This is a genomic window from Hahella sp. NBU794 (assembly GCF_050749805.1).
GTDB lineage: Bacteria > Pseudomonadota > Gammaproteobacteria > Pseudomonadales > Oleiphilaceae > Hahella.
Genome location: NZ_CP192738.1, coordinates 1 through 57,671 on the forward strand (window position 1 = coordinate 1; position 57,671 = coordinate 57,671).

At 54.0% G+C, this 57,671-nt stretch carries 52 protein-coding genes and 1 tRNA gene (1 of these 53 running past the window's edge); 25 read left to right on the plus strand and 28 right to left on the minus strand.

All coding sequences use genetic code 11. The features are described from left to right. Positions 1-6: 6 nt before the first annotated feature. The 6 genes from dnaA (at position 7) to gyrB (ending at position 8,293) form a co-directional block, all read left to right on the plus strand. The gene (gene dnaA / locus ACQYWX_RS00005) at positions 7-1,410 is read left to right on the plus strand and encodes a chromosomal replication initiator protein DnaA (RefSeq protein WP_431687448.1); all 1,404 of its coding nucleotides are present in this window, start codon (positions 7-9) and stop codon (positions 1,408-1,410) included. Between the two features lie 102 nt (positions 1,411-1,512). After that, positions 1,513-2,616, plus strand: coding sequence for a DNA polymerase III subunit beta (dnaN, locus tag ACQYWX_RS00010; RefSeq protein ID WP_431687449.1), 1,104 nt, complete (start codon positions 1,513-1,515; stop codon positions 2,614-2,616). Positions 2,617-2,756: 140 nt separating this feature from the next. Beyond that, positions 2,757-4,034, plus strand: a complete 1,278-nt coding sequence (locus tag ACQYWX_RS00015; protein WP_431687450.1) for an ABC1 kinase family protein — start codon at positions 2,757-2,759, stop codon at positions 4,032-4,034. A gap of 72 nt (positions 4,035-4,106) precedes the next feature. Beyond that, entirely contained in the window at positions 4,107-4,709 is a 603-nt protein-coding gene (locus ACQYWX_RS00020; protein ID WP_347815405.1) for a MarC family protein, read from the plus strand. 15 nt (positions 4,710-4,724) lie between these two features. Next, the gene (gene recF, locus ACQYWX_RS00025; protein ID WP_216739825.1) at positions 4,725-5,852 is read left to right on the plus strand and encodes a DNA replication/repair protein RecF; all 1,128 of its coding nucleotides are present in this window, start codon (positions 4,725-4,727) and stop codon (positions 5,850-5,852) included. Between the two features lie 23 nt (positions 5,853-5,875). Further along, the gene (gyrB, locus tag ACQYWX_RS00030) at positions 5,876-8,293 is read left to right on the plus strand and encodes a DNA topoisomerase (ATP-hydrolyzing) subunit B (RefSeq protein ID WP_216739826.1); all 2,418 of its coding nucleotides are present in this window, start codon (positions 5,876-5,878) and stop codon (positions 8,291-8,293) included. Between the two features lie 64 nt (positions 8,294-8,357). Here the strand turns inward: gyrB and ACQYWX_RS00035 are convergent, their stop codons facing one another. The 8 genes from ACQYWX_RS00035 to ACQYWX_RS00070 form a co-directional block, all read right to left on the minus strand. Beyond that, entirely contained in the window at positions 8,358-8,885 is a 528-nt protein-coding gene (locus ACQYWX_RS00035; RefSeq protein ID WP_431687451.1) for an adenylate kinase, read from the minus strand. Between the two features lie 105 nt (positions 8,886-8,990). After that, positions 8,991-10,391 (minus strand): dGTP triphosphohydrolase, encoded by a 1,401-nt coding sequence (dgt, locus tag ACQYWX_RS00040; protein WP_431687452.1) that lies wholly within the window; start codon positions 10,389-10,391, stop codon positions 8,991-8,993. A 43-nt stretch (positions 10,392-10,434) separates the two neighbouring features. Further along, the gene (locus tag ACQYWX_RS00045; RefSeq protein ID WP_431687453.1) at positions 10,435-10,599 is read right to left on the minus strand and encodes a hypothetical protein; all 165 of its coding nucleotides are present in this window, start codon (positions 10,597-10,599) and stop codon (positions 10,435-10,437) included. A 147-nt stretch (positions 10,600-10,746) separates the two neighbouring features. After that, positions 10,747-11,754 (minus strand): ABC transporter ATP-binding protein, encoded by a 1,008-nt coding sequence (locus ACQYWX_RS00050; protein WP_431687454.1) that lies wholly within the window; start codon positions 11,752-11,754, stop codon positions 10,747-10,749. Then, a complete protein-coding gene (locus ACQYWX_RS00055) occupies positions 11,751-13,661 on the minus strand; it encodes a dipeptide/oligopeptide/nickel ABC transporter permease/ATP-binding protein (protein WP_431687455.1) in 1,911 nt (636 codons plus the stop codon). The genes ACQYWX_RS00050 and ACQYWX_RS00055 overlap by 4 nt, the downstream gene beginning before the upstream one ends. Then, on the minus strand, positions 13,658-14,605 hold the full coding sequence (locus ACQYWX_RS00060) for an ABC transporter permease (protein WP_431687456.1): 948 nt from the start codon (positions 14,603-14,605) through the stop codon (positions 13,658-13,660). Before ACQYWX_RS00060 ends, ACQYWX_RS00055 begins: the two co-directional genes overlap by 4 nt. Positions 14,606-15,161: 556 nt before the next feature. Continuing rightward, positions 15,162-16,730, minus strand: a complete 1,569-nt coding sequence (locus ACQYWX_RS00065) for an ABC transporter substrate-binding protein (protein WP_431687457.1) — start codon at positions 16,728-16,730, stop codon at positions 15,162-15,164. 288 nt (positions 16,731-17,018) lie between these two features. Then, positions 17,019-17,456: a DoxX family protein gene (locus ACQYWX_RS00070; RefSeq protein WP_431687458.1), complete on the minus strand. Its 438-nt coding sequence runs from the start codon at positions 17,454-17,456 to the stop codon at positions 17,019-17,021. A gap of 109 nt (positions 17,457-17,565) precedes the next feature. Here ACQYWX_RS00070 and ACQYWX_RS00075 point away from each other — a divergent pair, with 109 nt between their 5' ends. Further along, positions 17,566-18,486: a LysR family transcriptional regulator gene (locus ACQYWX_RS00075; protein ID WP_431687459.1), complete on the plus strand. Its 921-nt coding sequence runs from the start codon at positions 17,566-17,568 to the stop codon at positions 18,484-18,486. 81 nt (positions 18,487-18,567) lie between these two features. Here the strand turns inward: ACQYWX_RS00075 and ACQYWX_RS00080 are convergent, their stop codons facing one another. Continuing rightward, positions 18,568-19,854 carry a hypothetical protein gene (locus tag ACQYWX_RS00080; protein ID WP_431687460.1) on the minus strand — a complete coding sequence of 429 codons (1,287 nt, stop codon included), beginning with the start codon at positions 19,852-19,854 and terminating at the stop codon, positions 18,568-18,570. On the opposite strand from ACQYWX_RS00080, the gene ACQYWX_RS00085 reads away from it, so the two are divergent. Together ACQYWX_RS00085 and ACQYWX_RS00090 are read left to right on the plus strand one after the other, a co-directional pair. Beyond that, the gene (locus ACQYWX_RS00085; protein WP_279500650.1) at positions 19,853-19,999 is read left to right on the plus strand and encodes a hypothetical protein; all 147 of its coding nucleotides are present in this window, start codon (positions 19,853-19,855) and stop codon (positions 19,997-19,999) included. The genes ACQYWX_RS00080 and ACQYWX_RS00085 overlap by 2 nt on opposite strands. A 130-nt stretch (positions 20,000-20,129) precedes the next feature. Continuing rightward, positions 20,130-20,504: a metalloregulator ArsR/SmtB family transcription factor gene (locus tag ACQYWX_RS00090; RefSeq protein ID WP_431687461.1), complete on the plus strand. Its 375-nt coding sequence runs from the start codon at positions 20,130-20,132 to the stop codon at positions 20,502-20,504. A 43-nt stretch (positions 20,505-20,547) separates the two neighbouring features. Here the strand turns inward: ACQYWX_RS00090 and ACQYWX_RS00095 are convergent, their stop codons facing one another. The 8 genes from ACQYWX_RS00095 to glyQ all read right to left on the minus strand — a co-directional run bounded on the left by ACQYWX_RS00095 (position 20,548) and on the right by glyQ (position 30,132). Next, entirely contained in the window at positions 20,548-21,897 is a 1,350-nt protein-coding gene (locus tag ACQYWX_RS00095) for a class II fumarate hydratase (protein WP_431689541.1), read from the minus strand. Positions 21,898-21,943: 46 nt separating this feature from the next. Continuing rightward, complete coding sequence (locus tag ACQYWX_RS00100; protein ID WP_431687462.1) at positions 21,944-22,318, minus strand: hypothetical protein; 375 nt, start codon at positions 22,316-22,318, stop codon at positions 21,944-21,946. An 81-nt stretch (positions 22,319-22,399) separates the two neighbouring features. Continuing rightward, on the minus strand, positions 22,400-23,956 hold the full coding sequence (locus ACQYWX_RS00105; protein ID WP_431687463.1) for a Na/Pi cotransporter family protein: 1,557 nt from the start codon (positions 23,954-23,956) through the stop codon (positions 22,400-22,402). A 91-nt stretch (positions 23,957-24,047) separates the two neighbouring features. Next, positions 24,048-26,180 carry an SO2930 family diheme c-type cytochrome gene (locus tag ACQYWX_RS00110; RefSeq protein WP_431687464.1) on the minus strand — a complete coding sequence of 711 codons (2,133 nt, stop codon included), beginning with the start codon at positions 26,178-26,180 and terminating at the stop codon, positions 24,048-24,050. 201 nt (positions 26,181-26,381) lie between these two features. Further along, positions 26,382-26,458: transfer RNA gene (locus ACQYWX_RS00115), tRNA-Pro, on the minus strand. A 51-nt stretch (positions 26,459-26,509) separates the two neighbouring features. Further along, positions 26,510-27,085 (minus strand): D-glycero-beta-D-manno-heptose 1,7-bisphosphate 7-phosphatase, encoded by a 576-nt coding sequence (gmhB, locus tag ACQYWX_RS00120; protein ID WP_431687465.1) that lies wholly within the window; start codon positions 27,083-27,085, stop codon positions 26,510-26,512. A 19-nt stretch (positions 27,086-27,104) separates the two neighbouring features. Further along, positions 27,105-29,180: a glycine--tRNA ligase subunit beta gene (glyS, locus tag ACQYWX_RS00125; protein ID WP_431687466.1), complete on the minus strand. Its 2,076-nt coding sequence runs from the start codon at positions 29,178-29,180 to the stop codon at positions 27,105-27,107. A 4-nt stretch (positions 29,181-29,184) separates the two neighbouring features. After that, positions 29,185-30,132, minus strand: a complete 948-nt coding sequence (gene glyQ, locus ACQYWX_RS00130; protein WP_431687467.1) for a glycine--tRNA ligase subunit alpha — start codon at positions 30,130-30,132, stop codon at positions 29,185-29,187. Between the two features lie 230 nt (positions 30,133-30,362). Between glyQ and ACQYWX_RS00135 the strand changes: the two genes are divergently transcribed. Next, positions 30,363-31,259, plus strand: coding sequence for a lysophospholipid acyltransferase family protein (locus tag ACQYWX_RS00135; RefSeq protein ID WP_431687468.1), 897 nt, complete (start codon positions 30,363-30,365; stop codon positions 31,257-31,259). 23 nt (positions 31,260-31,282) lie between these two features. On the opposite strand, the gene ACQYWX_RS00140 is transcribed toward ACQYWX_RS00135, so the two are convergent. Further along, the gene (locus ACQYWX_RS00140; RefSeq protein ID WP_431687469.1) at positions 31,283-32,947 is read right to left on the minus strand and encodes a hypothetical protein; all 1,665 of its coding nucleotides are present in this window, start codon (positions 32,945-32,947) and stop codon (positions 31,283-31,285) included. Positions 32,948-33,215: 268 nt separating this feature from the next. Between ACQYWX_RS00140 and ACQYWX_RS00145 the strand changes: the two genes are divergently transcribed. Then, positions 33,216-34,172 (plus strand): alpha/beta fold hydrolase, encoded by a 957-nt coding sequence (locus tag ACQYWX_RS00145; RefSeq protein ID WP_431687470.1) that lies wholly within the window; start codon positions 33,216-33,218, stop codon positions 34,170-34,172. Here the strand turns inward: ACQYWX_RS00145 and ACQYWX_RS00150 are convergent. The 5 genes from ACQYWX_RS00150 to def all read right to left on the minus strand — a co-directional run bounded on the left by ACQYWX_RS00150 (position 34,147) and on the right by def (position 39,880). Then, entirely contained in the window at positions 34,147-35,595 is a 1,449-nt protein-coding gene (locus tag ACQYWX_RS00150) for a TrkH family potassium uptake protein (protein WP_127967792.1), read from the minus strand. The two genes, ACQYWX_RS00145 and ACQYWX_RS00150, sit on opposite strands and share 26 nt — an antisense overlap. Positions 35,596-35,628: 33 nt before the next feature. Further along, positions 35,629-37,002 (minus strand): Trk system potassium transporter TrkA, encoded by a 1,374-nt coding sequence (gene trkA, locus ACQYWX_RS00155; RefSeq protein ID WP_127967793.1) that lies wholly within the window; start codon positions 37,000-37,002, stop codon positions 35,629-35,631. Position 37,003: 1 nt separating this feature from the next. Further along, positions 37,004-38,347 carry a 16S rRNA (cytosine(967)-C(5))-methyltransferase RsmB gene (gene rsmB / locus ACQYWX_RS00160; protein WP_431687471.1) on the minus strand — a complete coding sequence of 448 codons (1,344 nt, stop codon included), beginning with the start codon at positions 38,345-38,347 and terminating at the stop codon, positions 37,004-37,006. A 1-nt stretch (position 38,348) separates the two neighbouring features. Beyond that, complete coding sequence (fmt, locus tag ACQYWX_RS00165; RefSeq protein ID WP_431687472.1) at positions 38,349-39,305, minus strand: methionyl-tRNA formyltransferase; 957 nt, start codon at positions 39,303-39,305, stop codon at positions 38,349-38,351. 68 nt (positions 39,306-39,373) lie between these two features. Then, positions 39,374-39,880: a peptide deformylase gene (def, locus tag ACQYWX_RS00170; protein ID WP_216735256.1), complete on the minus strand. Its 507-nt coding sequence runs from the start codon at positions 39,878-39,880 to the stop codon at positions 39,374-39,376. A 163-nt stretch (positions 39,881-40,043) separates the two neighbouring features. Between def and ACQYWX_RS00175 the strand changes: the two genes are divergently transcribed. From ACQYWX_RS00175 to ACQYWX_RS00210, 8 genes are all read left to right on the plus strand, one after another. Next, positions 40,044-41,072, plus strand: a complete 1,029-nt coding sequence (locus tag ACQYWX_RS00175) for a LysM peptidoglycan-binding domain-containing protein (RefSeq protein WP_431687473.1) — start codon at positions 40,044-40,046, stop codon at positions 41,070-41,072. A gap of 58 nt (positions 41,073-41,130) precedes the next feature. Then, positions 41,131-42,300 (plus strand): DNA-processing protein DprA, encoded by a 1,170-nt coding sequence (gene dprA, locus ACQYWX_RS00180; RefSeq protein WP_431687474.1) that lies wholly within the window; start codon positions 41,131-41,133, stop codon positions 42,298-42,300. Between the two features lie 89 nt (positions 42,301-42,389). Then, a complete protein-coding gene (locus ACQYWX_RS00185) occupies positions 42,390-42,944 on the plus strand; it encodes an L-threonylcarbamoyladenylate synthase (RefSeq protein ID WP_431687475.1) in 555 nt (184 codons plus the stop codon). Between the two features lie 10 nt (positions 42,945-42,954). Beyond that, positions 42,955-43,860, plus strand: a complete 906-nt coding sequence (hemF, locus tag ACQYWX_RS00190; protein ID WP_431687476.1) for an oxygen-dependent coproporphyrinogen oxidase — start codon at positions 42,955-42,957, stop codon at positions 43,858-43,860. Between the two features lie 48 nt (positions 43,861-43,908). Beyond that, entirely contained in the window at positions 43,909-44,721 is an 813-nt protein-coding gene (aroE, locus tag ACQYWX_RS00195; RefSeq protein ID WP_431687477.1) for a shikimate dehydrogenase, read from the plus strand. Between the two features lie 109 nt (positions 44,722-44,830). After that, positions 44,831-45,619, plus strand: coding sequence for a motility protein A (locus ACQYWX_RS00200; protein ID WP_127967801.1), 789 nt, complete (start codon positions 44,831-44,833; stop codon positions 45,617-45,619). After that, positions 45,616-46,443, plus strand: coding sequence for a flagellar motor protein MotB (locus ACQYWX_RS00205; RefSeq protein WP_216735262.1), 828 nt, complete (start codon positions 45,616-45,618; stop codon positions 46,441-46,443). Before ACQYWX_RS00200 ends, ACQYWX_RS00205 begins: the two co-directional genes overlap by 4 nt. 84 nt (positions 46,444-46,527) lie before the next feature. After that, positions 46,528-46,836, plus strand: a complete 309-nt coding sequence (locus ACQYWX_RS00210; protein ID WP_431687478.1) for a PA4642 family protein — start codon at positions 46,528-46,530, stop codon at positions 46,834-46,836. Between the two features lie 72 nt (positions 46,837-46,908). On the opposite strand, the gene ACQYWX_RS00215 is transcribed toward ACQYWX_RS00210, so the two are convergent. Beyond that, complete coding sequence (locus ACQYWX_RS00215; RefSeq protein WP_279500608.1) at positions 46,909-47,358, minus strand: Hsp20/alpha crystallin family protein; 450 nt, start codon at positions 47,356-47,358, stop codon at positions 46,909-46,911. A gap of 229 nt (positions 47,359-47,587) precedes the next feature. Continuing rightward, positions 47,588-48,130: a gamma carbonic anhydrase family protein gene (locus ACQYWX_RS00220; RefSeq protein WP_431687479.1), complete on the minus strand. Its 543-nt coding sequence runs from the start codon at positions 48,128-48,130 to the stop codon at positions 47,588-47,590. 208 nt (positions 48,131-48,338) lie between these two features. Between ACQYWX_RS00220 and prlC the strand changes: the two genes are divergently transcribed. After that, complete coding sequence (gene prlC, locus ACQYWX_RS00225; protein ID WP_431687480.1) at positions 48,339-50,372, plus strand: oligopeptidase A; 2,034 nt, start codon at positions 48,339-48,341, stop codon at positions 50,370-50,372. 29 nt (positions 50,373-50,401) lie between these two features. Next, positions 50,402-50,680 carry a YheV family putative zinc ribbon protein gene (locus ACQYWX_RS00230; protein ID WP_431687481.1) on the plus strand — a complete coding sequence of 93 codons (279 nt, stop codon included), beginning with the start codon at positions 50,402-50,404 and terminating at the stop codon, positions 50,678-50,680. A 37-nt stretch (positions 50,681-50,717) separates the two neighbouring features. On the opposite strand, the gene ACQYWX_RS00235 is transcribed toward ACQYWX_RS00230, so the two are convergent. Both ACQYWX_RS00235 and ACQYWX_RS00240 read right to left on the minus strand, forming a co-directional pair. After that, positions 50,718-51,365, minus strand: coding sequence for a hypothetical protein (locus tag ACQYWX_RS00235; protein WP_216735267.1), 648 nt, complete (start codon positions 51,363-51,365; stop codon positions 50,718-50,720). Between the two features lie 93 nt (positions 51,366-51,458). Next, a complete protein-coding gene (locus ACQYWX_RS00240) occupies positions 51,459-52,793 on the minus strand; it encodes an MATE family efflux transporter (RefSeq protein WP_431687482.1) in 1,335 nt (444 codons plus the stop codon). Positions 52,794-53,040: 247 nt separating this feature from the next. Here ACQYWX_RS00240 and coxB point away from each other — a divergent pair, with 247 nt between their 5' ends. From coxB to ACQYWX_RS00255, 3 genes are read left to right on the plus strand one after another with little or no spacing between them, the layout of a single operon-like run. Continuing rightward, complete coding sequence (gene coxB, locus ACQYWX_RS00245; RefSeq protein WP_216735269.1) at positions 53,041-54,162, plus strand: cytochrome c oxidase subunit II; 1,122 nt, start codon at positions 53,041-53,043, stop codon at positions 54,160-54,162. A 39-nt stretch (positions 54,163-54,201) separates the two neighbouring features. Continuing rightward, positions 54,202-55,782 (plus strand): cytochrome c oxidase subunit I, encoded by a 1,581-nt coding sequence (ctaD, locus tag ACQYWX_RS00250; protein ID WP_216735270.1) that lies wholly within the window; start codon positions 54,202-54,204, stop codon positions 55,780-55,782. 53 nt (positions 55,783-55,835) lie between these two features. Further along, positions 55,836-56,720 (plus strand): cytochrome c oxidase subunit 3, encoded by an 885-nt coding sequence (locus ACQYWX_RS00255; protein ID WP_216735271.1) that lies wholly within the window; start codon positions 55,836-55,838, stop codon positions 56,718-56,720. 75 nt (positions 56,721-56,795) lie between these two features. Here ACQYWX_RS00255 and ACQYWX_RS00260 read toward each other — a convergent pair whose 3' ends face one another. After that, positions 56,796-56,999, minus strand: coding sequence for a twin transmembrane helix small protein (locus ACQYWX_RS00260; protein WP_164887160.1), 204 nt, complete (start codon positions 56,997-56,999; stop codon positions 56,796-56,798). A 132-nt stretch (positions 57,000-57,131) separates the two neighbouring features. On the opposite strand from ACQYWX_RS00260, the gene ACQYWX_RS00265 reads away from it, so the two are divergent. Continuing rightward, positions 57,132-57,671 carry the 5' portion of an SURF1 family protein gene (locus ACQYWX_RS00265; protein WP_431687483.1) on the plus strand. The gene runs 195 nt beyond the window's last position, so 540 of the gene's 735 nt are visible here — the first part of the coding sequence; its start codon is at positions 57,132-57,134; the stop codon falls past the right edge of the window.

Genomic DNA, 57,671 nt, shown 5'->3' on the forward strand with positions numbered 1-57,671 from the left:
TTGGAAGTGACGTCTGAGCTGTGGCATCAATGTCTGGGCTATTTAGAGGACGAGTTGCCAGCACAACAGTTCAACACTTGGTTACGCCCTTTGCAGGCGAAAGGTTCTGAGGAAGAACTGCTTTTGTTTGCGCCAAACCGGTTTGTACTGGACTGGGTTAACGAGAAGTACATTGGCAGGATCAATGAAATTCTCAGTGAACTGACGTCTCAAAAGGCTCCGCGTATTTCTTTGAAGATTGGCAGCATTGCCGGCAATAACAAAGGAACGCCGGCAAGTAAAGATACGGGAACTGGCGCCGCAAGGGTTACGGCTCCCTCCAAACCTGTTATCGCCGATGTCGCTCCGTCCGGAGAAAGAAACGTCACGGTGGAAGGGGCTATCAAACACGAGAGTTACCTGAATCCTACGTTTACCTTCGAAACCTTTGTTGAAGGTAAATCGAACCAATTAGCGCGGGCGGCCGCCATGCAAGTGGCGGATAATCCGGGTAGCGCCTATAACCCCCTGTTTTTATATGGTGGGGTAGGTTTAGGGAAAACGCACTTGATGCAGGCGGTAGGTAACGCCATTTTCAAGAAAAACCCCAATGCGAAGATTCTTTATCTGCACTCCGAAAGATTTGTTGCAGATATGGTGAAAGCGTTGCAGCTAAATGCTTTCAACGAGTTCAAGCGCCTCTATCGATCCGTCGATGCGCTGCTGATTGATGATATTCAGTTCTTCGCACGCAAAGAGAGATCTCAGGAAGAGTTTTTCCATACCTTTAATGCCTTGTTGGAAGGCGGTCAGCAGATGATTCTGACTTGTGACCGTTATCCAAAAGAGATTGATCACATGGAAGAGCGCCTGAAATCCCGCTTCGGTTGGGGACTGACGGTGATGGTTGAGCCGCCTGAACTGGAAACCCGTGTAGCAATTCTGATGAAGAAGGCGGAACAGGCCAATGTCCATTTAAGCAGTGAGTCCGCTTTTTTTATTGCGCAAAAAATTCGCTCTAACGTTCGAGAACTGGAAGGCGCGTTAAAGCTGGTGATTGCAAATGCCCACTTCACTGGACAGGAAATCACGCCGGCGTTTATTCGCGAATGTTTGAAGGATCTGCTGGCGCTGCACGAGAAGCAGGTCAGTATCGATAATATCCAGAGAACGGTGGCGGAATATTACAAAATCCGTGTTGCGGATATTTTGTCAAAGCGTCGCACCCGCTCAATTACCCGTCCAAGGCAGATGGCCATGGCGTTGGCTAAAGAGCTGACTAACCATAGTCTGCCGGAAATCGGCGAGGCGTTTGGGGGACGAGATCACACCACGGTATTGCACGCCTGTAAGGTCATGATAGAACTTCAGCAAAACGATCCCACTCTGCGTGACGATTATCAGAATTTTATGCGCATGTTAACCAGCTAGTTAGGCGAAAATATGCGCCGTCAGCTTGATGGCGACCCAAAGATTTAGTTTAAAATAGCAACATTTTCAGTGATTTAAGAGTTTATAGAAACGGGATATTACATGAAGCTCACTATAACCAGAGAGGCGCTTGTCACGTCATTGCAAATGATTTCTGGGGTGGTTGAAAAACGCCAGACCATGCCTGTGCTCGCCAACGTATTGCTTGACGCCAGAGACGGAAAGCTGGTTATCACCGGCACAAATATGGAAGTGGAGCTGGTTGCAGAAATTAGCGACGTAAACATTGAGCATGAATCCAGAATCACCGTTCCCGCCAAGAAATTTACAGATATCTGTCGCGCCCTTCCTGAAGGAGCCGCTATCGGTATTGAACTGAAAGACGGACGTTTGAACGTTCGTTATGGCAGCAGTCATTTCATATTGTCTACATTGCCTGCGGAACACTTCCCCAATGTGGAAGAAGAACCTGAAAGCGTTAAAGTTATGTTGCCGCAAAGAGAACTTAAGCGCTTGATTGATGCAACAGCCTTTGCAATGGCCCAGCAGGATGTTCGTTATTATTTGAATGGCATGTTGATGGAGTTGGATGAGCAGGGTCTGCGCGCTGTCGCAACAGACGGCCATCGCCTCGCCCTCGCCAATGTGTCCCTTCAAACCGGCGTTATTGAAAAGCGCCAGCCTATCGTACCGCGTAAGGGGATTTTGGAGTTAGGTCGTCTTCTTAACGATACAGATGAGTCCTGTACCCTGGTGTTCGGCGATAATCATGTGCGGGCCAGCGTAGGGCATTTTACTTTTACATCTAAGTTAATTGACGGAAAATTCCCTGATTATCAAAGAGTTATCCCAAGATCGGGCGATAAGGTGATGATCGCGGACAGGGTCCTGTTGAAAGGCGTTTTGTCGCGCGCAAGTATCTTGTCACATGAAAGCATCCGTGGCGTACGCCTGCAGTTTGAAGATGGACTGTTAAAAGTATTTGCGAATAATCCAGATCAGGAAGAGGCGGAGGATAGCCTGGAAGTCGAATACCCGCATGAAGCACTGCAAATTGGCTTCAACGTCGGTTACCTGATTGACGTGCTTAATGCACTGGATGATGAACAGGTCAAAGTGACGCTTTCCAATGCGAATAGCAGCGCTTTGGTGGAAGGCGTCGATACCAGAGACGCTGTGTATGTCGTTATGCCTATGAGGCTATAGTCAGTTAAACTGATAGCGCCGTGAATCTGTTCGAGTTCGAAAGGTTACGGCGCGTCGCCCACTTGGGTATGACGCTTGGCAAGGATGTATCGCCCCTGAATGCAGACAGAGTTTGAATCTCAGCGAGAGTGGAAAAGCTTATGGGAAAAATTGTTAACGCAGTAAAGGGAGCCGCCAGGATTGGTCAAACGGCGGCAGTCATATCCAAGGTTGGCCTTGGCTGGTTGAAGGGAAATCGTGCGCCTGCGCCGAAGCTTTTGCGACAGACTTTTGAAGAACTGGGCGCCACTTATATCAAGCTGGGGCAATTTATCGCCAGTTCGCCAACGTTTTTCCCTGCAGATTATGTTGAAGAGTTTCAGCTGTGTTTGGATAAGACCAAACCTCTGCCCTACTCGCAAATCGAGAGAATCCTGAAGGAAGAATTCAAGCGGCCATTGCAGTCGATATATTCGCATATCGACACCAAGCCGTTGGCTTCCGCATCCATCGCACAGGTTCACGCGGCGCGTTTGGTGACAGGCGAGGATGTGGTTATCAAGGTTCAGAAGCCAGGCGTTCGCAATGTTCTGCTGACTGATCTGAATTTTTTGTATGTGGCAGCGCGTGTAGTCGAGTATTTAGCGCCAAAGCTGTCCTGGACGTCGCTATCTGGCATTGTAGAAGAGATACAGCGAACCATGATGGAAGAGTGTGATTTCTATCAGGAGGCGGCCAATCTCAAAGAGTTTAGAGAGTTCTTGGTGAATAGCGGCAATGACCAAGCGGTTGTGCCCACTGTATATGAGCAGGCTAGCACCATGCGGGTGTTAACCATGGAGCGTTTCTATGGCGTGCCTCTGACAGATCTGGAAACGATTCGCAAATATTGCCCGGATCCAGAGAAGACGCTGATCACCGCAATGAATACCTGGTTCGCCAGTTTGACGCAGTGCGACTTCTTTCACGCGGATGTTCACGCAGGAAACCTGATGGTGTTGGAAGATGGCCGCATCGGTTTTATCGACTTTGGCATCGTGGGGCGTATTGGCGCTGGAACCTGGCAGGCGGTGTCTGATTTCATCACGGCGATAATGATGGGTAATTTCCACGGTATGGCTGACGCTATGTCGCGAATCGGCATCACCAAGACTCAATTAAGCGTGGATGACCTCGCAGCGGATATCGCAGACGTCTACAAAAAAATGGATGCGATGACGCCTGATATGCCGCCGATATATTACGACCAGCAAACTGGCGATGATGAAGTTAACAATATTCTGATGGATCTGGTGAAAATCGGTGAGCAGCACGGTTTGCACTTTCCTAGGGAGTTTGCGTTGCTGCTAAAACAGTTTTTGTATTTCGACCGTTATGTACATGTGCTGGCCCCAGAGCTGGATATGTTTATGGATGAAAGGCTCAGCCTGATTCAATAACGGCGGTTCACTTGCGTAGTTAAAGAACCTAGCACATTGTTGTGTTAGGTTTTTTTGTTTAAGGGGAAGTTGATGGATATCGTATCCGCGTTGACCTTGTTAATCGTGGTCATGGACCCATTGGGAAATATTCCTTTGTTCTTGAGTATTCTTGAGCGGGTGGACGTCAAGAGAAGAAAGAAAGTATTGTTCAGAGAACTGCTGATCGCTTTGGCGATTCTGCTGGTGTTCTTGTTCTGTGGACAGTACTTGCTCAAGATATTCAGCCTAAGCAAAGAGTCCGTAGGCATCGCTGGCGCTATCGTATTATTTATCATTGCATTGCGTATGATCTTCCCCGCTAAGCGGGAGTGGCTTGAAGACCTCCCTGATGGCGAGCCTTTTATCGTGCCGTTGGCGATCCCCTTTGTGGCGGGTCCCTCAGCCTTGGCGACCTTGATTCTGATTTCCACCCGGGAACCGGAAAGAATGATGGATTGGTCTATCGTGGTATTGTTGGCTTGGTCCGTCACCGCCGTCACGCTGATGAGTTCCACCTTTTTATATAGAGTACTCCGCAAGCGAGGCATCATCGCCATAGAGCGTCTTATGGGGATGCTGTTGATCGCGGTATCGGTAGAGATGTTCCTGATGGGCTTACAGCCTCTATTGACTAAATTGACCCACGTATCCTGACGTTGGATTGTTGGAATGGGTCTTAGTCGTATTGCATTCACCAACTTGCGTAATATTTCCAGCCTGAAGTTGGATACCTCTGCGAGATTACTGTTATTTCACGGGAATAACGGAAGTGGAAAAAGTAGTCTTTTGGAAGGCGTTTACCTGCTGGGACGGGGGGCGTCATTTCGTACTAAGGAACTGGATTACGCTGTTTCACATCTATCTGATGAAATGGTCTGTTTTGGCGAAGCCGTCAATGAAGACGCCGGCAAATCATTCCGCATTGGCGTCAGCCGTCAAAAGACAGGCAAACTAACCAGAGTCAGAATCAACGGCGAGAGCGCCAGAACCTTGTCTGAGCTGGCGGCGGCCCTCCCTATCTTGATTGTTACTCCTGATACCTTTGGGTTTATTAATGGAGGCCCAGGGGAAAGAAGGCGCTTTGTTGACTGGGGAGTGTTTCACGTGGAACACCAATTCAAAGTGGTCTGGCAGAACTGGCGCAAATTGCTATTGCAAAGGAATAAATTGCTGAAAAGTGGTAATATTAGCCGTTCTGAGTTAAGTGCATGGGACAACCAATACGTAGCGTATTCAGACGAGATAAGCCGTTATAGAGACGCCTACTTCGCTGAATTGAAGGAAATTCTCATCGAATCTCTGAAAGAGTCCAGTGAGCAAACCAGGGATATTGGCGACAAGCTGACGATTACGCTTAGCAATGGCTGGTATCAGAATGATGTTATTCACATGGAGCAACTGGCTTCGTCAGTCGAAAGCGACGTAAAAAAGGGATTCACGACTTTAGGCCCACACCGGGCGGATATTAAGGTAAAGGTCGGTGGAGTTCACGCGAAGGAAGTGTTATCAAGAGGTCAGCAAAAAACCTTGATAACCCACCTGTACTTATCACAATTGGAAATATTACGGCGGCGGACAAATCAAAGGCCCATTGTGCTGATTGATGATGTTGGAGCGGAGCTGGATACCGGAAATCAGGTAACACTGTTAACGAGAATGTTGGAGAAAGGGGCCCAGGTGTTTGTGACGGTCCTGGATAAACAGCAGTCAGAATATTTGTTCGGCCATTTTAATCAAGAATACGACACGCAAATGTTTCACGTGGAACAGGGTGCTGTCACCAAAGTCCACAATTAGCGTGTGACGGTTAGGAGAGATATATGTCCTCATCGGGAAATTATGATTCCTCAAGCATCAAAGTGTTAAAAGGCCTGGATGCGGTAAGAAAGCGTCCAGGTATGTACATTGGCGACACTGACGATGGCACCGGTCTTCACCACATGGTGTTCGAGGTCGTTGATAACTCTATCGACGAAGCCTTGGCCGGACACTGTAAAGAAGTGAAGATCACGATTCACGCTGATGAATCAATCACGGTTAGCGATGATGGCCGTGGCATCCCTGTCGATATCCACGAAGAAATGGGCGTCTCCGCCGCAGAAGTTATCATGACGATGCTGCACGCTGGCGGTAAATTCGACGACAACAGCTATAAAGTATCCGGCGGTCTGCACGGTGTGGGCGTATCAGTTGTTAACGCGCTTTCAAAAGAACTGCGCCTGACTATTCGCCGTGACAACAAAGTGCATGAGCAAGTTTATAAGCATGGCGTACCACAAGCGCCTTTATCTGTGGTTGGCGAAACTGACCGTTCAGGTACGGAAGTTCACTTCTTCCCTTCCGCAGAAACGTTTAACAATATCGAATTCCACTACGATATTCTGGCTAAGCGTCTGCGCGAACTCGCCTTCTTGAACTCTGGCGTTAAGATCACGTTGCACGATGAGCGCTCTGCAAAAACAGAAACCTTCGAATATGAAGGTGGACTAAGAGCCTTCGTTGAGTATCTCAACCAGACCAAAAACCCGATTAACAAAGTGTTCCACTTCCTGAAAGAAAGAGAAGACGGCATTACTGTAGAAGTGTCACTGCAGTGGAATGACTCCTTCCAGGAAAATATTTTCTGCTTTACCAACAATATTCCTCAGCGTGACGGCGGCACTCACTTGGCTGGTTTTAGAGCCGCCCTCACCCGCTCTCTTAACAGCTACATTGAAAAAGAGAGCATGCTGAAAAAGACCAAAGTGGCTACCTCTGGCGACGACGCGCGTGAAGGTTTGACTGCGATCATTTCTGTTAAAGTGCCTGATCCCAAGTTCTCTTCTCAGACCAAAGATAAGCTGGTTTCCTCTGAAGTTAAGACTGCGGTTGAGCAGGAAATGAATACTCACTTCGCAGACTTCCTGGCGGAAAACCCCCAGGACGCGAAGAACGTAGTCAACAAAATGATCGATGCGGCTCGCGCCAGGGAAGCTGCCAGAAAAGCCCGTGAAATGACCCGTCGTAAAGGAGCCCTCGATATCGCTGGATTGCCAGGTAAACTGGCTGACTGCCAAGAGAAAGATCCTGCTCTTTCTGAACTGTACATAGTGGAGGGTGACTCGGCGGGTGGTTCCGCCAAGCAGGGGCGTGATCGTAAGACCCAGGCTATTCTGCCGTTGAAAGGTAAGATCCTGAACGTGGAAAAGGCCCGCTTCGACAAGATGCTGTCTTCCGCTGAAGTTGGCACCCTGATTACAGCCCTGGGCTGTGGTATTGGTCGTGAAGAGTTTGATGTAAACAAGTTGCGCTATCACAGCATCATCATCATGACGGATGCGGATGTGGACGGCTCGCACATTCGTACCTTGCTGCTGACCTTCTTCTTCAGACAAATGCGCGAAATCATCGAGAACGGCCACGTTTATATTGCGATGCCTCCTTTGTACAAGGTGAAAAGAGGTAAGCAGGAACAGTACGTTAAAGATGAGAAAGCGCTCCAGCAGTACCTGACACAGAGCGCGCTTGAGAACACGCAGTTGTTTGTAAATCCAGAGGCTCCGCCCATTATCGGGACTGCGCTGGAGACGCTGGTGACAGACTACCGTACGGCGACAGGCGTCATTGATCGTATGTCCAGAGCCTACCCCAAAGGCGTGCTGAATCAGCTTCTTTACGTGCCTCGATTGACGCAGGAGCAACTCAAAGATAAAGCCGCCGTTGAAGGCTGGGTCGCCTTGCTGAATGAGAAGCTGGGCTATGACAACAGCACTGGCAATAACTACGTTATCAGCGCTGTGGAAGATGCTGAAAGAAGCCTGTTCCTGCCTCAGGTGGAGTTGGTTCAGCATGGTGTGGACTATAAATACACCTTCAACCAAGACTTCTTTGGCTCCAGCTCTTACGCCAATATTGCCGATATGTCCGAGAAACTGGATGGTCTGGTTGAGGCTGGCGCTTATGTGAAGCGGGGTGAAAAGACACAGGCTATCGAGACTTTTGACGACTCATTGGTCTGGTTGATGAAGGAAGCCCAGCGCGGTTTGAACATCCAGCGCTATAAAGGACTGGGCGAAATGAACCCTGAGCAGCTGTGGGAAACCACCATGGACCCTGCCGTACGTCGCATGATGAAAGTTACTATCGAGGACGCGATCGCTGCGGATCAGATCTTTAATACATTGATGGGCGATGATGTTGAACCTCGTCGTGATTTCATCCAGACCAACGCGCTGTCTGTTATGAATCTGGACGTGTAACTAATCCCCCCTCTCTAATAGTAAAAAGGGCTGCAATCGCAGCCCTTTTTTTCTCCATCGTTTGTTAAGAGCCCCATGAAAGCAGGCAGCTCTCCATCTCTTTCGGAGAACGAATCCGAATAAAGCGGATGTGAGCGTATCGCGGATCTCTCATTATCGACAGGTACTTTTTGCGGTTTTTCTTATAGGTAGTCATGGTCCAGAGGACGATGGAGTCCCTGCTGAACAGCTTGCGTAGAGATTCTTTATTGCCTGTACCCGCCCAAAGTTCCCTTTTTGTGATGATGCGGGTTAGTGCTCTTCTGATTGCCTGAAAGAGTGTGCGTGGGAAAGAGTAGTCTATCCAAACGACTATCTGAGCCCTCTCCCATTTCAACTGAATTCTGCTGTTGTAATTACCGTCCAATATCCAGTTTTCTTGCTGCAGCGCCTGCGCAACCCGGGCGCTGAAGATCTCTTCTGGATGGTTTCGCCAGTCTGCTCCCCAATATAGGGCGTCCATTTCTATATAAGGAATGTCGAGCTTTTCTGACAGCCTTTTACTGAAGGTGGACTTCCCACTGCCACTGGTCCCAATTACGTTAATTCTCATCTTCACTCCTTATATTCAGAAAAGGTTAAACAGGGGTGAAGCAACGCGGGAGAGGATTATATATTAGGTGTCACGACGAGTAGACGAGAACTAGGAGAATAAACTTTAGATTGGCTTGAAAAGACTTTTCCCACTACCGAAAAGAGAGTTGTGAAATTCGGTAGCATACCTATCGGTCATACCGGCGATGAAGTCACAGATAATTCTTTTTTTGTTCCTGCTATCCCGATATAACTGCTTCCAGTCATCAGGGAGTAACGAGCCACCACTATTATCAATGGCTTTAAATAACTCACAAACAATATCTTTCCCCCTATATTCTACGACAGCCAATCGTGGTGATCTAATGTTAAGCTCGTAGTTGAGGTGTTTTAAAATCTCAACTTCTAGCATTGCCTCTCTTGTGAGTCTGGCTTGGGAGAGGGCTGGGCAATGCTCGTTATATTTGACCTCAGTAGAACCGATTAGTTTTCCTACTCTTTCTGCAGTAAATTTTGTCCTGGTGAGAGAATCTTGGGCTATTTGCTGGTCCAATTTATAGATCTTTGTCGCCTCAAGTGCGCTACTAGTTTTGTCGGAAAAACCTGCTTCTGTAAGCCCATCAAACACCAAGGATGCTGCCTCAAATAATTCGTCAAAGGATTGCATTTCCTCATGCTTCGCTTTCTTTAACTCCTTATTTGTACGATCAAATACAGTCTTTCTGATAACCCCATCGTTAAACAATGCTGAGAGAATTGAAACTGGCGTAGAAAAACCTGCGTGTAAACTATCCTCTAGGTCATACGTTGAATAAGCAATGTCGTCAGCTATCTCCATAATGCTACATTCTATGGTTCGAAAATCGCCTTGGTGTTGTTTCCGAGGCGCTACTTTGCTTTTAATTTCTTTTACGATATCCGCAGAGGATGAGTAGTAGCCCTTTTGTAAAGGAGCCCTTTTTTTCCTTTGTTCTGGTATTTCGGTGTCGTACTTGAGTATTGATGCCAAGCTTCTTACGGTTAGGTCTAACCCTAAGTCTGAGTAAGTATTCTCTCCTACCTTTATCAGCTTTCTTTCAGTGCATGTCAGTATACGCAGAGTCTGTGCATTCCCCTCAAATCCTCCGAACGCAAGCATCATCTCGTCTAATGCGCGCTCGCCATTATGGCCAAAGGGAGGGTGACCCAGATCATGAGCGAGTCCAGCAAACTCCAGTAAGTCTAGGTCAATGTGACTGCTCTCAAATTCTGGTTCGACGGAGTTAATTCGCTCGCCTATACCAGTAGAGATTTGTGCAACTTCTAAAGAGTGGGTAAGTCTGTTTCTGAAAAAATCAGACTCATATCCAGGAAAAAGCTGAGTTTTGCCTTGTAATCGCCGGAAGGCTGGAGTGTGAATAAGTCTTGAGTAATCTTTGCGGAAGGATAATCGTCCTGGCTCTCTTTCTTTATCGCAATGCTTGCCGACATTAATGCCACTAAGGCGATAGTAGTCTCCATCGCCATATAGCGGCAGAGGTTTCATATTTGACATAACTTAGGCATAAACACTTCGTGTTTTGCCTTTCCTATTTCGTACTTTTGTCGCTTTTGTTAGCGGAGCTTCGAGTCACGCTCTTGATAGCGAATGCCATGTCTTTTTCCACCATGCTAATCGCATAAGCTATTGCTTCGGAAGGCTTGTGAAAATCTTGAACCGGTTTTGAAGACTTAAACCCCTTTTCTTTAGACATTTCTTTCTCCGGTGTTGTTAGTTATTCCAATACTAATAGTATAGAACTGCTTGAATAAATGTCATTTGACTGAAAACAAAATCAACACTGCTTCACAGAGTTAACAAGTTAACAAGTTAACAAGTTGACTGTTGTACGAGTAATTCTTTAACTAGAGGCCAAATATTCTCTAAGCAAAGGATCTCCCCCCACAGGAAAATGACACGCGGCTATGCGCTCCTCTCCTTCCATAGGACGAAGTCTGGGTTGCTCATGGCGACATTTGTCTCGCGCGTTGACGCACCGGGGAGCGAATGGGCATCCCTGGGGGGGTGCGGCGGGATCGGGGAGTTCTATTGTTTCGCTCTCTCCTCGCAAACCTTTTTTACCAGGAAGCGGGATAGAATCGAGCAGCAAACGGGTGTAAGGGTGTTTCGGAGACCTGAACAGTTCACCGGCGGGCGCCTGTTCTACGATGCGCCCGAAATACATGACTGCGATGACGTCGCTGACTGCTTCCACGACGGCCAGGTCATGGCTGATAAATACGTAAGCGAGGTGATAGTGTTGCTGGAGATCCTGCAGCAGATTCAGCACCTGGGCCTGTATGGAGACATCCAGCGCGGAAACCGGTTCATCCAGAACCAGGATCTGTGGTTGCGCCGCCAACGCCCTTGCTATACCGATGCGTTGCGCCTGACCGCCGGACAATTCATGTGGATAACGCTCCAGTAGCTCTGGCCTTAATCCAATGGCCTCCATAAGCTCCTGTAGACGCCTGTAGCGAGCGTTTCTCTTCATCCCCAGAAGATGATCCATCGGAGCCTCTAAAATCGCTCTAATCGTCTTACGGGGGTTAAGAGCGCTAAGAGAATCCTGGAAGACATATTGGATCTGGCTATGCAGACGCTTTCGTTCGCTACGGCTGCGATCAGGCCAAGATTTCCCATCTAGCAGCAAATGGCCTGCGCTGGGTTGATCAAGGCCTACCAGCATGCGCGCGAGGGTGGATTTGCCGCAACCGGACTCACCTACAATGCCCAGAGTGGCGCCGGGTTGAATACACAGGTCCACGCCCTGCACTGCCTGTATCAGCGGCTTGCGTCGACCGAGCCAACCGCGCCCGCCGCCATAGTGACGAGTGAGATTACTGGCGGTCAGAAGAGTGGCGGTCATGGGGACGTTTTCCACAAAGGTTTGATACAGCGGGCGAAACGATTTTCGCCCAGTGGACGTAAGCTGATATCGCTGTTCCGACAGTCGCCTTCCGCAAAAGGGCACCTATCCGCGAACGCGCACCCTGCGGGCAGATTATTAACCGCGGGAGGAGAGCCGGGAATGGCAGGCAGGCGATCCTGGTTTCGACCAGGAATCGGGACGCAATCGATGAGCAGGCGAGTATAGGGATGGGCGGGCTTGTTCAATACTTCTCCTGCGGCGCCGACCTCCACTATGCGTCCAGCGTACATGACCGCCACACGGTCACAGATTTCGGAAACGACGCCAAAGTCGTGGGTGATGAACAAAAGCGCCGCCGCCTCATTTTGTTTGCGGTGCTGGTTCATCAATTTCAACACCTGAGCCTGTACCGTGACGTCCAGAGCGGTAGTGGGTTCGTCCGCCACGATGATCTGTGGATGATTGGCGAGAGCCATGGCGATGCAAACCCGTTGTCGCATGCCTCCAGAAAGCTCATGGGGATAGCTGTGCGCTATTGAAGCGGCGTTGGGAAGGCGCACTTGTTCCAGCAGGCTCACAGCGGCGCGCCACGCCTCCCTATGAGAATAAGGTTGGTGCGCTTGAATCGCCTCTGCGACTTGGGCGCCGACACTAAAAAGCGGGTGAAGACTGGAGAGAGGGTCTTGGAATATGTAGGCGATTTCCCCGCCTCTGAGCGCCTGTATGCGATGCAGTGGGAAAGAGAGTAGATCTTCCCCTCTCCGCCAGATCTGGCCGCTTACGATGCGTCCTGGGGGCGTAGGCGCCAATCTGAGCAGAGACATCGCCGTAACGGATTTACCGGAGCCGGATTCGCCCACCAAACCCAGGCATTCCCCCTTACCCAGCTCGAAGCTGACGCCGCCTACTGCCTTGTAAATGTCCGTCCCAACAAGAAACTCGGTCTGTAAATTTCGCACCGCCAGGGCGTCCTGAGTCGCACTGATGTCTGGGGCTGGGGAGCTTTTAGCATTAGCGCTCTGTACTTCCGTCATGGCGGAGGGGCGTGTCAAAGAGCCTGACTTTAATTTGGGATCAAGCACATCTCTGACGCCATCGCCAATCAAATTGACGCTCATGACCAGCGCGAAGATCATCAGCCCGGGAATCACGGACACATGCGGCGCTGTAAACAGCAATTTGCGTCCCTCCCCCAGCATGGCGCCCAGATCCGCTTGCGGCGGTTGCGCGCCCAAACCGAGAAAACTGAGTCCTGCGGTTTCCAATATCATCCAACCCAGGGTTGTCGACATGGTGATGACGATGATGGGTGCCACATTAGGCAGTATTTCCGTAAGCAGAATGCGCACAGGACCTTTGCCGGAAAGCCTGGCGGCGTCGACAAAATCCCGTCTTGTCAGGCTCAACGTGACGCCTCGGATATTGCGGGCGAAGAATGGAATATTCACCAGGGCGATGGCGTAGAGAGCGTTTGATAACCCCGGCCCTAATGCCGCGACGATCGCCAGCGCCAGTAAAATATAGGGGAAAGCCATCAGCATATCGACGCCGCGCATCAACACATTATCCGTTCGTCCGCCTGCGAAACCCGCGATCAAACCCAATGCAGAGCCGATGACGGAAGCGATCAGCGTGGCGGATAAACCCACTGAGATGCTAACGCGCGCTCCCCATATCAAACGGGAGAGGAGATCCCTTCCCAGATGATCCGTTCCCAATAAACGGCCTTCGCTTAATGGTCGTAGTAAACGCTCCGCAGGCGCAGTGTCGTTTGGCGCTGATAACGGAAGTATGGGCGCCGCTAGAGCGATGACCGTCACCAGCAAAAACAGGCAGAGCCCGAAAAAGGCAATGTGGTTATGCCGGAATAGTTTCCAGGCGCTGGGGCGAGATGAGCGAGTCATGAGGTCAGTCTTGGGTCGAGTCGATGCTGAGCAACATCCGCAGCCAGATTAAAAAGGACGTATGAGGTGGCGACTACCAATACTCCCCCTTGCGCGAGCAGAATGTCCCGGGTGGCGATCGCCTGCACCAACATGCGACCTATTCCGGGCCATTGGAATACGGTTTCGATATAGACTGCGCCGCCAAGTACGAAGCCAGCCTGAATGCCCAATACAGGGATAATGGCGACCAGCGCGGCCTTAAAAGCGTGGCGATAGATCACGCGGCGCTCACTTAGCCCCTTGGCGCGAGCCGTGCGAATGTAATCCTGCCGCAGTACCTCCAACATGGCGCCTCGGGTTAGGCGGGCGATAACGCCAGTTGCGATGACCGCCAGCGTAATGGCCGGTAACGTGAGATGGGAGAGCAGGTCCTGAATATCGCCACCGCCGTATATCGCGTACATACCGCTGGCCGGCAGCCATTGCAACTCGACGGCGAAAACCAGTATCAGCAGCAGTCCCAGCCAGAATGACGGCGTTGAAATGCCAATCAAAACCAGCAATGTGATCACTCTGTCAGCCCAGCTGAACTGGCGCGCTGCAGAGACAATTCCCGCCAATAGTCCGAACAGAGAGCACAGCAGAAAGGAGGCTCCGGCGAGCGTCAATGTGGCGCTGAAGCGCTCTAAAACCTCATCCAGAACGGGGCGATTCAAGCTGTAAGATCGGCCTAAATCTCCTTGCAGAATGTGTCCCAACCAGATTAAATATTGTTCAAATAGGCTATGATTTAACCCTAACTGACGGTTAATTCGTGCGATATTTTCAGGCGTTGCATAGGCGCCGAGAATTGCGGTGGCGGGATCTCCCGGAATCATGGCCATGATCAAGAAGACGATCGCGGTCATTCCGAACAGGACAGGAATGACGAAAAGGAGACGTTTGGCGATATAGCTCCACATGGGGGTTAGAGTTGTTCTTTGACGATGGGAAAATGGAAGACGGAATGTGACAAAAAATCCCGTTTCCTCCTGCATTTTTCCTTACAAGAAATCTTGTGAGTGCTCGGAGAGTTTGAAGGGGAATTTTGGTCAAAAATGGGGTTTGGAGAGGCCTCTTTTCCATTGCTCATTGAAAGGGTCCTTTTGAAGTCCTGATTTGAGGTGAGATAACTTGGTTTCAGGTCGTTATTTCTTCATTTCTATAACGGCAAAAAGTGCTTTTTCCGCTCGTTTTTTGAACATGTTTTATGGGGTTAATAACTGAAAATTTTCCTCAAGGTAAAATATTGCCGATTTAACTCAGCGTTAAATATTTTTTCTATGAAAATAACTGAAAATATAACTGGCGGAGTTTTTCATAACTTCAAATAAAATATATAACTTAATGTTTTTATTTCGTTTATTTATCTAAGGCGTAACGACTACGAACGTCACTCAGGGAATAAAGTTTTTGCTATGAAGCTGTGATGAAATATGATTTATTAAAAATATGCCGGTTAGAAAATCCTGATAAATCTCATGGCTTCTTCACCTCTCTTAAATCCAGAAAAAATGAAGGCTGTAACCTGAAGTTTTTAACGCGTGACTGACTGACGGCGTTTTGTTTCCAGTTGGCGATAAAAGCCCAGGGGGCGTCTTCTTGTACGATGACCTGCATTTCTTTGTAGAGTGCGGCTCTCTGGTTTTGGTCTGTAGCGCGACGCGCTCGTTCAAGCAGATCGTCCACTTTGGGGTTGGCGTAGTAACCGGAGTTGAAGCCGCCCTTATCCGGCCAGGCGTCGCTGCGTAATGCGAGATAAGGCAAGGTATCGGGGTCGTTGGTCATCCAGGCCATTTCCGCCATATCGACGCCTTCCGGTAATCCGGGATTCACTTTGCTGAGAAAGGTATTCCACTCATAAGTCTCTATCTTTACCTGAAGACCCACTTTGGCGAGGTCCGCCTGAATCGCCGCGCCCATGGCGACGGGCTCCAGCATCCCTGAACCCCCTTCCGTCACGTAGAAAGTAAGCTGAGCGCCTTCGTGTCCCGCCGCTTTGATTAGTTCGCGCGCCTTGTCGGGGTCATATGCGTAAGCGTCCAGATTTGGGTTATACGCCCAGGCGAAAGCAGGCGGGATGGGTCCTTTGGCGACTTCTGCGGTGCCTTGCAACACGTTTTCCACCAGCGCTTTCTTATCAATCGCGTAGTTGATCGCCTGACGCATACGGCGATCCGCCAAGGGACCTTTTTTGTTGTTGAGAATGAGAAACCATAAATGCGGTCCCGCCTGCTGATAAACCTGGAATCCAGAATCTTTCTCGAATACGGCCAGATTATCCGGCGGGGTTTCCACCATGAGGTCTACGCCGCCTGAGAGCATTTCCGCCATACGCGTGTTGGCGTCGGTGATGGGTCGGAACACCACTGCTTCCAGAGGCGGTGCGCCGCCCCAGTATTTGTCGTTGCGGACAATAACGACCTTGGCGTTGCTGACCCACTCGGCAAAGTGGAACGGGCCGGTTCCCGCCGGATGACGACCATAATCCTTACCGTACTTTTTCACTGATTCGGGTGAGATTATCAGACCGGTTGGATAGGCTAGGTTGGAAAGAAACGGGGCGTAAGGTTCTTTTAATTCAAATCGAACGTGGAGGTCGTCAATCGCTTCCACCTTCTCTATTGGACTGAAGAAAAACGCCAATGGAAAAGGGCCGGTGTCATGATAAGGATGCTTTTCGTCAAGCATACGTTCGAAATTGAACTTTACCGCTTCTGCGGTGAGAGGCGAGCCGTCATGAAATTGCACACCTTTGCGCAGAGTGAAGGTGTAAGTCTTGCCGTCGTCGCTGATTGTCCAGGACTCCGCTAACGCCGGCTCCACTTCCAAGCTTCCGTCTTTGAAGCGCACCAGCCCGTCATAGAGATTGATCAGTATGCGAAAGTCATTGAGAGCTGTGACGGCGTGAGGATCCAGAGATTTGGGCTCGGCGATCTGGCCGACCACTAAAACATTGGCGGGAGTCTGCGCCACGCTGGGCGAAGTTAATGTAATGAGTAAGAGGCAGCAAACGAGGACGCGCAGTACGCCCGACAGCCGGTCCATGAATCCCTCCTTGTGCGGAAGCGTTACTTTCGCGTCTCCGCGCCTCTCTCCTTCCTGCCCATCCGCTTGAACGTCACTGACGACGTTCGGCATGGCGCTGAGAGGCTCGGTACTGTCCCTGACGCAGCCTCATTACACCTTAAAGAACATTTCCCACAACCTCAATGCCTTAACGCCGGATGAGACAAGTCGCCGACAGGAGGTCTATAACACGGGGTCTTGAGGATGGATCTTTGAAGCCGCTGAGGCCGTCCTGTTGCTGCGACGGCCCGTCAATAGCGAAAGCGATTAGCGGTTTCTTCCATCCAGACAGAAGCGCCCGGCCCCGAATGCCGCGATTTGCAATAATCCTCCGGCCATGGCGATGTTCTTGAAGAAATGAATGAACTGGTTCTGATCGCCAAGCTGATTATGAAAAGCCAGGGCGGCTGCGACAGTGAAACCCGCCAGTATGAGCGCAGTAGCGCGGGTGCGGTAACCGGCGATCAAGGCTATCCCTCCAGCCAGCTCCACCAACACTGCGGCGGCGAAGCCCAAGGTGGCGAATGGCAAACCGGCGGACTCGATATAAGCAATGGTTCCCGCCGGCGCGCTGATCTTGGCGATGCCTGAAAGAACAAAGATGATGCTTATAAGCACTCTGCCAACGAGGGCGGAGACGGAGGCGATATCGAAAGCGCCGTTAATGGAATGAGCTGAATTCGCATTGTGGGTCAGTTGAGTCATGTTGGCTTGCTCCAGTAATGAGTGTCGTTGCTTGATGGAACCACTATATTGCGACTACTCTTTTCGCAAAACTGGGATAATTTCAGTCATTTTATTCGAGAAATTAGGCATGTTATCAAACCCTGGCGCACCGACCCTGGATCAACTGAAAGTGTTTTTGGCCGTGGTGGAAGTGGGCAGTTTCGCTGGCGCTGCGCGTAAACTGCATCGAGCGACCTCAGTGGTCAGCTACTCCATCGCCAATCTGGAATCCCAGCTGGGCGTGCAGTTATTTGATCGTCATACCACGCGAAAACCTCAGTTGACTGACGCAGGACGCCTGGTTCTGTCGGAAGCGCGGCTGGTGCATAACGGCGTCAACAGCTTGCGCTCCAAGGTGAAAGGGTTACTGCAAGGCCTGGAGGCGGAGGTGCGTCTGGCGGTGGACGTGATGTTGCCCTCCAGCAGAGTGGTGGATGCGCTGAAGGCGTTCCGCGAGCAGTTTCCTACCGTATCTCTGAATCTGCGGGTTGAAGCTCTGGGTGGCGTTACACAGCTGGTGCTAAACGGCGAAGCTTCCATAGGCGTCAGTGGACCGCTCAATCCGGTGTTGGACAGGGTGGAAAGAATCAGCGTGGGATCTGTCGCCCTGATTCCCGTCGCCGCGCCTTCACATCCTCTGGCGACGGCGGGGAGCAATGCCCCTGGCGCGGGCAGAGAGCATACTCAGTTAGTCCTGTCTGATCGCTCTTCCCTGACCCGCAATCAGGAGTTTGCGGTGATCAGCGCCCATACCTGGAGGCTGGCGGATCTGGGCTCTAAGCATATGTTGCTGAAAGAAGGGATAGGCTGGGGAAACATGCCGGAACCGATGGTGAGGGAAGACCTGGCGAATGGGCGGTTAGTGCGTTTGGATATGCCGGACGCAGCCTCCGTCACTTATCCGTTTGATGTCATCTACTTGACGGAAAACCCGCCAGGACCTGCCGCCGCCTGGCTCATCGACAGGCTGGCTCAGCAGGCCGTTGCGGGTGGCGGCGGCGCGACTTAAGCGGACTTCCTTCGGTGATATACAGTCTGGGCGTCAAATACCCAGGGTTAGTTAGTGTGTGCTCACAATCTGGGATACTCTTTATTTTCCGGTAAAAAAGCGCTTCATTACGGGAGTGAGCTTATCGTTGTAACGGGAAAGAGCCTCATCGTCTGACGTCAGAATGCGCAGATATTTCCAATACTTCTCACCCTCTTGAACGGCCAGATAGGACACATATAAGGGCATGGGGTCTGCGTCCTCAACCAGGGCGGTGAAAATGGCGACTCGCTTGTCCAGTTTCCATTCTTCATCGTCCAGGTCTTCTCCCAGAGAGGTCAAATCGGCGCGTACATAGTCCTCAAATTGCTGCGTAAAAGAATCTTTGTTGCGTCTCAGGCTGTCGCTGAACGCCAAACGAAGCACTTCATCCTCTTCCAGATTCTTCGGTTCATAGAAGCGATCCTCGTTGATGTTCATCACCAACTCAAAGTTCCGGGGAAGGTCTTCCTCCAGGTCCGACTCATCCATCCAAAACACGCCGCCCTCCAAAAAGGGACTGGTGCGATCGTTATAGCAGAAGCCAAATAATTTTCGCTCCTGCTCGCCATTATCGAAGTGCAACGTCAGGGTATATCCGGAAAGTTGATATTCTCCACGGTTTTTGGAACCGTCTCCGCCTTTCTTTTGGGAGTGGGTGAAAACGCCGGAGCCTGATCCCGCCGCCAATGACTGATCTCCTGATGCGTCGCTGCTCGATTGCGCATAAACGGAGGTTCCTGTCATCGCGGAATAAGCGCCGCCGCTACCGGCGAGGCTGGAGCGGCCTTTGGTGAAGCGTCCGTCGCCCCGGAAAGTCCAGCGACGGGTGTTGACCGTGCTGCTCATACTGATCCCCGCCATGCCGTAAGCGACCATGTGGTAGAGGCGTCGGTGCAGGCGTTCGCCTTCGCGGGCGGGAACCAGACGGTCCGACTTTGAGAAAGTGCGCCACTCTTTTTCGTCATCAGGAATTTTCACCCGGTAACCGTCGTCATCGCTTTCCCAGATTCCCCAGCGCGCAGGCTGTTCTTCCCGCGATGTTTCCACATCGAAATCTTCCGGCGGTACCCCCAGGGACTCATACGCGGAGCCGTCCTCCATCAGCAGTAGAATTTTATAATCCACCCGATAATTGGAAGCGACTATGCCTGACGTCGACTCACATATCAGTGCTTCGTAATCGTCGGGGAGTTCATACATCGGAAGCTCTGCATTGTTAACCGGTCCTGCCTGGGAGCCGGATTCTTGAAACGGAAGAGCCTCTTCTTCATCGCTGTCTCCCCAGGAAAAGTAAACCAGTAAAACCAGGACGGCGATGGCGATATTGCGATAAGCGGTCGATGACATGTTCAAGTTCTTCTCCTTGCGGCAGGGCGACGCCGATGAGGAGGGCAGCGGCGTCTGGATGATTAAACAGGGCGATGATTACAGCATATTCTCGGCGCAGGTCATCTGGGAAAAACCCCAGGTTTTTCACCCCTGTGGAACTTGAAGGCCTAACGATGGTCTGTAAGAAGGAAGTGCGGGGGCGTGCGTTAACCATTGATTTACCCCCCGGGATGGTTCTATATGAACCTTGTCGTTAAAAACAATTAGAACTGATAAGCGTAGTAGGGACTATTATGAGTACGGATAATGTGTTTAAGGCTCTGTCCTCCACCCCCCGTAGAAGAATTCTGGCGTACCTCTCCAAGTCGCCGCTGACCGCGGGAGAAATCGCCGACCGATTCGATATCTCCAAGCCGGCCATCTCCAAACATCTTTCCATATTATTGGCGTCAGGGCTGGTGCAGGAAGAAAAAAAAGGACTTTATGTCACTTACTCTCTGGTAGAGGAAAATGTCGCTAACGCACTGATGAGCTTTCTTTCCGAAGTTTGCTCACTTAATCGTTTTACCCAAGAGGAGAGCGCAGATAGCGACGTTTTGTGTGAACCTGCGCAGGAAGAGTCCGAAGGCGAACAAAACGCCTTTACGGCAATAGTGGAAAAGTCGTGACGCTCAAGCGCCACGAGACTTTTCTTAAGCGGTGAGGCGACGCTTACAGGCCGCCGTGGGTCAGTTTGGCGGGGTCCAGTAACTTCTCCAGTTCCTGTCGGGACAGATCGGTTTGCTCCTCCGCCACGTCGATGACCGGGCGTCCTTCTTTGTACGCCTGTTTGGCGATTTCCGCCGCTTTCAGGTAACCGATGATCGGATTCAGCGCCGTGACCAGTATGGGGTTGCGGGACAGCGCTTCCTGCAATTTGGCTTCATTGACTTTGAAGGTGGCGATGGCCTTGTCCGCCAGTAACTGGCTGACGTTGGACAGCAGTTCAATACTCTGTAGCAGGTTGCGGGCGATCAGCGGCAGCATAACGTTCAGTTCAAAATTACCGGACTGGCCGCCGATAGTAATTGCGGTGTCGTTGCCGATAACCTGCGCCGCCGCCATGGCCGCCGCCTCAGGTATGACCGGGTTGACCTTGCCGGGCATGATGGACGAGCCGGGCTGCAGCGCCTCCAGTTCAATTTCGCCCAAACCCGCCAGCGGACCGGAATTCATCCAGCGCAAGTCATTGGCGATTTTCATGATGGCGACGGCGACGGTCTTCAATTGACCGGACAGAGAGACGGCGATGTCCTGCGAGCCAATATGGGAAAAGAAATTGGCGGCGGGTTTGAAGCTAAGGCCTGTCATCTCACTGAGCTGGCGATTGAACTCCGCGGCGAAATCCGGATGCGCGTTGATGCCGGTGCCCACCGCCGTGCCGCCTTGAGCCAGGGTGTGCAGCGCCGGTTGTGTCGCTTCCAGTGCAGCGATGCTCTGCTCAATCTGTGCGCCCCAGCCCAGCAGGCTCTGGCTCAGACGCACAGGCATGGCGTCCATCAGGTGGGTGCGGCCGGTCTTGATGTAGCCGTCAGTTTGCGCGGCTTTGTCCTGAATGGTTTTTAACAGGTGGCGCAGCGCCGGCAGCAACAGCTTGTCCAGCTCCAGCGCGGCGCTGATGTGGATGCTGCTGGGGATGATGTCGTTACTGCTTTGCCCGTAATTGATGTGGTCGTTAGGGCTGACTTTCTCGTCCAGAATGCGGCTGGCGAGGCTCGCCAACACTTCGTTGGCGTTCATGTTGGTGCTGGTGCCGGAACCGGTCTGGAAAACATCCACCGGAAAATGAGTCATCATGTCGTCGGCGGACAGCAGTTGCTGCGCCGCTTCGCAGATAGCGTCGCCCATTTTGGCGGGAATCAGCTCCAGCTTGACGTTGGCGCGCGCCGCGGCGGATTTCGCCAGCAACAGGGCGCGAATGAAAGCCTTGGGAAGGCGCTCGCCGCTGACGGGAAAGTTGTTGACGGCGCGCTGGGTTTGCGCGGCGTACAAGGCGTCCGCCGGCACTTGTAACTCGCCCATGCTGTCTTTTTCGATACGGGTTTTCACACGGTCTCTCCTGAGTGTTTCAGCCGGTCAGGCTGGCTTGAAAGAAATGGCTGGTGGTTCTGAGTTCGTAGAGGAACTCATTTAGCTGGCGGCGGCGGGACTCGCCATCGGCGATGCGGCTCAGCGCCGCCAGGGGGCGATAAATCTGATCCATGCACAGCGTTCGCCAGTGGCCGGGAATCAGATCGTCCGCAAGCGTGTCCAACAAGAGCCGGAACTCTGCGGCGTACAACCGCCAGCGACTGGCGGCGCAGGCGGGCGTCAGGGTTTCTTCCATCGACAGCCACAAGGGCAGTAACTGCGGATTGTCCGCTTCTGTGGCGTAGCGGATCTTGCGGCGTAGTTCGCGGATCGCCGGCTCTTGTGTGTCGAAGCCGTGAAGTGTCCCTGTCATGAATCGGATGTTAAGTTTATTAATTGATAATGATTATCATTTAACTCTGAGCCGAAGCGGACTGTCAAGCCGGGACGTCCATTAAGTCCCGGGTTTCAGGCCCGCCACCAAGCGGGCGGCTTTTAACATCTGCTCCTGCATCCGCTTATACAGGCTCAATCGCTGTAGAGCCTGATTCATCGTAGTTAACTTGAGCGTTTTCTCCAGCGCGTCGTCCAGCAATCTCTGCTTGGCCTCACGATATGAGAGTTCCGCCTGAGCCGCGCTGTCAGCGCCTTCCTGCGCCGTTTCCGTCACAATGGAGGGATGGCAATACAGATTCAGCCAATCGTTCATAGGGGCGGTCAGAGAGCGATCCAGCGATGGTTCCTGCTCTACTTCATCCAGCGTCTCCAGGAGATTATAGGCGTATTGAATCACTTGCAGGCACTGAGGCAGCTGTTGCGTCAGCGGCAGTCTTAGCGGCTGATGCAGAATATTAGTGATGTGCTGGTTGAGTTCATCCAACAGCTCTCTCAGTTCGCGACGGGTTTCCAGCGTGCGGTGGTCGCCGGGGTTGAGCAGCGAATTCTGGATATGGGCGGACAGCAGCCCCTGAAAACGCTCCAGCTCCATGACGACGGCGTGAATGGCGACATCCGGCACCACGATGGCGCTCTTATCAAGGTGTTGCAGGGAGAGCACTTTGCCGCCTTTCTGAAAGCGGGTTTTCAACCACGCGGTCATTGGCGTCCCCAACGGCCACATCAGAGCGACGCCCAACAGGTTGAAAACAGTATGGAAGGCCGCCAGCAAAACTGCAGGGTTATTCAGGTCCTGGCGCATGCCGCTAAGCGCCCCCAGCGCCCACAGAAACAAAGGCAGCATCGCCAGGGCGGCTGCGCCGGTGATGAGGTTGAATAACACATGCGCCAAGGACAGACGTTTCGCGTTGGCGGTGGCGCCGAAGGAGGCCAGAATGGCGGTGGAAGTGGTGCCGATATTCGCCCCAATTACCGCCGCCGCTCCCGCTTCCAAGGGCAGCATCTTGCCTGCGATGGCGGTCAGAATAATGGCGATAGCGGCGCTGGAGGATTGCATCAGCACGGTCAGCACGATGCCGACCACCACCATCCATAGCAGAGAGAGGTTGTCTCCAAAGTTGAGGTTATCCGTAAAATTAGCGCCCAATCCTTCAAAGGCGGACTTCATGGCGTCGATGCCCAGGAACAGCAAGCCGAAGCCGGCGATGGCGGTTCCTGCGGCTTTCAGACGGGGGCTGCGACCGCCGAGATGAATGAAGGCGCCGATGCCGATTAACGGCAAAGCGTAAGCGTCGATTTTAATACTGAAGCCCAGTAGCGCCACCAGCCAGGCGGTCAATGTGGTGCCGACATTACTGCCGAAAATGACCCAGGTGGCGTGTTCAAACATCAAGAGACCCGCGTTAACGAAACCCAGGGTCGCGACCGTGACGGCGCTGGAAGACTGCACCAGGGCCGTGATGGCCACGCCGCTGGCAAGGGCTCGCGAACGTGTTGATGTCCAGCGACTGAGCATGACCTCCAGCGCGGGACCGGCGGCGAGTTTGAGGCCGTCCGTCAACAAGGTCATTCCCAGCAAAAACAGGCCGACGCCTCCCAAAAAATGCGCGAGCATTCCTTATTTCTCCCCTACTACGTGTTTTATTTATGCGGCGGACAAAAGTCGTGTCCGCCTGTTCGTTAATCAATATAGATGGCCATAAAGCTCAGTCGCATGAAGTCAGGCTGTTGATCCAGTCTTGAATCAGGACGCCGCCTTCCGTATCGACTTGATGACTCGCCAGCGGCGGCATCCGGTATTCGCCAGGGTGGGTCATACGCAGATAAATCAGCGACATGGATGCGTCTCCCGGAGAGATCAGCTTCGCATTGTCGACGCCGATATCGCCGTTCAATGGCTCCTGGTCGCAGGCCTGGGTCGAAGACAGCGCTGTCGAAAAGCGTAGGTCCATCGTGCTCTGCGACGTGCCGCCGGGTTGATGGCAATTGGCGCAGTTACTGTGCAGATAAGCACGGGCCCGTCGTTCCAGCGGGGCGTTGTCATTACTGCTGACGGGAAGCGCGTTGGCCAGATGCGCGTCGCTCAGTGGCGCTGAGAAGACGTTGATACGCGCCAGAGTCTGCAGCTGGTTGGCGCGTATGCGGCTTTGCGGATAGATCAGCTCCCGGTTCAACTGCATAGTCTCCAAACCCAGGCTGAAACCCGCGGCGCTCGTGTGGCATTGAGCGCATTCGCCTGAACCGGGAAAGCGCCAGGTTTGTCCGCTGTAATCCACGTCCTTGCCTTCCGCGACCAGCGTGGCGTCTGTTTTCGTCTCATTCCACTGATAACTGTAGCCGCGCCAGTCACCTTCCGCCCGTTTCATGAATAGGCGGGTTTCGATAATGGCGCCGTTGAGGTAGAAGTGTTTGACCAGCACGGAGCCGTCGGGAAACAGAAAGTCTCCCGCTGCATTGACGTCAATATAGGTATTATTGGGCAGCGCGAAAAAACGTTGTTTGTCTGCGCCATCGGACCAGAACGGCTCAATGACGGTGTAGGGAATGAGCCCGGATGCAGGTTGCGTGGGATTATCGGGATTGACGCAGCCGGTTTGCGATAATAACTCTGGGACGTTATCAGAGTCTCCGCTTGAGGTGTCCGGATCAATGCGAAAGAGGCCGGAAAAAGTGACCACGTAGAGCTCCCCATCCGCTCCTTCTGCGAAAGACGCGACGTTGCGGCCGCTTTCCAGCAGGGTCTCCCGGTCATAGCCGCCGCTGCCATTGGCTCTCAATCCCCAAAGGATTCCCGAACCGAAGTCGGCAAACACATAGACGCCTTTAAGACCAGGAATGGCGTCGCCGCGATAGACATAACCCCCAGTGATGGAGATGCCCTCGGAATGGTCGTATTCCGCCACTGGCGCTATATAAGGGCCAGTGCTTGTGCAGCTGTTACCGGTGCGGTGCATGCCTTCGTAACAGCGCCAACCGTAGTTACCGCCAGAGGTGATGATATCCACCTCTTCATACTGACCCTGGCCGACATCGCCCAACCATAAGTCGCCAGTGTCCCGATCAAAACTCCAGCGCCAGGGATTGCGCAGACCGTACGCGTAGATTTCCGGTAGCGCGCCGGGCACGTTATTACCGGAAGCGGGAGAGCCATCGTCATTCAGGCGCAACATGGAGCCTAGTAGTGTGGAAACGGTCTGACCATTATTGTCGGGATCGTTGCCGGAGCCGCCGTCACCCAGGCCGTAATACAGCAAATTGTCTGGACCGAAAGCGATGTGGCCGCCGTTATGGTTGGAATAGGGTTGGCTGACTTCAATTAGATTGTCCCGCAGCAGATCGCCGCCGCTATCGGAGCGTAGAGATTGACCGTTGTCCGCGCTTTCGAATCGGGCCACAAAGGAGGTCATACCTGAGACGTTTTCCGTGAAGGAAAAATAGAGATAGCCGTTTTCGGCGAAGTTCGGGTGAAATGCCATGCCGAGTAACCCGCACTCGCCGCAAGTACTGAGATTGTAGTGCTCGGAGAGGTCAATCAGCGTGGTGCGGGTGTTGTCGTTGAGGTTCACCCGGTAAACCCGTCCCCGTTGCTGCACGACATAAAAAATATTAGTCAGGCTGGGATGGGGCAGCATCAGAATCGGGCTGGAGAAGTCCATATCCTGTGCAATGGGGGTAAGTTTGATGGCGCTGGAGCCGCTACTGTCGAACGCCAGACAAGTCGTATTATCCGGTCGCTCAGACAAGCCCACCGGGGTATCCTCGCTCTGGTCTGAACCGCCAGATCCGCAACCCGTCATAACCAGAACTAAAGCAGAGACAAGTAGAACACGCAGCATCATGCATTCCTCCTCCGGCGCTGTATTAAGCGTAACGCATACCACCAGGGGAATCAGTATGGAATTTGGCCGATTATGAGGGGGAATTTGGGGGGGGGGGGTGATCTGGATTCTGTGAATGCTCTGGAAGGCCCTTCGACAGGCTCAGGGCGAACGGGGATTATGTTAGAGATGGGAAGTAAACAATGGGTTGGGATGTGTACATGGTCGGCGTGAGAGGATTCGAACCTCCGACCCCTTCGTCCCGAACGAAGTGCGCTACCAGGCTGCGCTACACGCCGTAAACTGTGCCGCATAACATAGATAATGCGGCGGTTAAAATCAAGCTTCGTTTAGCTCTCTGAATGGCTCTCTTTGAGCTTTGTGATGGCATAGTTGGCGAAGTCCGCCAAGTTGGTAAAAACGGGGACGCCGTCCAGTTCTTCAGGCGCGAGTTTGACCAGGGTGCGCTCGCCTTTGCCGGTTTTCACCAGCACAGGCTGGCAACCTGCAGCGCGGGCGGCGCCGATATCGCCGACGTTGTCGCCGACAAACCAGGCGTCAGCGGCGGACATGCCGGTTTCTTCTTCAATTCTGCGCACCAGGCCGGGCTTGGGTTTGCGACAATCGCATTGATCGTCCGGCACATGGGGACAGAAGGCGATGGCGGCGATGGCGCCGCCATGCTGCGCGACCAGATTGAGCAATTTGGCGTGCATCCTGCCCAGCTCGGCTTCATCGAAATAGCCGCGTCCCAGACCGCTTTGGTTGGTGGCGACGGCGACGGTGAAGCCCGCAGCGGATAAGGCCGCGATAGCTTCAATACTGCCCGGAATCGGCCGCCATTCCTGTTCCGACTTGATGTAGTCGTCGGAGTCTTCGTTGATGACGCCGTCCCGGTCCAATATCAGCAGTGTATTGATGCTCACCCGCTCTTCCCTGTGTGGTTTACGCTTTGTTTTGCAGTAAGGAGATATCCGCCACCTGCAGGAACACGTGACGCAGGCTGGCCAGCAGCGTCATACGGTTGCTGCGAATAGCTGGATCATCCACCATTACCATGACCTTGTCGAAGAACAGGTCGATGACGTCTTTCAATTCCGCCAATTGCTGCAGCGCCTGGGTGAAATTGCGTTGTTCGATAAACGGACGCGTGGACTCGGATTTCTCCTGCAAAGCGCGGAACAGGTTCTTCTCCGCTTCCTCGGTGAACAGCTCTGGATTCGCCGACTCTGCGGAGATTTCCACCTGCTCTTTGCTGAGGATATTGGATACCCGCTTGTTCGCCGCCGCCAATGCCTGCGCTGCGTCGAGCTTCAGGAACTCCGCCACCGCCAGCACGCGTTGATCGAACTCCACTGGTTTGGTGGGACGACGAGCCAGCACGCTCAGGAATACTTCAGTAGGCACGCCGGCTTCTTCGTACCAAGCGCGGAAACGATCCAGCATGTAGTCAACCACAGCCGTTTCCAGGTTTTCCGCCGGCAGATCGCCGTGCAGTTCCTGCGCCCATTGCACGCACTCGGTAAGGTCCAGATCCAGCTTTTTCTCCACCAGAATCCGCAGTACGCCCAAGGCGGCGCGACGCAGACCGAACGGGTCTTTGGCGCCAGTTGGCGGTTGATTGATGCCGAAAATACCGACGATGGTGTCCAGTTTATCCGCCAGGGATACCGCGCAGCCGGTCAAGGTTGTTGGCAGCTGATCGCCGGCGAAACGAGGCAGGTACTGTTCTTCCTGGGCCAGGGAGACTTCTTCCGGCTCACCGTCGATAGCGGCGTAATAACGGCCCATGGTTCCCTGCAGCTCGGGGAATTCCATGACCATTTCCGTCGCCAGATCGGTCTTGCTGAGTTCGCCTGCACGCTGCGCCCATTCAGGATTGCTTTCGATCTTCGCCGCGATTTTCGCCGCCAGCTTGCCGACGCGAATGGCCTTGTCGTACACCGTTCCCAACTGCTGCTGGAATACGATGGGTTTCAGGTCTTCCAGGCGACTCGCCAGGGTGCGTTTCTTATCCGTGGAGAAGAAAAACGCCGCATCGCTGAGACGGGGGCGGATGACTCGCTCGTTACCGTCGATAACCTGTTGCGGGTCTTTGCTTTCAATATTGGCTACGGTGATGAAGTAAGGCAGCATGCGGCCTTCCGCATCCACCACGTGGAAGTATTTCTGGTTGCCTTTCATCGTGGAGATCAAGGCCTCCGCCGGCACTTCAAGGAAGCGATCCTCAAAGCGTCCCATTAACGCGGTTGGCCATTCGTTCAAGCTGGCGACTTCTTCCAATAGCGCTTCGTCGATAACGGCGACGCCGGAAGTTTGCTTGGCGATGGCTTCCACTTGTTGTCTGATCAGCGCTATGCGCTCTTCAAAGTCCGCCATGACATAGCCGGCTTTCAACGCCTCTTTGTAATTGGCGGGCGTGGCGACCTCGATAGGCGCGGGGTGGTGGAAACGGTGGCCCAACGTGGTATTGCCCGCTTTCAAACCCAGAATTTCGCAGTCGATAACTTTTTCGCCGAACAGCATGATGATCCAATGCACGGGACGCACGAATTCCGTGCGGCGTGCGCCCCAACGCATGCGCTTGGGAATTGGCAGCGCCGCCAGTGATTCTTCAACGATGGCCGGCAACAGGCCGGTGGTTGGCGCGCCGGACTGTTTGCTGCGAAACACCAGCCATACGCCTTTGTCCGTTTCCAGTTTCTCCAGTTTGTCCGGCGTGGTTCCGCAGGAACGGGCGAAACCTTCACAGGCCTTGGTGGGCGCGCCGGCGGCGTCGAATGCTGCTTGCAGAGCGGGGCCGCGTTTTTCCACTTCCAGATCCGGCTGCTTTTCCGCCAGTCCTGAAACATGCACCGCCAGACGTCTTGGGGCGGCGTACCATGTCAGGTCAGAGAAGGACAACTGCGCTTTTTCCAGACGCTGGCGAATGCCTTGTGCGAAGGCGTCCGCCAATTGACGCAAGGCTTTCGGCGGCAGTTCTTCAGCGCCGATTTCTACTAAAAAATCCTGGTGGTTCATTGACTTACTTCTCCCCTTCGCTGGCTAGCACTTCGTCACGGATAGAGGCTTCGGCCAATGGGAAGCCCAATTGTTTGCGGCGGTCAAAGTAGGCTTGCGCCACATCTTTGGCGAGGCCGCGCACGCGCAGGATGAAACGCTGTCTTTCAGTGACTGAAATCGCGTGCCGTGCGTCCAGCAGGTTAAATGTATGCGACGCCTTCAACGCCATTTCATAAGCGGGCAGCGGCAGGCCTTTTTCGATCAGACGCTTGCTCTCGCGCTCGTAAGTGTCGAAGTGATGGAACAGTTCGGTGGTGTCTGCTTCTTCAAAGTTGTAAGTGGACATCTCCACTTCATTTTGGTGAAACACATCGCCGTAAGTGACCGGGCCTTGCGGGCCATGGGTCCAGATCAGGTCGTATACGCTGTCGACGCCCTGCAGATACATGGCGATCCGCTCCAGACCATAGGTGATTTCGCCGGTCACGGGATAACATTCCAGACCGCCCACCTGCTGGAAGTAAGTGAACTGGGTTACTTCCATGCCGTTCAGCCAGACTTCCCAACCCAGTCCCCAGGCGCCCAGTGTCGGGGATTCCCAGTTATCCTCCACGAAGCGGATGTCGTGAACCAGGGGATCAATGCCCATTTCCCGCAGAGAGCCCAGATACAGCTCTTGAATATTATCGGGAGAAGGCTTCAGCACTACCTGATATTGGTAGTAATGCTGCAGGCGGTTGGGATTTTCGCCGTAGCGGCCGTCAGTGGGACGGCGGCTGGGCTGAACATAGGCGGCGTTCCAGGTTTCCGGACCGATAGCGCGTAAAAACGTGGCCGGGTGAAAGGTGCCTGCCCCTACCTCCATGTCCAGCGGCTGCAATATGACGCAGCCCTGACGAGCCCAATAGTCTTGGAGAGTTCGGATTAATCCCTGAAAGGTTTTTACATCTGGCTTGTTTGTATCAGTCACGGTTTACACCACTTGCTGTGCATGTTTGGTTCTTTAGCCGCAGGCGCTTACTTGTCAGGACGTCGCCGGCCTGTAGAATAAAGCGGCAAATTATACTACGTGTGCGCGCCGATTGCAGATAGCCATAGGATATAGCCGCGAAATTACGCGAAAATTGCTGTTTCTGCGGAAAAAAGACGCTATCTGACGCCAGTTTAAGGTGACGTACGCCCCGAATTCACAGGTATCTCTTGAACAAATCCAAACTCATCGCCACGCTGATCATCTTTCTGATTCGCCTGGTTTCCAAACTGTCTCTGCGCTGGGCGCAGCGATTGGGCGGTTGGCTGGGCGCCTTGACCTGGCGCTGCAACGCCGGCCCGGCGCGGGTGACGCGCACCAATCTGCAACGTTGTTTCCCTGAAAAAAGCGCTTCTGAAATCAATGCGTTGGGCGCCGCCAGTATGCGCGAAACCGGTAAGGTGGCGTTTGAAACTGGCGCGGTGTGGGAATGGCCCGCAGAGAAGACGCTGTCTTTGATCAAATCCATTGATGGCGAGCACCTCATCAAAGAAGCTGAAGACGCCGGCAAAGGGTTGATTCTGCTGGCTCCGCACCTGGGCAACTGGGAAGTGGCGGGGTTGTTTTTCGCTGCGCGTTACTCCATGGCGGCGCTTTATCAGCCGCCTAAAATCGAGGAACTGGACGACTATATGCGCGCAGTGCGCGAGCGCAATGGCTCAGAGCTTGTTCCCGCCAATAAGCGCGGCGTCATGCGTTTGTTCCATATTTTGCGGGAGCAAGGCGTAATCGGCATTCTTCCCGACCAGGAACCGGAGCTCAGCGGTGGCGTATTCGCCCCTTTCTTCGGCATTCCCGCCAATACTATCAAGCTGGTCTCCAAACTGATTGAACGCACCGACGCCAAAGTGCTTTGCGTCTACGCCAAGCGTTTACCGGAAGGAGAAGGTTTTGTGATGACGGTGCGGTCAGTGGCTGCGGATATCTACTCCGAAGATCTGGAAACCTCCGCCGCTGCATTGAACGCCACGGTGGAGGCCTGCGTGCGGGAGACGCCGGAGCAGTATCAATGGGAGTATAAGCGGTTCAAACGGCGTCCGGACGGCGAACGCCATTTCTACGATTGAATGCCCCAACGGACCGGAAACCCTTAAAAGCGGTTGCCGGTCCGCAGTGGCGAGCGCTGGGACAGGTCGCTTTCCCGCAGCACTTTTTCATCGATTGAGCCAGAGCGGCTGATATTTTTCAAAGAGCTTGCCAGAGACAGATTGAAGTAAATCACGTCAGCGAGTTCATCGCCGTTGTCTGGATTGTTCTCCATGGTGAACAGGCCGTGCGTTTGCTCCACAACACCTGTCTGGATAAGTTTGTTCTGACCGTTCAGGCGGCCAAGATTAAGCACAGGCAAGCCTTCATTCAGGTTGTACGAATTAAAAACCGGGCGGTTGTAGTAACCGCTTTCGAAGGCGGGCACATAACTGTCGACGGAGTCGTCCGGATTCGGGTCTGGGGTTTCTTCTCCCGTCATCAGCACTGGCGCGTAGCCGATCCCTACTTCCTTGAAGGTCTGGAAGTAAAGCCAATGGGCGTTTTCCGTGACGGCGCAGTGATCGCCTGGGCAGGCGGTTGCAGCCATATCCAGATTCACCAGATAGGCGCTGGCGTTGCTGGCGTCTTGATAGTTAGCGTAGATGCGAGAAGCGCCGGTCAGGTAATCGCCGCTGATAGGATTAATGATTTCCCGCGACTCCCCTGTCACTTTATCCACCAAATACAAACGTACATTATCCACAGCGATAACCAGATAATTCGTTGTTTGCGCCAGACGACCAGTAATAGAGCCCTCACTGGTGAAGTCATGCAAGACGTCATTGGCGCCGCCTTCCAGAGCGATTTTGCGCACCAGGGCGCCATCAATCAGGTATACAGTGTCGCCGTCTACGACCGTTTTTGCAGGGTCCATGACATTGGCGTCGATAGTGGTCAGCGCCGTCAACGCCATGCCTGTATCCAGTAGTTCGGCGCCGCTATTGGCGAAGACCTGGCTGTCTGTGGTCAGTAACATATCCAGTTCGCCGGTGGTGAAGGCGTAATCGAAGTCAGCGCTTGTCAGCCCGTCGATGCTACGCGCCAGAGCGCCTTGCGCGTCCAGTATCTCCAGGGAATCGGCCGTGGACCGCAGGTAACCCGCCAACGCCCAGTTGGGTTTCCAGAAAGGCGTCAGGTTGAGGTCGTTAGCGGCGCCATTGCCGGGCGCGTCAGTGACCGCAGCATTGAGTGGAATTTTGAAGTAGGCGTCGTCCTCATTGGCGCATGTGGCGTCTACGCCTGGCGTACGCACGGTGATTTTAGACTTACCGTAACCCAGACCTTCCGGCAGGACGGCGGCGGCGCAGACGGTGGAGGCGAGTGTACTGACCTGGGTCAGGGAGGATTGATCAGGTTTCCCCAGGAATAGTTTTCCAGACTCGATCATCAGCATATAGCCTGCGCTGGCGCGGCTTTTCCCCAGCGGAATTACCGGAGCCAGGGTGGAGGTCGGTTGACTGGGACTTTGCCGGTATACGCTGCCGGCGGCGATGTCATAGCGGAATGCGAAGTTCTTTTCCGTATCCTCACCAGGGTTTTGCAGCCCTGAGAAAAACAGGTTCTTGGTGACAGGAAAAGGTTCTTGAGGCTCCTCTACAATGACATCCGGCGGTTCCACCACCACTGGCGGACTGGACTCATCTTTCTTTTCACTACCCCCACAGCCCCCCAGCGCGAGGGAACTTAAGCACAAAGACAACAGAATGTTGCGCTGGAGTTTATCCATACCTGCCTCGCATGACGCCGCTATTTTTATTGGTTTGTTAACGTGCAATAACTAACAAACACATAAATTTACAGTAATTTTCGCCGTGAAAATTTGAACCAGCCTTGGTTCTGGCGTGTTGCTCATAGCCCTGACAGCCTGCTGGTTAGACAATATGAAGCCCTTTGCTATATTTTGTGATGCGATCCGCATTCAGGGTTTGGAAGCGACCGGCGATCCCGGACGCTGTTGCTTAAGTAGTTGGAAGAAGTAGAGAGGTAAGGCATCCATGAACATGCCTTGGCGAAGGAATGTATCCCCCCTTCCCGCAACAGGCGCGCTCAACCTGTTGCAACTCCCCGGCCAGCGAACCCTCGCCTATGGCGAATGGGGCGACCCCGCTGGAGCGCCGGTTTTTTACGCTCACGGCGCGCCCGGCTCGCGTTTGGAAGGCGCTTTTTTTCATGACGCGGCGCGCGCCGCCGGGTTGCGCTGGATTGTCGTTGATCGTCCGGGCATGGGCGCATCTTCCCTGGCGGACAATTACACGTTGCTGGATTATCCCAGAGACGTCAGCGCCGTCGCCGGTGCGCTAGGGATTGATCAGTTCGCGGTGGCGGGCTGGTCCAGTGGCGGCGCCTATGCTTTGACCTGCGCCTTTGAGATCCCCAAACGCATCGCCTTTGTCGCAGTCATGGCCAGCTATACCAATTTTGGAGAAATGAGCGCGGCCAAAGATCTGCTCTGGCGTAATGAGCAGCGCGGTCCGAAGATTGCTGAAGTCAGCACGGGGTTGTTTCGTACTTTATTATCCCTGCTGAGGCTGACGGAGCGATACAGCCCCAAGTTGTATCTGAAGTTTATTGAAAGCTCGAGTACGGAGCAGGACCTGGCCTTGTTGCGCGATGCAGGCATCTTGGAGCGTTTCATGGACAATCAACATGAAGCTTTTAACCAGGGCGTACAAGGTGTGATGTTGGATTTGCTGGCGCAGTATCGACACTGGGGTTTTTCTTTATCAGAAATCCGTTTGCCGACTCATATTTATCAGGGGGTGAAAGACCGCTTCGTTCCCTGGCGGTTTGCTCAACATCTGGCGGATAACCTGCCGTTGGCGGATTTGCGTATGATCACCGACGCCGGCCATATGTTTCCGTTGGAGGCGGACTTTCAGCGTGAACTGATGTCCGCCATCCGGCGTCATTTAGTGGCGCCTGAGACTAGCGACGCCAGAAAGCAGGCGTAAACAGAATCAGCAGCGTAAACACTTCAAGACGACCCAGCAGCATGGCGAAGCACAGTATCCACTTGGCGGGCTCATTCAGCTCGCCGTAATGCAACGCCACGCCACCTAAACCTGGTCCAAGATTATTGATGCAGGCGCCGACGGCGGACCAGGCGGTGACCTGGTCCAGCCCGGTGGCGAGCAGGCCCATCAACATGAACACAAACATGAACATGTAAACCGAGAAGAAACCCCATACCGCCTCTAGCACCCGGTCCGGCACCGGCTTGCGCCCCAGTTTTACTTGCAGTACGGCATTGGGGTGTACGATGCGCTTCACTTCCCGCATACCTTGTTTATAAATCAGCAGTACCCGGATGACTTTCATGCCGCCCCCTGTTGAGCCGGCGCAACCGCCGATAAAGGCGACGACGAACAGTAGGAACGGCAACAGGTGCGGCCAATGGGCGAAGTCCGCGGTGGCGAAACCGGTGGTGGTCGCCACGCTGACCACTTCAAACACGCCGCGGATAATGGCGGTGAAGGGATCGTAGGTGGAAGTGCCAATCAATACGCCGACGGTGACGATGGAGACGCTCAACAGAATCAGCGAATAAAACACGACCTCTGGATCTTTCAGATAGACCAGTACTGAGCGGCGACGCCAGGCGAAAAAGTGCATGGCGAAATTGATCCCGGCCAGGAACATGAAAACGATGCAGATGATTTCAATCAGCGGGCTGTTGAAGTAGCCGATGGAGGCGTCATGGGTGGAGAAACCGCCGATGGCGATGGTGGCGAAGCTGTGTCCGATAGCGTCGAATGCATCCATGCCCGCCCACCAGTACAACAGTGCGCACAGCGCCGTCAGTGAGACGTAGATGTACCATAAGGCCTTTGCGGTCTCGGTGATTCTGGGGGTGAGTTTGTTGTCTTTTACTGGTCCCGGCGCTTCCGCCCGGTATAGCTGCATGCCGCCAATGCCCAGCATCGGCAGGATCGCCACCGCCAATACGATAATTCCCATGCCGCCCAGCCACTGTAGTTGCTGCCGATACCAGAGGATGGATTTGGGGAGTATGTCGATACCGGTCATCACGGTGGCGCCGGTGGTGGTCAGGCCGGATACCGATTCAAAAATAGCGTCGACCAGACTGAGATGAGGGTGTTCGCTGAGATAAAGAGGCACCGCCCCGCTCAGGCTGAGCACTACCCAAAACAACACCGTGACCACGAAGCCGTCGCGTATGCGCAGTTCACTGGTTTGGCGAAATACAGGCAGCCATACCAGGAGTCCGGTCAGAAAAATACCGCACATGGCGGTAAGGAAAGGCTGCATATGGCCGTCTTCGTAGATCAGCGACACCACGATGGGAGGGATCATGGTGGTGCTGAACAACATCAGCAGGACGCCCAGAATTTTAGCTATCGCCGAATAATGCATTGATCTGTTGTGCGCTTATTTTTGGTATATGCGTTAAAAGAATGCGAGTCCCACCTGGAACAGGCGCTCAACTTCGGCGATTCTGCGTTTATCCACCACGAACAGGATGACGTGGTCATCCGGCTGGATGCGCAGATGGTCGTGAGCGATCAGTACTTCGCCCCGTCTTACAATGGCGCCGATAGTAGAGCCTGCGGGCAACGAAATTTCATCCAGCCGCTTGCCCACCACTTTGGAGGAGCGATGGTCGCCGTGAGCGATCGCCTCAATGGTTTCAGCCGCTCCGCGTCGCAGTGAGTGTGCGCTTACTACGTCGCCTCTTCTTACGTGCGTAAGCAAACTGCCGATGGTGGTTTGCTGCGGCGAGATAGCGACGTCGATTTCGCCGCCTTGAATCAGGTCGACGTAATCCGGGTTGTTAATCAAGGTCATCACCTTACGCACGCCAAGCCGCTTGGCCAGCATGGAGGCCATAATGTTGGCCTCGTCGTCGTTGGTGACGGCGCAGAAAACATCCGTGTCTTCGATATTTTCTTCCAGCAGCAGCTCCTTGTAGGCCGCATTGCCGTGTAGCACGATGGTCTTGTTCAGCTCTTCGGAGAGCTGGATGCAACGGTCCTGGTTGTGCTCAATTAGTTTGACCTGGTAGCGCCCCTCCAGTGTTTCCGCCAGCCGCGCCCCGATATTGCCGCCACCGGCGATCATGATGCGACGATACGGCTTCTCCAGCGGCTGCAGTTCACTCATGACCTTGCGGATGTTATCCCGCGCGGCGATGAAGAAGACCTCGTCATTTTCCTCAATGACCGTATCGCCCTGAGGAATAATGGCTCTGTCCTTGCGATATATGGCCGCGACGCGGGTATCGATATGCGGCAGATGCTGGCGCAGGTAGGCCAATTCATGGCCGATCAAGGGGCCGCCTTTGGTGGCTTTGATGCCCACCAGTCGCACCAGTCCTTTAGAGAAATCCAACACCTGCAAGGCGCCGGGATTCTCAATCAGGCGGGTGATGTGCTCGGTTACTACCTGCTCCGGGCTGATAATGACGTCAATGGGAAAGGCTTCAGTGTTGAACAGGCCTTTTTTGGTGAGGTATGCGGAAGTGCGCACCCGGCTGATTTTGGTCGGCGTCTTGAACAACGTGAAGGCGACCTGACAGGCCACCATATTGACTTCATCGCTGTTGGTGACGGCGATCAGCATATCTGCGTCGTCCGCCCCCGCCTGTTTCAGAATGTTGGGATAAGAAGCCTGTCCCTGCACGGTGCGGATATCCAGCCGGTCCTGCAATGAGCGCAGGCGCTGGGGATTGGAGTCCACTACAGTGATGTCATTCGCCTCGCTGGCCAGGTTTTCCGCGAGGGTTCCCCCAACTTGGCCGGCGCCAAGAATTATGATTTTCATGCTAAGCGTCCACAGCTGAGACTTTCAGAGTTGGTTGTTTCCGCAATCTGGCGTAGAAAAAGCCGTCATGGCCGCCGGTTACCGGCAAAAGCTGCACTCCGAAAGACGACTGAATTCCATATTTCCCTTCAATCGGTAAGACCTCCGCGTCCGTAGCGTCGGCGATAAAGCGTTCAATTATATGCTCATTCTCTTCTTTAAGAATAGAACAGGTCGCATAGACTAATAGGCCCCCAGGCTTCAGGGTAGTCCATAAAGTTCGCAGCAGCTTTAGTTGCAGCGTTGCAAGCTGGGGAATATCTTCACTGCGGCGCAGCAGCTTGATGTCTGGATGACGGCGTATCACACCCGTCGCGCTGCACGGGGCGTCGAGCAGGATGCGATCGAATGGCGTCCCATCCCACCATTGTTGCAGGTCGCCGACATCCGCTGTGCGCACCTCCGCGTCCAACTGCAGGCGCTGCAGCGTGTCGCGAGTACGAAGTTGGCGTTCGGGGTCTACATCTACGGCGGTCACGGAAATGTCAGGACAACGCTCCAACAGCGCAGCGGTTTTGCCTCCCGGCGCGCAGCAGGCGTCAAGCACCCGCTCGTTGGGCTGAGGGTCTATCAGGGCGGCGCTGAGTTGCGCCGCTTCGTCTTGTACAGAGCACAAACCGGCGTCGAAGAATCCCGGCAGGCGGCATACATCCACTGCCTGTTCGCACTGGATTCCGGTTTCCACCCATTCACAGAGGTGGGCGTCCACTTCCGCCTGACGCAATTGCTCCAGATAGCCTTCCCGCCGGTTTTTCTGTAAGTTGACTCGCAGCGTCAGCGGGGCCTGGGCGTTACTGGCGGCAAGCAACTCGTCAAGTTGTTGAGGATAGGCGGCGGCCAGTTTGTCCAATAGCCACTGTGGCATCGCGTAGCGGAGACTGAGGTCCGCTTCGCTGTGCGCCAGCAATTCGTCCTTACGGCGTTGAAAGCTGCGGAGTACGCCGTTGACCAACTTGGTGGCCCAGAGCTTGTTGAGCTCCTTGGTGACGTTAACAGTTTCATTGATGCTGACGTGAGCGGGTTTATCCATAAACGCCAATTGATGCAGACCACTGAGCAGCAGGAAATGAATATCCCGTTCTTTGGCCTTGATGGGCTGACGCAATAACTGCCCCAGCCAATGCTCCAAGGTCAGATAATGTCGACAAACGCCATAGCACAGCGCTTGCAGAAAACTGCGGTCATTTTCTTCGACCTGTTCCAGAGCCGGCGCCATTGCGGCGGACAGAGAACGTCCTTCTTCCGCCACTGCGCGCAGGGTTTTGGCCGCCGCTGCGCGGGCGCTGAGAGTTTTGCGTCGCTTCATATCAGCCGTTTATCCCCAGGATCTGGCCCAATTGCATCAAGGGCTTGCCGCCGTTGATCAGGTCCTGGCAACTGATGGGCTTGCCGCCGGGCAGCTGCAGGCTGGTAATGGATAGCACGCCTTCGCCGCAGGCGACTTTGACCGCTTCCGCTGTGCGCTCAATAATCGTCCCCGGTTGCGCCTTGGCGTCTTCGACAGAAGCGCTCGCCGCCCAAATGCGGATAGTTTGTCCGTTGTCTTCCGTGAAACACACAGGCCAGGGATTAAAGGCGGCGATTTTGCGTTGGATCAGCGCCGCAGGCTCTGACCAATCGATACGAGCTTCCTCTTTTTGCAGCTTGTGGGCATAGGTGGCCAGATCGTCTTGTTGCCTTTCACCCTGAAGTTCGCCTTCCTGCAAGAGCGACAGCGCTTCTACAATTGCAGCTCCGCCCATTTGCGCCAGACGGTCGTGCAGTGTGCGGCCTGTGTCGTCAGCAGTGATTGGAGTGACTGTCTTGAGCAACATCGGTCCTGTATCCAACCCCGCTTCCATTTGCATGATTGTGATGCCGGATTCTTCATCTCCCGCAATAATCGCCCGCTGAATTGGCGCTGCGCCGCGCCAGCGCGGCAACAGCGAGGCATGGATATTGAGGCAGCCGTGTTTGGGTGCGTCCAGCACTGCTTGGGGCAGGATGATGCCGTAGGCGGCTACGACCATCACGTCAGCGTCATAATCGCGCAGGCGTTGGCGATCTTCTTCATTTTTGAAGTTGAGCGGCTGCTCCACCGGAATTTCGTGCTTTAGCGCAAGCTGTTTTACAGGGCCAGGAAGAAGCTTGTTGCCACGGCCGGCGGGCCGGTCAGGTTGAGTGTATACGGCGACGATCTGATAGTTGGCGTCCAGCAGCGCTTGCAGTGCGGAAGCAGCGAAGTCTGGGGTGCCGGCGAAAATGACTTTCAGGGGTGATGACATGAAGTTTCAGGCCTTAAAAACAAAAACCGCCATGGTGGGCGGTTAAAAAATCTTTCGGAAATGTGGACTTATGCGCGCATTTTATGCTGCTTTTCCAGTTTCTTCCGGATTCGAGTCCGTTTAACATTACTCAGGTAGTCGACGTACAGTTTGCCGTTGAGATGGTCAACCTCATGTTGGAGGCATACCGCGAGCAGGCCGCGGGCTTCCATCTCGTAGGATTCGCCGTTACGATCCTGTGCTCTGATCTTGACGTGGGGAATCCGTGTGACCGACTCGTAGAAACCCGGGACGGACAAGCATCCCTCCTGCATTTCTTCGGGGTCGCCGTCCAGTACTTCGATGTCGGGGTTGATAAACACCATTGGTTCGGATTTGTCCTCGGACACATCAATTACTACGATGCGTTTGTGGACGTCCACCTGGGTGGCGGCCAGCCCGATGCCGGGGGCCTCGTACATGGTCTCAAACATGTCGTCGATTAACTGACTCAAAGCCGCGTCAAAGGTTTGTACTGGCTTGGCCACAGTACGCAGCCTAGGGTCAGGAAATTCAAGAATTTGGAGCTTACTCATAATTAAATTTGTGAAAAAATTTCCATTACAGATTGGATAACGCCTGCTAGTATTATCTATTAGTGTAAGAATGAGTACAAACTAAACAAAATTGAATAGGCTAATCGTCATTATAGCCTGATTTCATCCCAAACTGCCCGGTTATGACCTAAGGGAATGTATCATGAGGAAACTGCTGTCCTTTGTGTTCGTAGTGATGCTAACGTTGAGCCAGTTTGCGCTGGCCGCGCCTGAGCTACGTGACGACCATCCAGATCGCTACACTGTCGTCAAAGGTGATACTTTGTGGGATATATCTTCGCGCTTTTTGCGGAATCCCTGGTATTGGCCGGAGATCTGGCATGTTAATCCGCAAATAGAAAATCCCCATTTGATTTTCCCTGGTGACGTGTTGGCCTTGGTGTATATCGACGGTAAACCTCATGTCACCATCGCGCAGCGGGGCGATATCGGCCGTACGGTGAAACTGTCCCCGAAAAAACGTATTACGCCGCTGGAAAGCGCCATTCCCGCTATTCCCCTTGAAGCCATCAACCCTTTTCTTACTGACAGTCGCGTGGTAACAGAAGAGGAGCTGAATAAAGCGCCTTATGTGTTACTCGGCAAAAAAGGTAATTTGATCGTTGGCGCGGGCGATCAAGTTTACGCCAGAGGCGATGCTGTGCTTGAAGCTTCCTATGGCATTTATCGTCGAGATGATGTTTACGTTGATCCTGACACCAAGGAATTCTTAGGTATTCAAGCCCGTTCAATTGCAGTGGGTAAAGTCGTTGCGCAGGAAGACGATGTTCAGACGGTACAGATTCGTCGTTCGAATGAAGAAATCCGTCAAGGCGACCGGTTGCTGCAAGAGGAAGATCGTGAAATTAACTCTACTTTCTATCCCAGCAATCCCGAAGGTGAAATCAACGGCAAAATGATTGCCGTTATAGACGGTGTAAGCCAGATTGGCCAATATGACGTCGTAGTCATCAATAAAGGTGATAGAGAAGGCCTAAAAGTGGGGAACGTGCTGGCTATCTTCAAAGCGGGCGAACAAGTGCGTGATCCTTACACCAAAGAAATTTTGCTTTTACCTTCTGATCGCGCAGGTGTGCTGATGGTATTTCGCACATTTGAAAAAGTCAGCTACGGTCTGATCTTAAAAGCTGAGCGTCCGCTTGCTATAATGGACGAAGTTCGTAATCCATAGTTTTTAATGTTCTGAGACGTCACGAGTTGTGGCGTCTCAGCCGATCAAGGATGATCCAATGTCTACTCTTACTCCTATTGTCTGGTTAAACCTCACTACAGTTCCTACTTTGGGCGATAGTCGCCTTGCCCTGCTTGCGCAGCATTTTGAAGAGTCGTCACAGACTGATGATTTTCAATTAGGCGTTTCCTCCAACCTGTCATTTTCCACTGAACTGTGGCGCGCCATAGAGAGAGTCATCGCATATGGCGACCGTCCCATCAATGCTCAGGTGGCGAGCATTTTGAGATGGAGCGAGCAGATGGGGAACCGTCTGTTTCTGTTACCTGACTCTGATTACCCCAGTCTGCTGCGTTTATTGCCTGATCCTCCTGCGGTGTTGTATGCACGAGGCCGATATGAGCTGATTCATCAGCCGCAGATCGCCATGGTAGGTTCTCGCAACCCAAGTGTGCATGGTCAGGAAACGGCGCGTCAGTTCGCCCGCTCTTTGGGAGAGAGTGGTTTTACCATCACCAGCGGTCTGGCGGCGGGAGTTGATGGCTCCGCTCATGCGGGCGCATTGGGAACATTGGGATCGACAATTGGTGTGCTGGGATCGGGTTTGAATGTCATCTATCCCGCCAAGCATCGCGACCTTGCCCAAAAAATGATGGAAAACGGTTTGCTGGTCAGTGAGTTCCCCCCGGATACTCAACCCAGGTCGCAGCACTTTCCCAAGCGGAATCGCATTATCAGCGGCTTGTCGCTGGGGACGCTGGTGGTGGAAGCCAGTCTGCGCAGCGGCTCGTTGATTACGGCGCGCAATGCCCTGGAGCAACACAGGGAAGTCTTCGCCATACCCGGCTCTATCCATAATCCCCAGGCGCGTGGCTGTCATCACCTGATCAAGCAGGGTGCGAAGCTGGTGGAATGCACCGACGACATACTCGCCGAACTGCCTGCGTTGATGGGGCTGTACCGCTCTCTCAATGAGCCATGGACGACGGTGTTCGCTGCAGAAGAATACCCTGGCCAACAGAGTCAGCCTGAGCCGGCGTATCTGGCGCCCTTGTCTGAGCAAGCGGAGGTGGTGCTCAACGGGATGGGGTACGATTGTACGCCCCCGGATGCTTTGGTGGAGCGGACGGGTCTGTCTATCGCGGAAATCAGAAGCGTATTGATCGAACTCGAATTGGAAGGCTGGGTGCAGGAAGTCGCGGGAGGCTTCATTCGCAACGCCCGTTAGTTATCCATCTCCCATAGATACCCTTAGAGCTTGCCCCCACGGTCGCCTTCGGTTACTTTGCGCCAGATTGGTATCTGGAGGGGCAAAACTTGTCAGCATGGTTTATTCAGAAAGCGGTGTGCGTTCTCAACCGCGGCGGCGTGCTCGCTTATCCCACTGAAGCGGTATGGGGTCTGGGCTGTGATCCTTCTTGTGAATACGCGGTGAATCGCATCCTGCAGCTTAAACGCCGGCCATGGCGCAAAGGCTTGATCTTGGTGTCAGGACAGATTGAACATTTTTCCCAGTTACTGGACCGATTGCCGCAGCAACAGCAAGATCAGATGCTGGCGTCCTGGCCTGGACCGGTTACCTGGGTTGTCCCTGATCCCGGCGTCTATGCGCCATTGGTGCGTGGCGCCCACGACGCCATCGCTATTCGGGTGACGGCGCATCCCCTGGTGGCGGAACTGACCAAGGCGTTTGGCGGACCTATCGTTTCCACTTCCGCCAATCCTGCGACGAGGGAGCCGGCCCGCACTCTATTCGACTGCCGTCGCTATTTTAAATCCGGCGTCGATCACTATCTGCCCGGAAAGCTGAGCGGACTGAATAAACCCAGCCAAATTCGCGACGCCGCCACCGGCGCCATTCTCAGACAATAAAGGCGACTTCATGCAGCAACAGATTACGCAGGTTAAAGACTATCTTCTGGGATTGCAGGACGAGATCTGCAATGGGTTAGCAGCCATTGACGGTGGCGAGGGATTCGTCGAGGACGCCTGGAAAAGAGAGGAAGGCGGCGGTGGACGCACGCGTGTGCTTAGCGAGGGCGGAGTGTTTGAGAAAGCCGGCGTCAATTTTTCTCATGTCAGTGGCGCGCGCCTACCCGCCTCCGCCAGCGCCGCCCGGCCGGAACTGGCGGGACGAAGTTTTCAGGCCATGGGCGTCTCATTGGTCGTGCATCCGCGTAACCCCTATACGCCGACTTCCCACGCCAACGTACGCTTTTTTGTGGCGGAAAAAGAGGGTGAAGAGCCGGTATGGTGGTTCGGCGGCGGGTACGATCTGACGCCTTATTACGGCTTCGATGAAGATTGCGTCCACTGGCATCACACGGCGGCGCAGGCGTGCGAGCCCTTCGGCGCGGAGACTTACCCCAAATACAAAAAGTGGTGTGACGACTACTTTTACCTGAAGCATCGCGATGAGGCCCGCGGCGTGGGCGGACTGTTTTTCGATGATCTCAACGACTGGGGATTTGAGCGCTCGTTCGATTTTATGCAGGCGGTCGGGAACAGCTATCTGCCCGCCTACCTACCCATTGTCGAGCGCCGCAAAGATATGGTTTATGGTGAACGGGAGCGTTCATTCCAGCTTTATCGACGCGGTCGTTATGTCGAGTTCAACCTGGTCTATGACCGGGGCACATTGTTCGGTTTACAGTCCGGCGGCAGAACGGAGTCGATCCTGATGTCTCTGCCTCCGCTGGTGCGCTGGGAATATGCCTGGACGCCGGAGCCGGGTTCAGATGAAGCCCGTCTGACCGAGTATTATTTGAAGCACAGGGACTGGGTGTAATCCCGCAACGCCAAAACCTTAATCAGCGCAAATAAAGGCAGGTATAGCATGGATACGTACGCGGTGGTCGGCAATCCGGTCAGTCATAGCAAGTCTCCCAAAATCCACGGAATGTTCGCGCAACAGACCGGCGAGAGTTTGGAATATACGGCGATCCAGGCTCCCCTGGACAGCTTTAGAGAGACGGTGGAGGCATTTTTTATCGGCGGCGGCAAAGGCCTGAACGTTACAGTGCCATTCAAGGAACAGGCTTGGAATATTGTCAGTGAGCGCTCGCATCGAGCCGAGCTTGCCGGCGCCGTCAATACCTTGCTGCAACGGGACGGACGTCTGTTCGGCGACAATACCGACGGCGAAGGCCTGGTGCGTGATATCTGCGTCAATCAGGGCGTTGCGTTAAGCGGTAAGAAGATTTTGCTGGTCGGCGCCGGCGGAGCGGTGAAAGGCGTTATGGCGCCGTTGCTGGATGAAGGTCCCGCCTCTATCGTGGTCGCTAACCGCACTGTTTCCAAGGCGGAGGATCTGGCGCGTATCTTTGGTCGCAATGGATCGGTCAGTGCTTGTGCGTTCGCGGATTTGCAAGGTCCTTTCGATGTCGTGATTAACGGCACTTCCGCGAGCCTGGCGGGGGATATTCCTCCTCTCCCGGATGCCGTCATCGCGTCTCACACCTTTACCTACGACATGATGTACAGCCTGCGTGACACGGCATTCGTCGCCTGGGCCAAAGCGCGCGGCGCAGGACAATGTTGCGATGGGCTCGGCATGTTGGTGGAGCAGGCGGCGGCGGCCTTTTATCTGTGGCGCGGCGTGCGTCCGGATACCGCTCCGGTGCTGGCTGCGCTCAGACAGGGAGATTAGCGCCACCGCCAACTTTGACTATGCTTAAGCTAATGATTTTAAGTGCTTAGGTTCGCTTTGGGCGAATTCGGGCCAGTTACTTGAGCATCGCGAAGTATGGACGGTCAACATGGATATACTCACCTGGGTGGGACTTTTGTTCGGAATGGGCGTGGTGCTGGGAGCAGTGGCTTCCGGCTCCGGGCTTTGGGACTTCGTCAATGTTCCCGGGTTGATGATAGTGGTCTTCGGCTCTTTCGCCGTCACTTTGGTGAAGTACCGCTGGCGTAACTTTTTTGGCAGCGTGCGGCTTGCCTTCTCCACTACTTTTCTTGAGAAAACCCAGGATCCATGGGACCTGTATCGCGAAGCGCGGCAACTGGCGGATGTCGTGCGCAAGCAGGGACTGTTGGGATTGGATCGGGTTGAAATTACCCATCCGTTTCTACGCAAAGCCGTCGGTCTCGCCGTTGACGGCCATCCCCCGGAATTTATAGAAGAAGTCCTGCTTGAGGACACCCACCAGTTTGTCGAGCGCCTGCAGACAGCGGAAAAGGTGTTTCGCGGTCTGGGTGAGTCGGCGCCGGCGTTGGGCATGCTGGGCACCCTGGTGGGACTGGTGCAGATGCTGAATAACATGCAGGATCCCTCTTCCATCGGACCTGCTATGGCGATCGCCTTGCTCACCACGTTTTACGGCGCCTTTATCGCCCAGATTATTGTTCTGCCCCTGGCGGACAAGCTGCAGCTTAAAACCCAGGATGAAGTCCGTAACCGCATGATCGTGATCAGCGGCATTCTGAGTATGGTGAAGGGGCTGAATCCGCGCATTATCAAAGACGTGTTGGCGTCTTATCTGCCTGAGCTGGACGCCATGGAAGACATCCATGAGTCGGCGTCCGCACAGGAAGAGACATGATCAAGCCGCGCAAGCAATCCGGTGGTTTGCTGCCTGTCGGGGCGCCGGTCTGGATTGTCACCTTCGCTGACCTGATGACGTTGCTGCTGACCTTTTTCATTTTGCTGTTGAGCTTTTCCAGTCTGGATGCGGAGAAATACCGCGCCATCGCCTACTCCATGAGTAAGGCCTTTGGCGTGGCCTGGGTTCCTTCGTCTCAGGGCGCGCCGGATATGTATCCTCTGGGGGGCGATATCACGCCTACCGTGCCCATGGAGCCAGTGATCCGCGATAAGGGCGACACAGAGCAGCCGGCGCCCCAATCCAACGTAGAGCCCAGCCTGGATTTAAGCCAGGAGGTGGTGAGCGAGGCGGCGTATATGGAGAACGACCGCCTGGCCTCGCGCATGATCAGTTTGCTGGAGAATGAAATAGAAGATCAGGCGGTGGCCATCAAGTTTGACGACCAGGGGGTGGTGCTCAGCTTTACCGAGCGCGCCACGTTCGCCTCCGGCAGCGAGGAGTTGAAGTTATATATGCTGCCGGTGCTGATGAAAGTCACTGACGTGCTGGCTGATTGCAAGGGAGACATTCTGGTGACGGGACATACGGATGATCGCCCTATCGACTCAGCGAGATTTCGCTCCAATTGGGATCTATCGGCGGCCAGAGCGGTAAGCGTGGTGCATCGGCTGGTGCTGGATGGACGTCTCGACGCCAGTCGCGTGAGCGCCATCGGGCAGGCGGAGACGCGTCCTCTGGTTCCCAATGACAGCGATGAGCACCGGGCGCAAAACCGACGGGTGGAAATTCATATCGAAAACGCCGAATGCCGCATGAGCTAAGCGCCTACAACCTTCATTATCCGCGCTGGATCGGGGTAGAATGTGCGGCCCGGTAAATAACTATGATAGACAGGTGAATACGATATGAGCGGTCCTTCACAACCGAAGGTAGTGGATGAGGAATGGAGCGATGAACGGGTTCAGGGCTTTTTAGAGCTGAAGCCACGGGATGAATCCGATCCCGATTATCATGTTCTGCGCCAAGCCTATGAATACATGCTGGCTCGCGATTATGCGCGTTTCGTGGCCTATTTCGCGGAAGCTGGCCGCAATATCAATGCGTTGAGTCCAGAAGGCGAAACCATGCTGGATCGCGTTGATGAGCATGCTCGTGGCGCGGAATATGCGCAAATCCTGCGTGACGCCGGTGGTAAAAAAGCGGCTGAGCTGTAAAAAGCAGGCTTAAAAATAAGGGGCGAACTATGTGTCGCCCCAGATGGTTTGCGGTGACAGTAGTCGTCCGACTTACTGTACGTTGATCTCTATCGCTTTCGGCTGCGCCTTTTCCACCTTGTTCAGATGCAAGGTGAGGATGCCGTCCCGGTACTCTGCGCGAATGTTGTTTTCATCCACATTATCCGGCAGTGTGAAGGAGCGTGCGAAGTTTCCGTAAAAGCGTTCTACGCGATGATGCTTCTTGTCGCCTTCTTCCTTCTCCAGCTTGCGCTCGCCCTGAATGGACAGCACGCCTTCGTGGACGGCCACCTTGACGTGACTTTTATCGACGCCAGGCAACTCAGCCTTGATCAAGAACGCTTCTTTGGTCTCCGTGATATCCACGGCAGGAGCCCAGTCGGCTTTGCGGATCACTTCTTTGCCGTTTTCGCTGGTGCGAGCCTGACCCTGCAAAGAGCGGTTATAACGGTCAAGAATATCTTCAAATTCAGAAAACGGGTTCCAACGGGTAATCGCCATAGTTCTATCTCCAAAAAGAGTTTAAGTACAAATCGGTTGGCCTGATGCGACAGGCCCTCTGTAATCATTTACACCTGAAACTGCTGATTGGGGTGACGTCTTGCCCCGGTTACGCTGCGTATCGTGATAATAGAAATAATGGCGTTAAAAATGTTTTCAAGGGGCGCCCTAGTGACAAAAAAATCATATTCTGATTTACGTCAATTTCCACTGCGCCCCTGAAATGTGGCTACTCGCCCCAGTTTTCCTGCAAATGCCGGTCTTTCAATTTGACGTAATTAGCGGCGGTGTACTGGAAAAAATTTTTTTCTTTGTCGCTGAGCGGACGGGCTTGTTTCGCAGGCGCGCCAACGTACAAGTAACCGCTTTCCAGGCGCTTGCCGGGAGGCACAAGCGTACCGGCGGCGATCACCACCTCGCTCTCCACATGGGCTCCGTCCATGATGATGGCGCCCATGCCGACGAGGATGCGGCTCTCAAGCGTGCAGCCATGCAAGATAGCCTTGTGGCCAATAGTGACGTCCTCACCGATCGTCAGTGGATAGCCGTCGGGGTTGAAAGGTCCTGCGTGGGTGATATGCAGCACCGATCCATCCTGCACGCTGGTGCGCGCGCCGATGCGAATCCGGTGCATGTCGCCGCGTATCACGACGGTCGGCCAGACGGAACAGTCGTCGCCCAAGTGGACGTCGCCGATGACGACGGCGGTGGGGTCGATAAAGACGCGCTCTCCCTGCGTCGGGGTGATTCCCTGATAAGTGCGCACAGACATGGTGGACTCCAAGCATCAAAAATCTGAAGCGCCGTAGACGGGTTCAAGGGCCCGAATGGCGGATTGTTACTTTAGCATTGATCGGACTATTCTAAAGCAGGATTCAGCGGCGCATTACTTGAAAGCGGCCCCGCACGCCCACATTTTGTTTGCTCGGGGGCGTTGCGATCAGCAACCCCGGAAGACTCGTCAATTCAGGAATATTTCAATGACCAATCCATTGCTCGCCGATACGGCGTTACCCCCGTTCTCACAGATTCGCGCCGAACATGTCAAAGAGGCGATGGACAAATTACTTGCCGAAAACAGACAGCGCATCGCCGAGCTGGCGTCTCAGCCCAGCTTCAACTGGGATAATCTGGCGCAGCAAATGGATAACATGTCGGACAAGCTGAACCATGTGTGGTCCCCGGTCAGCCATCTGAACAGCGTGCTCAACAGCGAAGCGCTGCGTGAGGCCTACAACGCCTGTATCCCCGAGCTGTCCCGCTACGGTACGGAAATCGGTCAGAACAAGGCGCTGTACGACGCTTATCACGGCATTAAAGAATCTGATGAATTTAGTTCGCTCAGCGAAGCGCAACGTAAATCCATCGACAATACCCTGCGCGACTTTCATCTTGCCGGCGTTGATCTGCCGGAAGACAAGAAAGCGCGCTACATGGAAATTTCGCAGCGTCTGGCGGAGCTGGGCAGCAAGTTCAGCGATAACGTGCTGGACGCCACTCAGGCCTGGACCAAACATGTGACGGATGCCGCTCTGCTCAAAGGCATGCCGGACTCCGCACTGGCTGGCGCGCGCCAGGCCGCCAAGTCCCGTGACAAAGAAGGCTACGTGCTGACGCTGGATTTCCCCAGCTTCTACGCGGTGATGACCTACTGCGAAAATCGCGAATTACGTCAGGAAATGTACGAGGCCTACAACACCCGCGCTTCTGAACAAGGGCCCTATGCCGGTCGCTGGGACAATTCGGAAGTGATGCAGGAGATCCTGGCGCTGCGACTGGAGAAGTCGCGTCTGCTGGGCTTTAACTCCTACGCTGAATACTCCCTGGCCACTAAAATGGCGCGTACGCCGGATGAGGTGCTGGGCTTCCTGAACGAGCTGGCGGAGAAGTCTGTAGCGGTGGCGCGTCAGGAGTTTGCAGAGCTGCAAGCGTTCGCCGCGGAGCAGGGACAGACGGAACTACAGTCCTGGGATGTCAGTTTTTATTCAGAGAAGCTGCGTCGTCACCGTTATTCCGTGTCTCAAGAAGAGCTGAAGCCTTACTTCCCCGCTTCGAAAGTGATCAATGGCATGTTTGCCGTGGTGCAGCGCCTGTTCGGCGTCACACTCGACGAAATTACGGAATTTGATAGCTATCATTCAGACGTGCGCTACTTCAAAGTGCGTCGTGACGGCGAGGAAATCGCCTCTATCTATATGGATTTATTCGCGCGGGAGAACAAGCGCGGCGGGGCCTGGATGGCGGATTACGCCGTACGTCGTCGTTTGGACGACGGCTCTGTGCAGAAACCCGTGGCGTTCATTACTTGTAACTTTGCGCCAGCGACGGAAGAGCATCCCGCCCTGCTGACGCATGATGAAGTCACCACGCTGTTCCACGAATTCGGCCACGCTCTGCATCACATGCTGACCACGGTGGATTGCAACGATGTTTCCGGCATCAATGGCGTGCCTTGGGATGCGGTGGAATTACCCAGTCAGTTCCTGGAAAACTGGTGCTGGGAGGAAGAAGCCCTGGCGCTGATTTCCGGTCATTACCAAAGCGGCGAGCCGCTGCCGAAAGAATTGCTGGAAAAAATGCTGGCGGCGAAAAACTTCCAGTCCGGCATGCTGATGGTGCGCCAGCTTGAGTTCGCTTTGTTTGATTTCCGTCTGCATCATGAATACGACGGGTCGGCGGATTTCGCCGTCCAGCAGGTGCTGGACGAAGTGCGGGATAAAGTCGCAGTGATCAAGCCGCCCGCATTCAATCGTTTCCAGCACAGTTTCAGTCACATTTTTGCTGGCGGATACGCCGCAGGCTATTACAGCTATAAATGGGCGGAAGTGCTGGCGGCGGATGCGTTTTCCTTGTTTGAGGAAAATGGCGTGTTCGATCCAGAAACGGGTCGACGCTTCCTGCATTCGATTTTGGAAAAAGGCGGCAGCCGCGAGCCGATGGATTTATTCATTGAATTCCGCGGGCGTCCGCCGGAAGTGGAAGCGTTGTTGCGTCAAAGCGGCATCGCCGCCTGAGAGAACCAGCAAGGCCTGCGTTGTGGGCCTTGTCGACATTCAGCAATCGTATTTACCTGGTAGTGCATATGGTGAAGCGTTTTATCGCGGGGGCGGTGTGTCCCCGTTGCGGAGAGATGGACAAGATCGTCAGTTACGCTGACGAAGATCAACGGCAAGTGCGTGAATGCGTGGCTTGCGGTTTTTTTGAAAAGCTGCGCGAAGCTGACGGTCCGGCGGAGCTGCAAACCCGCGTCACCCGCCCGAAACAGGCGGAGGCGCAAGTGCAGACGATCAAGTTCTATCCCCGTCCCAAGAAAGAGCAGTAACGACGATATGAGCCTGACGCCTTGTTGTTGAAACCTGTCAGCAACGGGGCTGAAAGCTCATGCGGATGTGATGCTTGTCCAACAGGTTCAGCCAATCCTCGTTCAGAGGACGCCAGCGCTGGGTGTTGGTCTTCGCCAGAAAGGGCGACAGATCCAAATGGTAGAAGTCCGGCAAGCTTACCATCTGGCGTACGGTCAGATGGGTGGCTTGATCCAGTTCATTGGCGAAGGGTTCGCCGATCAGATGATGGGCCAACAGATTGGCCTGAGTGGCCTGCAGATCGCAGATGGGACTGTTGCGCAGGCTGCGATTGTTTTCATAAACCTCCTCCACCAAACGATGGCTTTGATAGGCCATGATCAACAGGCAGTCCAAACCGGTATGACGCAGCACCAGCACGGATGGGTGCGCGAAATAATGGATGGACTTCTCGATGAAGGGCGCGAACAGCTTTTCCGTCTGGCTCGCAGCGGCGCAATGCGCCACGCACTCCACTAAACGCGGGGCGAGTTCGATATAATCGATGACGAAATGAATGAGGTCTTCAACCGGCTGTGATCCGTTCAGTTCAATGACTCGGTGCAGAGAATCCAGTTGCTGGCGAAGCCACTTGGCGTAATTTTGAGTTTTAAGCTCTGCGGCCTTAGCCTGATTGATGATCTCGTATACTGCAGCGAGGCTCATCTATAACGATTTCCCTAAGTGACAACTATAAAAAACTGTTTCAATCCGGACGCATGACTTCAGTGTAGTCAAGGGTTAGCAAAGTGCGTAATACTAATTTGTAATGAACCACTTTTCATGCTGACAAAATGTTTTGTACAGCCACGCCTGATAGGCGCCTCTGGCCGCCAGAAACAGACAGAGTGAAAACCAGAGTCCGTGATTGCCCCAACCCTGAGTGAGCCACCAGCTGGGTAAAAACACCAGCAATGTCGCGACGATGATTGTATCCCGCATTGCCTTGCCTTGGGTAGCGCCGACAAACACGCCATCGAACAGGTAACTCCACACGCCGATCAAGGGACACAGGATCAGCCAGATCAGATAGCGGCTCGCTTCAGTGCGGATGACTTCCAGGTCGGTGAGGCGGTTGATCAGCCAGTCGCCTCCCAGCCAGAACGCCAGCGTCAGCAGCAGTGCGGTCACCAGGGACCAGACGCCCCCTATTCTGGCGGTGCGGCGCAGCATGGCCTGATCGCGCTTGCCTACGGCTTCTCCACACAGAGCTTCTACGCCATTGGCGAAACCATCGAGGGCGTTGGAGATGATCATCAGAAAAGTCAGCAATACGGCGTTGGCGGCCAGAACGTTGGTTCCGAGCTGTGCGCCCTGGGCGGTGAAGAAAGCGAAAGTGAACAGCAGCAGGATCGTGCGAATGAAAAGGTCGCCATTCAGCTTGAGCAGCTTGGCGAAGGCGCTGCGCGCCCACAGCTCAGGGTTGCGTAACTGCGCAAGGAAATTCCCCGCATCGCCGCGAACGACGAAATAGAGCCCGAGAACCAGACTGTAATACTCGGCGATGAGCGACGCCCAGGCTACGCCGTCGGCGCGCATGCCGAAGCCGACCACGAACAGCAGGTCCAGCGCGATATTCACGATGTTGGCGCTGACCGCCAGAATCAAGGCGCTGCGGGTGCGTTGGCAGCCTATCAGCCAGCCCACGACACAGTATTGAATCAATACGGCGGGAGCGCTGAAGATGCGAATTTCCGCATAGTTGTGGGCCTGCGTCCAGATGTCGCCAGTGGCCTGCATCCATTCCAATCCCAGGGGCAATATCCAGGCGCGATTGAGGATCATGAATAACCCGATGCCGAGCGCGATGGCGGCCGCCCGCAAAAACTCGCGGATCAACCTGCCTTGGTCCCCGGCGCCCCAGGATTGCGCCGCCAGTCCGGTGGCGCCCATGCGCAGAAAACCGAACGCCCAGAACAGAAATGTGAACAGATTTCCCGCCAGCGCCACGGCCCCGAGATAGACCGGAGAATCCAGGTGTCCCAGTACGGCGGCGTCCACCAGACCCAGCAACGGCGTGGTGATATTGCTCAGAATTAACGGCCAGGCGAGGGCCCACAAACGCAAGTGAAGCGTTGCCGGGGGATTGCTCATGAAACTCCTGAAGATGTGGCGGTCAGATCACTGAAAGTGACCAGATTTGTGCATGAAATCAGCTGGATAGCTTTTTTACCTAAACCATGACTGAACAATTGCCAGCCCGATCCAAGTTTGTCTATACTGGCGCTGTACCTTGCATTTGACTTCCTACAAACGTAGTCGACGGACCGCTGTAGGCGGGCCGTCTTGCAGGAAGTGTCCGGCAGTAACAATAAAAACTAAGCTGTGGAGACACAATAATATGATGTCACGAAGACGCGCAATAGCGGTGGCTTCGCCCGTTCCGTTTGTATCTGCGTCCGCTTCGGCCGCCTGGGAATTGAACATGACTCCCGGGGTGACTGAAGTGAGTCAGTCAGTATACAGCCTCCACATGACTATTTTCTGGATCTGCGTGATCATAGGGATAGTGGTGTTTGGAGTAATGTTCTGGTCGATCTTCAATCACCGCAAAAGTAAAGGGGCGAAACCCGCCCAATTCCATGAAAGTACGACAGTCGAGATTATCTGGACTGTTATTCCCTTCCTTATTCTCATTGGCATGGCCATACCCGCGACCGGCACTCTGGTCAAAATGTATGACGCCAGTGAAGCGGATATGGATATCAAGATCACCGGTTACCAATGGAAATGGCGATACGAGTACCTGAATCAGGACGTCAACTTCTTCAGTAATCTGGCGACCTCCCAGGACCAAATCTACAATCGCGACGACAAGGGCGAACACTACCTGTTGGAAGTGGACGAGCCTCTGGTGTTGCCGATAAATCAGAAGATTCGATTCCTGGTCACCTCCGCCGACGTCATCCACTCCTGGTGGGTGCCCAGTCTTGCGGTCAAGCGCGACGCCATTCCCGGCTACGTTCGCGAGGCCTGGACCGTCATCAAAGAGCCCGGTATTTATCGCGGTCAGTGCGCTGAACTGTGCGGTAAGGACCATGGCTTCATGCCTGTTGTGGTGAAAGCCGTGCCTCAGGAGGAGTATCAGGAATGGCTCCTGGCTAAACAGGAACTGGCTCGTCAGGAATACGAGTTGAAGAACAAACAATGGACGATGGAAGAATTGGTTGCACGCGGGGAGAAATCCTATGCGTCCAATTGCGCAGTGTGCCATCAGGCCAATGGCGCCGGTCTGCCGCCGACATTCCCTGCTCTTGCTGGCAGCGGCATAGTCAAAGGCCCGGTAGAGAAGCACGCCGAAGTTGTATTGCACGGGGTGTCAGGCACCGCCATGCAGGCGTTCGGAGCGCAGCTGAGTGAAGTTGATATCGCCGCTATCGTGACCTACGAGCGTAATGCTTGGGGCAACAAGATGGGCGACATGATTACTCCGCAACAAGTTGCAGAGTTAAAGAACAAGTAGTTCTCAGCGACACACAACCAATTTAAGAGGAGTTTGACCATGAGTGCGGTACTAGGCGCTGACGCGCATCACCATCACGGTCCGGCTAAAGGCTTCAAGCGGTGGCTCTTCACCACCAACCATAAAGACATTGGCACCATGTACCTGTGGTTCAGTTTCGCCATGTTTCTCATCGGGGGCACCATGGCCCTGGTGATTCGGGCGGAATTGTTCGAACCAGGCATGCAGATCGTCCATCCGGAATTTTTCAATCAGATGACCACCATGCACGGTCTGATCATGGTGTTCGGGGCGGTTATGCCCGCCTTCGTAGGGCTCGCCAACTGGCTGATTCCCATGATGGTCGGGGCGCCGGATATGGCGCTGCCCAGAATGAACAACTGGAGCTTCTGGATTCTTCCATTCGCTTTCGCCATGTTGTTATCCACACTGTTGATGGAAGGCGGCGGTCCTAACTTCGGTTGGACTTTCTATGCGCCTCTCTCCACCACCTACGCGCCGGCGAGCGTGAACTACTTCATCTTCGCAGTGCACATGATGGGGATCTCCTCCATCATGGGAGCCATTAACGTGATCGCCACCATTCTGAACATGCGGGCGCCGGGCATGACCCTGATGAAAATGCCCCTGTTCGTGTGGACCTGGCTGATCACCGCCTTCCTGCTGATAGCGGTTATGCCGGTGCTGGCGGGCGCCGTCACCATGATGTTGATGGACATCAACTTCGGCACCAGCTTCTTCAAAGCGGAAGGCGGCGGCGATCCGGTGCTGTTCCAGCACGTATTCTGGTTCTTCGGCCATCCGGAAGTGTACATCATGATCCTGCCCGCCTTCGGCGTGGCGTCGCAGATTATTCCTACCTTCAGCCGCAAACCGCTGTTCGGGTATCCCTCCATGGTGTACGCCACGGCGTCGATTGCGATCCTGTCATTCGTGGTATGGGCGCACCACATGTTCACCGTCGGCATACCGCTGGCAGGAGAACTGTTCTTCATGTACGCCACCATGTTGATCGCCGTCCCCACCGGGGTGAAAGTGTTCAACTGGGTCAGCACCATGTTCCGCGGCTCGCTGACCTTTGAGACCCCGATGCTGTTCGCGGTGGCCTTCGTGATTCTGTTCACCATCGGCGGCTTCTCCGGTTTGATGCTGGCCATCGCGCCGGCGGACTTCCAGTATCACGACACCTATTTCGTGGTGGCGCATTTCCACTACGTGCTGGTGCCGGGCGCGATCTTCTCCATCTTCGCCGCCACCTATTACTGGTTGCCGAAATGGTGCGGGAACATGTACGACGAAACGCTGGGCAAAGTGCACTTCTGGATGTCGTTCATTGGCTTGAACATGACCTTCTTCCCGATGCACTTCGTAGGGCTCGCCGGCATGCCGCGGCGGATTCCTGACTACGCTCTGCAATTCGCCGACTTTAACCAGATATCCAGCGTTGGCGCGTTCGTTTTCGGAACCACGCAACTGCTGTTCCTGTTTATTGTTATCAAATGCATCCGGGGCGGTAAGAAAGCCACCGCTCAGGTCTGGGAAGGCGCGGACGGACTGGAATGGACGTTGCCGTCTCCGGCTCCCTACCACAGCTTCTCTGAGCCGCCTACTGTGAAGTAGGCGCGCAAGGGTATTGAGATAACAAGAACAAAATAACTGCCACGGGAGGACCTATGGCGACTCAACAAAGTTATTACGTACCGGAACAGAGTAAGTGGCCCATCATCGCGACGGTGGGGCTGTTTTTGACCCTTTCCGGTCTGGCGACGGTGATGGTGAACAAAAGCGGCGGCGACACCAGCACCGGCTGGTGGATGTTCAGTATCGGCGTTGCAGTGATGGTGTACATGCTGTTTGGCTGGTTTGGCAATGTAGCCAAGGAAAGCATGGCTGGATTGTACAACGCTCAAATGGACCGCTCGTTCCGCTGGGGCATGTCCTGGTTTATCTTCAGCGAAGTGATGTTCTTCTCTGCTTTCTTCGGCGCGCTGTTCTACGTGCGCTTCCTGGCCGTGCCCTGGTTGGCCGGCGAAGGCGAAGGCACTATGAACACCTTGCTGTGGTCGAATTTCGAGGGCTCCTGGCCCTTGCTTCATAACCCGGATCCGAAGGTGTTCCCAGGGCCGGAAGCGGTCATCAATCCCTGGAGCATTCCGTTGCTCAACACTGTGTTGCTGCTGACTTCCAGCGTCACCATCACCTTCGCCCATCACGCCATCAAAAAGAATGATCGCGACAAAGTGAAGTTATGGCTGGCGTTGACCATTCTGCTGGGTGCGGTCTTCCTGGGCTTTCAGGTTTACGAGTACATAGAAGCCTATCATGAGCTGAACCTGACGCTGGATTCCGGCATTTATGGCACTACGTTCTTTATGCTGACCGGCTTCCACGGTATGCATGTGACGCTTGGGGCGATTATCCTGACCGTTATTTTGCTGCGCTATATGAAAGGCCATTTCTCGGCGGAGCATCACTTCGGTTTTGAAGCCGCCGCCTGGTATTGGCACTTCGTGGATGTGGTTTGGGTGTGCCTGTTTGTGCTGGTTTACATCATGTAGTCTGATGACTGACCCGATGCTTGCGTCGGGTCTTTTGACCTCGCCGGAGCGGTGACTCCGGCGGCGTCCCAACGATCAGTGGGGCGTCGGATTCAACTGCAAATGCCCGCTGAACATCAGGACGAGCAGCACGACGATGAGGGCGACGGAAAAGCCCACGCGATAGGTGAGCGCTTTAGCGGTGCGTTTACTGGTGCTGTCATCCTTGACCAGAAAAAACAAACCGCTGAAAAGACTGACGACTGCGCCTGTAAGTAGTAACAAAACAAGGATTTTCATGGGTTCCCTCTTATTTTTTCAGCCCACTATAACAAAGACATTGCAGACAAACTATGCGCGCAGCATCCGCGTGAAAACGCCGCTGGCGAAAATGTCTGCGGGCTTCTGGCCGACGTGTCGGGATGGGAATGAGTGAACTGGAAAATCCTGCTCTTCAGCCTGTTATTGCTGCCGGTTTTGGTCGGGCTGGGTTGCTGGCAATTGCTGCGGGCGCAGGAAAAAGAACAGTGGCTGCAGGCCTATCAGACCATGCAGAACAAAGCGCCGCAATCTCAGGACAATCTGCAGGAGCCGCCGCGCTATGCGCGAGTGTCAGTGTCCGGCGTTTACTCTGAGTCAGGCGACTGGCTTTTGGACAACCAGATACGGGAAGGCCGCTTCGGATATCGGGTATTTACGCCTTTCTGCCTCCGCGATGACGCATGCGTGCTGGTGGAGCGGGGATGGATACCGGGAGATTTGGACCGAAGCGTGCTGCCGACGATTCCTTCCGCGCCGGGACGGCTGACATTGGAAGGACGCGCGGACCAGCTCACGGACAGCTACTCCATGGGCGCGAATGAAACGTCAATCTCCGCGCCCTATCGAGTGCAGATTCTCAAGCTTGAGGAAGTCCGCGAACGCGTGCCCGGCAGGTTGGCGGATTGGGTGTTGCGGCTCGACCCGAACCAG

Bases quoted from the DNA above. Each gene is read 5' to 3' on its own strand.
- dnaN (WP_431687449.1), top strand. From the start codon at position 1,513: ATGAAGCTCACTATAACCAGAGAGGCGCTTGTCACGTCATTGCAAATG.
- ACQYWX_RS00015 (WP_431687450.1), top strand. From the start codon at position 2,757: ATGGGAAAAATTGTTAACGCAGTAAAGGGAGCCGCCAGGATTGGTCAA.
- ACQYWX_RS00020 (WP_347815405.1), top strand. From the start codon at position 4,107: ATGGATATCGTATCCGCGTTGACCTTGTTAATCGTGGTCATGGACCCA.
- recF (WP_216739825.1), top strand. From the start codon at position 4,725: ATGGGTCTTAGTCGTATTGCATTCACCAACTTGCGTAATATTTCCAGC.
- gyrB (WP_216739826.1), top strand. From the start codon at position 5,876: ATGTCCTCATCGGGAAATTATGATTCCTCAAGCATCAAAGTGTTAAAA.
- ACQYWX_RS00035 (WP_431687451.1), bottom strand. From the start codon at position 8,885: ATGAGAATTAACGTAATTGGGACCAGTGGCAGTGGGAAGTCCACCTTC.
- dgt (WP_431687452.1), bottom strand. From the start codon at position 10,391: ATGAAACCTCTGCCGCTATATGGCGATGGAGACTACTATCGCCTTAGT.
- ACQYWX_RS00045 (WP_431687453.1), bottom strand. From the start codon at position 10,599: ATGTCTAAAGAAAAGGGGTTTAAGTCTTCAAAACCGGTTCAAGATTTT.
- ACQYWX_RS00050 (WP_431687454.1), bottom strand. From the start codon at position 11,754: ATGACCGCCACTCTTCTGACCGCCAGTAATCTCACTCGTCACTATGGC.
- ACQYWX_RS00055 (WP_431687455.1), bottom strand. From the start codon at position 13,661: ATGACTCGCTCATCTCGCCCCAGCGCCTGGAAACTATTCCGGCATAAC.
- ACQYWX_RS00060 (WP_431687456.1), bottom strand. From the start codon at position 14,605: ATGTGGAGCTATATCGCCAAACGTCTCCTTTTCGTCATTCCTGTCCTG.
- ACQYWX_RS00065 (WP_431687457.1), bottom strand. From the start codon at position 16,730: ATGGACCGGCTGTCGGGCGTACTGCGCGTCCTCGTTTGCTGCCTCTTA.
- ACQYWX_RS00070 (WP_431687458.1), bottom strand. From the start codon at position 17,456: ATGACTCAACTGACCCACAATGCGAATTCAGCTCATTCCATTAACGGC.
- ACQYWX_RS00075 (WP_431687459.1), top strand. From the start codon at position 17,566: ATGTTATCAAACCCTGGCGCACCGACCCTGGATCAACTGAAAGTGTTT.
- ACQYWX_RS00085 (WP_279500650.1), top strand. From the start codon at position 19,853: ATGTTCAAGTTCTTCTCCTTGCGGCAGGGCGACGCCGATGAGGAGGGC.
- ACQYWX_RS00080 (WP_431687460.1), bottom strand. From the start codon at position 19,854: ATGTCATCGACCGCTTATCGCAATATCGCCATCGCCGTCCTGGTTTTA.
- ACQYWX_RS00090 (WP_431687461.1), top strand. From the start codon at position 20,130: ATGAGTACGGATAATGTGTTTAAGGCTCTGTCCTCCACCCCCCGTAGA.
- ACQYWX_RS00095 (WP_431689541.1), bottom strand. From the start codon at position 21,897: ATGGGCGAGTTACAAGTGCCGGCGGACGCCTTGTACGCCGCGCAAACC.
- ACQYWX_RS00100 (WP_431687462.1), bottom strand. From the start codon at position 22,318: ATGACAGGGACACTTCACGGCTTCGACACACAAGAGCCGGCGATCCGC.
- ACQYWX_RS00105 (WP_431687463.1), bottom strand. From the start codon at position 23,956: ATGCTCGCGCATTTTTTGGGAGGCGTCGGCCTGTTTTTGCTGGGAATG.
- ACQYWX_RS00110 (WP_431687464.1), bottom strand. From the start codon at position 26,180: ATGATGCTGCGTGTTCTACTTGTCTCTGCTTTAGTTCTGGTTATGACG.
- glyS (WP_431687466.1), bottom strand. From the start codon at position 29,180: ATGAACCACCAGGATTTTTTAGTAGAAATCGGCGCTGAAGAACTGCCG.
- ACQYWX_RS00140 (WP_431687469.1), bottom strand. From the start codon at position 32,947: ATGGATAAACTCCAGCGCAACATTCTGTTGTCTTTGTGCTTAAGTTCC.
- ACQYWX_RS00145 (WP_431687470.1), top strand. From the start codon at position 33,216: ATGAACATGCCTTGGCGAAGGAATGTATCCCCCCTTCCCGCAACAGGC.
- ACQYWX_RS00150 (WP_127967792.1), bottom strand. From the start codon at position 35,595: ATGCATTATTCGGCGATAGCTAAAATTCTGGGCGTCCTGCTGATGTTG.
- trkA (WP_127967793.1), bottom strand. From the start codon at position 37,002: ATGAAAATCATAATTCTTGGCGCCGGCCAAGTTGGGGGAACCCTCGCG.
- rsmB (WP_431687471.1), bottom strand. From the start codon at position 38,347: ATGAAGCGACGCAAAACTCTCAGCGCCCGCGCAGCGGCGGCCAAAACC.
- fmt (WP_431687472.1), bottom strand. From the start codon at position 39,305: ATGTCATCACCCCTGAAAGTCATTTTCGCCGGCACCCCAGACTTCGCT.
- def (WP_216735256.1), bottom strand. From the start codon at position 39,880: ATGAGTAAGCTCCAAATTCTTGAATTTCCTGACCCTAGGCTGCGTACT.
- ACQYWX_RS00175 (WP_431687473.1), top strand. From the start codon at position 40,044: ATGAGGAAACTGCTGTCCTTTGTGTTCGTAGTGATGCTAACGTTGAGC.
- dprA (WP_431687474.1), top strand. From the start codon at position 41,131: ATGTCTACTCTTACTCCTATTGTCTGGTTAAACCTCACTACAGTTCCT.
- hemF (WP_431687476.1), top strand. From the start codon at position 42,955: ATGCAGCAACAGATTACGCAGGTTAAAGACTATCTTCTGGGATTGCAG.
- aroE (WP_431687477.1), top strand. From the start codon at position 43,909: ATGGATACGTACGCGGTGGTCGGCAATCCGGTCAGTCATAGCAAGTCT.
- ACQYWX_RS00200 (WP_127967801.1), top strand. From the start codon at position 44,831: ATGGATATACTCACCTGGGTGGGACTTTTGTTCGGAATGGGCGTGGTG.
- ACQYWX_RS00205 (WP_216735262.1), top strand. From the start codon at position 45,616: ATGATCAAGCCGCGCAAGCAATCCGGTGGTTTGCTGCCTGTCGGGGCG.
- ACQYWX_RS00210 (WP_431687478.1), top strand. From the start codon at position 46,528: ATGAGCGGTCCTTCACAACCGAAGGTAGTGGATGAGGAATGGAGCGAT.
- ACQYWX_RS00215 (WP_279500608.1), bottom strand. From the start codon at position 47,358: ATGGCGATTACCCGTTGGAACCCGTTTTCTGAATTTGAAGATATTCTT.
- ACQYWX_RS00220 (WP_431687479.1), bottom strand. From the start codon at position 48,130: ATGTCTGTGCGCACTTATCAGGGAATCACCCCGACGCAGGGAGAGCGC.
- prlC (WP_431687480.1), top strand. From the start codon at position 48,339: ATGACCAATCCATTGCTCGCCGATACGGCGTTACCCCCGTTCTCACAG.
- ACQYWX_RS00235 (WP_216735267.1), bottom strand. From the start codon at position 51,365: ATGAGCCTCGCTGCAGTATACGAGATCATCAATCAGGCTAAGGCCGCA.
- ACQYWX_RS00240 (WP_431687482.1), bottom strand. From the start codon at position 52,793: ATGAGCAATCCCCCGGCAACGCTTCACTTGCGTTTGTGGGCCCTCGCC.
- coxB (WP_216735269.1), top strand. From the start codon at position 53,041: ATGATGTCACGAAGACGCGCAATAGCGGTGGCTTCGCCCGTTCCGTTT.
- ctaD (WP_216735270.1), top strand. From the start codon at position 54,202: ATGAGTGCGGTACTAGGCGCTGACGCGCATCACCATCACGGTCCGGCT.
- ACQYWX_RS00255 (WP_216735271.1), top strand. From the start codon at position 55,836: ATGGCGACTCAACAAAGTTATTACGTACCGGAACAGAGTAAGTGGCCC.
- ACQYWX_RS00260 (WP_164887160.1), bottom strand. From the start codon at position 56,999: ATGAAAATCCTTGTTTTGTTACTACTTACAGGCGCAGTCGTCAGTCTT.